This window comes from Kutzneria sp. CA-103260, assembly GCF_018263855.1.
In the GTDB taxonomy this organism is placed as follows: Bacteria; Actinomycetota; Actinomycetes; order Mycobacteriales; family Pseudonocardiaceae; genus Kutzneria.
The window spans coordinates 8,424,383-8,482,053 of the sequence record NZ_CP073318.1 but is presented as its reverse complement, the minus strand read 5'-3'; the positions used below and the strand labels follow the sequence as shown (position 1 = coordinate 8,482,053).

At 71.0% G+C, this 57,671-nt stretch carries 49 protein-coding genes and 1 tRNA gene; 35 read left to right on the top strand and 15 right to left on the bottom strand.

Translation table 11 applies throughout. The annotated features are described in order from the left end of the window. Positions 1 to 575: 575 nt before the first annotated feature. On the bottom strand, positions 576 to 2,885 hold the full coding sequence (locus tag JJ691_RS37310) for a DEAD/DEAH box helicase (protein WP_249227263.1): 2,310 nt from the start codon (positions 2,883 to 2,885) through the stop codon (positions 576 to 578). 302 nt (positions 2,886 to 3,187) lie between these two features. On the opposite strand from JJ691_RS37310, the gene JJ691_RS37305 reads away from it, so the two are divergent. The 5 genes from JJ691_RS37305 to JJ691_RS37285 all read left to right on the top strand — a co-directional run bounded on the left by JJ691_RS37305 (position 3,188) and on the right by JJ691_RS37285 (position 11,449). Then, positions 3,188 to 5,467 carry a sodium-translocating pyrophosphatase gene (locus tag JJ691_RS37305; RefSeq protein ID WP_211764221.1) on the top strand — a complete coding sequence of 760 codons (2,280 nt, stop codon included), beginning with the start codon at positions 3,188 to 3,190 and terminating at the stop codon, positions 5,465 to 5,467. 213 nt (positions 5,468 to 5,680) lie between these two features. Further along, positions 5,681 to 8,494: a type I DNA topoisomerase gene (topA, locus tag JJ691_RS37300; RefSeq protein ID WP_211764220.1), complete on the top strand. Its 2,814-nt coding sequence runs from the start codon at positions 5,681 to 5,683 to the stop codon at positions 8,492 to 8,494. A 95-nt stretch (positions 8,495 to 8,589) separates the two neighbouring features. Then, on the top strand, positions 8,590 to 9,045 hold the full coding sequence (locus tag JJ691_RS37295; protein ID WP_211764219.1) for a hypothetical protein: 456 nt from the start codon (positions 8,590 to 8,592) through the stop codon (positions 9,043 to 9,045). Then, positions 9,042 to 10,256 carry an MFS transporter gene (locus tag JJ691_RS37290; RefSeq protein WP_249227262.1) on the top strand — a complete coding sequence of 405 codons (1,215 nt, stop codon included), beginning with the start codon at positions 9,042 to 9,044 and terminating at the stop codon, positions 10,254 to 10,256. The genes JJ691_RS37295 and JJ691_RS37290 overlap by 4 nt, the downstream gene beginning before the upstream one ends. Continuing rightward, positions 10,253 to 11,449, top strand: coding sequence for a DNA polymerase III subunit delta' (locus JJ691_RS37285; protein ID WP_211764218.1), 1,197 nt, complete (start codon positions 10,253 to 10,255; stop codon positions 11,447 to 11,449). Before JJ691_RS37290 ends, JJ691_RS37285 begins: the two co-directional genes overlap by 4 nt. Here JJ691_RS37285 and JJ691_RS37280 read toward each other — a convergent pair. Further along, positions 11,427 to 12,212 (bottom strand): SAM-dependent methyltransferase, encoded by a 786-nt coding sequence (locus JJ691_RS37280; RefSeq protein ID WP_249227261.1) that lies wholly within the window; start codon positions 12,210 to 12,212, stop codon positions 11,427 to 11,429. The genes JJ691_RS37285 and JJ691_RS37280 overlap by 23 nt on opposite strands. A gap of 55 nt (positions 12,213 to 12,267) precedes the next feature. On the opposite strand from JJ691_RS37280, the gene JJ691_RS37275 reads away from it, so the two are divergent. Further along, on the top strand, positions 12,268 to 12,675 hold the full coding sequence (locus JJ691_RS37275; RefSeq protein WP_211764216.1) for a MarR family winged helix-turn-helix transcriptional regulator: 408 nt from the start codon (positions 12,268 to 12,270) through the stop codon (positions 12,673 to 12,675). 55 nt (positions 12,676 to 12,730) lie between these two features. Here JJ691_RS37275 and JJ691_RS37270 read toward each other — a convergent pair whose 3' ends face one another. From JJ691_RS37270 to kduI, 4 genes are read right to left on the bottom strand one after another with little or no spacing between them, the layout of a single operon-like run. Next, positions 12,731 to 13,816, bottom strand: coding sequence for a DNA glycosylase AlkZ-like family protein (locus tag JJ691_RS37270; protein ID WP_211764215.1), 1,086 nt, complete (start codon positions 13,814 to 13,816; stop codon positions 12,731 to 12,733). Positions 13,817 to 13,825: 9 nt separating this feature from the next. Beyond that, positions 13,826 to 14,548: an IclR family transcriptional regulator gene (locus JJ691_RS37265; RefSeq protein WP_211764214.1), complete on the bottom strand. Its 723-nt coding sequence runs from the start codon at positions 14,546 to 14,548 to the stop codon at positions 13,826 to 13,828. Then, on the bottom strand, positions 14,545 to 15,291 hold the full coding sequence (gene kduD / locus JJ691_RS37260) for a 2-dehydro-3-deoxy-D-gluconate 5-dehydrogenase KduD (RefSeq protein WP_211764213.1): 747 nt from the start codon (positions 15,289 to 15,291) through the stop codon (positions 14,545 to 14,547). The genes JJ691_RS37265 and kduD overlap by 4 nt, the downstream gene beginning before the upstream one ends. Next, a complete protein-coding gene (gene kduI, locus JJ691_RS37255; protein ID WP_211764212.1) occupies positions 15,291 to 16,118 on the bottom strand; it encodes a 5-dehydro-4-deoxy-D-glucuronate isomerase in 828 nt (275 codons plus the stop codon). The genes kduD and kduI overlap by 1 nt, the downstream gene beginning before the upstream one ends. 189 nt (positions 16,119 to 16,307) lie before the next feature. Here kduI and JJ691_RS37250 point away from each other — a divergent pair, with 189 nt between their 5' ends. After that, complete coding sequence (locus JJ691_RS37250) at positions 16,308 to 17,921, top strand: L-lactate permease (protein ID WP_211764211.1); 1,614 nt, start codon at positions 16,308 to 16,310, stop codon at positions 17,919 to 17,921. Further along, the gene (locus tag JJ691_RS37245; protein ID WP_211764210.1) at positions 17,921 to 19,126 is read left to right on the top strand and encodes a glycoside hydrolase family 88 protein; all 1,206 of its coding nucleotides are present in this window, start codon (positions 17,921 to 17,923) and stop codon (positions 19,124 to 19,126) included. The genes JJ691_RS37250 and JJ691_RS37245 overlap by 1 nt, the downstream gene beginning before the upstream one ends. 1 nt (position 19,127) lies before the next feature. On the opposite strand, the gene JJ691_RS37240 is transcribed toward JJ691_RS37245, so the two are convergent. Then, positions 19,128 to 20,723 carry a hypothetical protein gene (locus JJ691_RS37240; protein ID WP_211764209.1) on the bottom strand — a complete coding sequence of 532 codons (1,596 nt, stop codon included), beginning with the start codon at positions 20,721 to 20,723 and terminating at the stop codon, positions 19,128 to 19,130. Positions 20,724 to 20,919: 196 nt separating this feature from the next. Here JJ691_RS37240 and JJ691_RS37235 point away from each other — a divergent pair. The 4 genes from JJ691_RS37235 (at position 20,920) to JJ691_RS37220 (ending at position 24,165) form a co-directional block, all read left to right on the top strand. Next, positions 20,920 to 20,996, top strand: a tRNA-Thr gene (locus tag JJ691_RS37235). Positions 20,997 to 21,679: 683 nt separating this feature from the next. Next, a complete protein-coding gene (locus tag JJ691_RS37230) occupies positions 21,680 to 22,294 on the top strand; it encodes a hypothetical protein (RefSeq protein ID WP_211764208.1) in 615 nt (204 codons plus the stop codon). A gap of 692 nt (positions 22,295 to 22,986) precedes the next feature. Beyond that, positions 22,987 to 23,166 carry a hypothetical protein gene (locus JJ691_RS37225; protein ID WP_211764207.1) on the top strand — a complete coding sequence of 60 codons (180 nt, stop codon included), beginning with the start codon at positions 22,987 to 22,989 and terminating at the stop codon, positions 23,164 to 23,166. Between the two features lie 189 nt (positions 23,167 to 23,355). Further along, positions 23,356 to 24,165 carry a C1 family peptidase gene (locus JJ691_RS37220; RefSeq protein WP_211764206.1) on the top strand — a complete coding sequence of 270 codons (810 nt, stop codon included), beginning with the start codon at positions 23,356 to 23,358 and terminating at the stop codon, positions 24,163 to 24,165. A 55-nt stretch (positions 24,166 to 24,220) separates the two neighbouring features. Here the strand turns inward: JJ691_RS37220 and JJ691_RS37215 are convergent, their stop codons facing one another. Further along, positions 24,221 to 24,901: a VC0807 family protein gene (locus tag JJ691_RS37215; RefSeq protein ID WP_211764205.1), complete on the bottom strand. Its 681-nt coding sequence runs from the start codon at positions 24,899 to 24,901 to the stop codon at positions 24,221 to 24,223. A gap of 69 nt (positions 24,902 to 24,970) precedes the next feature. Then, the gene (locus JJ691_RS37210) at positions 24,971 to 25,426 is read right to left on the bottom strand and encodes a DUF4442 domain-containing protein (RefSeq protein ID WP_211764204.1); all 456 of its coding nucleotides are present in this window, start codon (positions 25,424 to 25,426) and stop codon (positions 24,971 to 24,973) included. A 142-nt stretch (positions 25,427 to 25,568) separates the two neighbouring features. Between JJ691_RS37210 and JJ691_RS37205 the strand changes: the two genes are divergently transcribed. Beyond that, entirely contained in the window at positions 25,569 to 26,078 is a 510-nt protein-coding gene (locus JJ691_RS37205; protein WP_249227260.1) for a MarR family winged helix-turn-helix transcriptional regulator, read from the top strand. Next, positions 26,078 to 27,778: an MDR family MFS transporter gene (locus JJ691_RS37200; protein ID WP_211764202.1), complete on the top strand. Its 1,701-nt coding sequence runs from the start codon at positions 26,078 to 26,080 to the stop codon at positions 27,776 to 27,778. Before JJ691_RS37205 ends, JJ691_RS37200 begins: the two co-directional genes overlap by 1 nt. A 121-nt stretch (positions 27,779 to 27,899) precedes the next feature. Here the strand turns inward: JJ691_RS37200 and JJ691_RS37195 are convergent, their stop codons facing one another. Further along, entirely contained in the window at positions 27,900 to 28,418 is a 519-nt protein-coding gene (locus JJ691_RS37195; protein WP_211764201.1) for an inorganic diphosphatase, read from the bottom strand. Positions 28,419 to 28,600: 182 nt separating this feature from the next. Between JJ691_RS37195 and dacB the strand changes: the two genes are divergently transcribed. The 4 genes from dacB (at position 28,601) to hpt (ending at position 34,619) form a co-directional block, all read left to right on the top strand. Beyond that, entirely contained in the window at positions 28,601 to 31,819 is a 3,219-nt protein-coding gene (dacB, locus tag JJ691_RS37190) for a D-alanyl-D-alanine carboxypeptidase/D-alanyl-D-alanine endopeptidase (RefSeq protein ID WP_211764200.1), read from the top strand. 45 nt (positions 31,820 to 31,864) lie between these two features. Next, complete coding sequence (locus JJ691_RS37185) at positions 31,865 to 32,944, top strand: zinc-dependent metalloprotease (RefSeq protein ID WP_249227259.1); 1,080 nt, start codon at positions 31,865 to 31,867, stop codon at positions 32,942 to 32,944. A gap of 99 nt (positions 32,945 to 33,043) precedes the next feature. Then, positions 33,044 to 34,024 carry a tRNA lysidine(34) synthetase TilS gene (tilS, locus tag JJ691_RS37180; RefSeq protein ID WP_211764199.1) on the top strand — a complete coding sequence of 327 codons (981 nt, stop codon included), beginning with the start codon at positions 33,044 to 33,046 and terminating at the stop codon, positions 34,022 to 34,024. A gap of 40 nt (positions 34,025 to 34,064) precedes the next feature. Continuing rightward, positions 34,065 to 34,619, top strand: a complete 555-nt coding sequence (gene hpt, locus JJ691_RS37175) for a hypoxanthine phosphoribosyltransferase (protein ID WP_211764198.1) — start codon at positions 34,065 to 34,067, stop codon at positions 34,617 to 34,619. 60 nt (positions 34,620 to 34,679) lie between these two features. On the opposite strand, the gene JJ691_RS37170 is transcribed toward hpt, so the two are convergent. After that, positions 34,680 to 36,326: a substrate-binding and VWA domain-containing protein gene (locus tag JJ691_RS37170; RefSeq protein ID WP_211764197.1), complete on the bottom strand. Its 1,647-nt coding sequence runs from the start codon at positions 36,324 to 36,326 to the stop codon at positions 34,680 to 34,682. A 564-nt stretch (positions 36,327 to 36,890) separates the two neighbouring features. On the opposite strand from JJ691_RS37170, the gene ftsH reads away from it, so the two are divergent. The 7 genes from ftsH to JJ691_RS37135 all read left to right on the top strand — a co-directional run bounded on the left by ftsH (position 36,891) and on the right by JJ691_RS37135 (position 43,620). Continuing rightward, entirely contained in the window at positions 36,891 to 39,110 is a 2,220-nt protein-coding gene (gene ftsH, locus JJ691_RS37165; RefSeq protein ID WP_211764196.1) for an ATP-dependent zinc metalloprotease FtsH, read from the top strand. Between the two features lie 28 nt (positions 39,111 to 39,138). Further along, a complete protein-coding gene (gene folE / locus JJ691_RS37160) occupies positions 39,139 to 39,765 on the top strand; it encodes a GTP cyclohydrolase I FolE (protein ID WP_211764195.1) in 627 nt (208 codons plus the stop codon). A 39-nt stretch (positions 39,766 to 39,804) separates the two neighbouring features. Continuing rightward, on the top strand, positions 39,805 to 40,608 hold the full coding sequence (gene folP, locus JJ691_RS37155; protein WP_211771946.1) for a dihydropteroate synthase: 804 nt from the start codon (positions 39,805 to 39,807) through the stop codon (positions 40,606 to 40,608). Between the two features lie 73 nt (positions 40,609 to 40,681). Beyond that, positions 40,682 to 41,044, top strand: a complete 363-nt coding sequence (gene folB, locus JJ691_RS37150) for a dihydroneopterin aldolase (RefSeq protein WP_211764194.1) — start codon at positions 40,682 to 40,684, stop codon at positions 41,042 to 41,044. After that, on the top strand, positions 41,041 to 41,529 hold the full coding sequence (folK, locus tag JJ691_RS37145) for a 2-amino-4-hydroxy-6-hydroxymethyldihydropteridine diphosphokinase (protein WP_211764193.1): 489 nt from the start codon (positions 41,041 to 41,043) through the stop codon (positions 41,527 to 41,529). Before folB ends, folK begins: the two co-directional genes overlap by 4 nt. Next, positions 41,529 to 41,996 (top strand): DUF3180 domain-containing protein, encoded by a 468-nt coding sequence (locus tag JJ691_RS37140; RefSeq protein WP_211764192.1) that lies wholly within the window; start codon positions 41,529 to 41,531, stop codon positions 41,994 to 41,996. The genes folK and JJ691_RS37140 overlap by 1 nt, the downstream gene beginning before the upstream one ends. 58 nt (positions 41,997 to 42,054) lie before the next feature. Next, complete coding sequence (locus tag JJ691_RS37135) at positions 42,055 to 43,620, top strand: DUF6779 domain-containing protein (protein ID WP_211764191.1); 1,566 nt, start codon at positions 42,055 to 42,057, stop codon at positions 43,618 to 43,620. On the opposite strand, the gene JJ691_RS37130 is transcribed toward JJ691_RS37135, so the two are convergent. Continuing rightward, a complete protein-coding gene (locus JJ691_RS37130) occupies positions 43,621 to 44,760 on the bottom strand; it encodes an NADH-quinone oxidoreductase subunit D (protein ID WP_249227258.1) in 1,140 nt (379 codons plus the stop codon). After that, complete coding sequence (locus JJ691_RS37125; RefSeq protein WP_211764189.1) at positions 44,757 to 45,716, bottom strand: SAM-dependent methyltransferase; 960 nt, start codon at positions 45,714 to 45,716, stop codon at positions 44,757 to 44,759. Before JJ691_RS37125 ends, JJ691_RS37130 begins: the two co-directional genes overlap by 4 nt. 63 nt (positions 45,717 to 45,779) lie before the next feature. Here JJ691_RS37125 and JJ691_RS37120 point away from each other — a divergent pair, with 63 nt between their 5' ends. From JJ691_RS37120 to JJ691_RS37100, 5 genes are all read left to right on the top strand, one after another. After that, positions 45,780 to 46,919 carry a PrsW family intramembrane metalloprotease gene (locus JJ691_RS37120; protein WP_249228323.1) on the top strand — a complete coding sequence of 380 codons (1,140 nt, stop codon included), beginning with the start codon at positions 45,780 to 45,782 and terminating at the stop codon, positions 46,917 to 46,919. A gap of 143 nt (positions 46,920 to 47,062) precedes the next feature. Beyond that, positions 47,063 to 47,956 carry a Rossmann-like and DUF2520 domain-containing protein gene (locus JJ691_RS37115; RefSeq protein WP_211764187.1) on the top strand — a complete coding sequence of 298 codons (894 nt, stop codon included), beginning with the start codon at positions 47,063 to 47,065 and terminating at the stop codon, positions 47,954 to 47,956. Next, positions 47,953 to 48,837: a pantoate--beta-alanine ligase gene (panC, locus tag JJ691_RS37110; RefSeq protein WP_211764186.1), complete on the top strand. Its 885-nt coding sequence runs from the start codon at positions 47,953 to 47,955 to the stop codon at positions 48,835 to 48,837. Before JJ691_RS37115 ends, panC begins: the two co-directional genes overlap by 4 nt. Positions 48,838 to 48,850: 13 nt before the next feature. Beyond that, positions 48,851 to 49,315, top strand: a complete 465-nt coding sequence (gene panD, locus JJ691_RS37105; protein WP_211764185.1) for an aspartate 1-decarboxylase — start codon at positions 48,851 to 48,853, stop codon at positions 49,313 to 49,315. A 6-nt stretch (positions 49,316 to 49,321) separates the two neighbouring features. Continuing rightward, positions 49,322 to 50,098, top strand: coding sequence for a type III pantothenate kinase (locus JJ691_RS37100; RefSeq protein WP_211764184.1), 777 nt, complete (start codon positions 49,322 to 49,324; stop codon positions 50,096 to 50,098). Between the two features lie 101 nt (positions 50,099 to 50,199). Here the strand turns inward: JJ691_RS37100 and JJ691_RS37095 are convergent, their stop codons facing one another. Beyond that, entirely contained in the window at positions 50,200 to 50,952 is a 753-nt protein-coding gene (locus JJ691_RS37095; protein ID WP_211764183.1) for a class I SAM-dependent methyltransferase, read from the bottom strand. A gap of 56 nt (positions 50,953 to 51,008) precedes the next feature. Between JJ691_RS37095 and lysS the strand changes: the two genes are divergently transcribed. From lysS to JJ691_RS37070, 5 genes are all read left to right on the top strand, one after another. After that, on the top strand, positions 51,009 to 52,517 hold the full coding sequence (gene lysS / locus JJ691_RS37090) for a lysine--tRNA ligase (RefSeq protein ID WP_211764182.1): 1,509 nt from the start codon (positions 51,009 to 51,011) through the stop codon (positions 52,515 to 52,517). 126 nt (positions 52,518 to 52,643) lie between these two features. Next, complete coding sequence (locus JJ691_RS37085; protein ID WP_211764181.1) at positions 52,644 to 52,997, top strand: histone-like nucleoid-structuring protein Lsr2; 354 nt, start codon at positions 52,644 to 52,646, stop codon at positions 52,995 to 52,997. Between the two features lie 202 nt (positions 52,998 to 53,199). Further along, positions 53,200 to 54,213, top strand: coding sequence for a FecCD family ABC transporter permease (locus JJ691_RS37080; protein ID WP_249227257.1), 1,014 nt, complete (start codon positions 53,200 to 53,202; stop codon positions 54,211 to 54,213). Further along, positions 54,210 to 55,265, top strand: coding sequence for a FecCD family ABC transporter permease (locus tag JJ691_RS37075; RefSeq protein WP_211764180.1), 1,056 nt, complete (start codon positions 54,210 to 54,212; stop codon positions 55,263 to 55,265). The genes JJ691_RS37080 and JJ691_RS37075 overlap by 4 nt, the downstream gene beginning before the upstream one ends. Next, complete coding sequence (locus JJ691_RS37070; protein ID WP_211764179.1) at positions 55,262 to 56,056, top strand: ABC transporter ATP-binding protein; 795 nt, start codon at positions 55,262 to 55,264, stop codon at positions 56,054 to 56,056. Before JJ691_RS37075 ends, JJ691_RS37070 begins: the two co-directional genes overlap by 4 nt. Positions 56,057 to 56,178: 122 nt before the next feature. Here JJ691_RS37070 and JJ691_RS37065 read toward each other — a convergent pair whose 3' ends face one another. Beyond that, positions 56,179 to 57,669 (bottom strand): MFS transporter, encoded by a 1,491-nt coding sequence (locus JJ691_RS37065; RefSeq protein ID WP_211764178.1) that lies wholly within the window; start codon positions 57,667 to 57,669, stop codon positions 56,179 to 56,181. Positions 57,670 to 57,671 lie beyond the last annotated feature (2 nt).

Below are 57,671 nucleotides of genomic sequence, written 5' to 3'. Positions count from 1 at the left end.
CCGTGACGTCCTCCCGCGACCACCCCGAGCGCGGGGACCCGACGCAGCCACCGCACCAACCCTGCCCGCCCGTCCGCTCGCCGTTCCCGCTCGTGGGCGACGTGGACGCGGGACAGGTGCACAGCCGAACACCAGCACCGACAATCGCCTCCCGGTAGCGACCGGGACGGGGCCGAGCACCATCGGCCCCCGAGGGCGACCGCCGCGCCGGACACCACCGCCTCCCTGGTTGTCCGCGAGCGCCCCGCGGTCGAGACGCCACCCTCGACGGTCGCACACACAACGCGGTAGCAGGCGATGGGCGGGTGTTCGGCGGTATATGGAGAGCGCCGGGATGCGCCGGATTCAACCGGCGCCCCGGCGCCCCAAGCGACCGGGTGAAGTGTGCCCGCGGAAAGCGCGGGCCTTCATCGCTTGGAGTGTCTTGTGGGGGCCCGGCCCCCACGCCCCCACGCCGGGGCTCGCGATTGGGCAGAGTCTGCCCGCGGAGAGCGCGGGCCGTTATCGCTCGCCGTGCTTTGTGGGGCCCGGCCCCACACCCCACGCCGAGGCTCCGCCCCGGACCCCGATCTCGGTTACTGCGGCGCGATCACGTCCAGGACGGCCGTCAGCACCGCGACCGCGCCCTCCTTGTCCAAGGGCTCGTTGCCGTTGCCGCACTTGGGGGACTGGACGCAGGAGGGGCAGCCCATCAGGCACTCGCAGGAGGCGATGGCCTCGCGGGTGGCGGTGAGCCAGGGGACCAGGGCGGCATGACCGCGGTCGGCGAAGCCGGCGCCGCCGGGGTGGCCGTCGTGGACGAAAACGGTGGGGAAGCCGGTGTCGGCGTGCAGGGCGGTGGAGACGCCGCCGATGTCCCAGCGGTCGCAGGTGGCGAACAGGGGGAGCAGGCCGATGGCGGCGTGTTCGGCGGCGTGCAGGGAGCCGGGGACACGGGGAGCGTCGATGCCGGCGGCGGAGAGCAGGTCGGGGTCGATGGTGTACCAGACGGCCCGAGTGCGCAGGGTCTGCTCGGGCAGGTCGAGGGGGACCTGGTCGATGACCCGGCCGGACGGCAGTTTGCGCAGGTAGCCGACGACCTGGGAGGTGACGTCGACCTCGCCCAGGCAGACGGTGACGCCGGTGAAGGACTCCTGCTGGGCGGTGTGGACGACGGCGATGTCGACGACGTTGCGGGGCTGGGTGGTCCACTCGGGGTCCTCGGAGTGCACGAGGGCCAGCCCGTCCTCCAGGGAGAGCTCGTCTACCACGTAGGAGGTGCCCTGGTGCAGGTACAGGGCCCCGGGGTGGACCTGCCAGGTGGCGGATCCGGGATCGACGGTGCCGAGCATGCGCCCGGAGTCGCCCTCGACGACGGCGATCTGCTCGCCGCCGGAGCCACGGATGTCGACGCCGGCGTGGGGGCGTTCGCGGGAGGTCCAGTACCAGCCGGTGGGGCGCTTGCGTAGCAGGCCGTCGCGAACGAGGTCGTCGACGATCTCCCGGGTGGCGCCGCCGAAGGTCTCCAGGCAGTCGGGGGTGAGCGGCAGTTCGGAGGCGGCGCACGCGAGCTGGGGGGCCAGCACATAGGGGTTGACGGGGTCGAGCACGGTGGCCTCGACGGGCTTGTCCAGCACGGCGGCGGGATGGTGCACGAGGTAGGTGTCGAGCGGATCGTCCCTGGCCACGAACACGACGAGGGAGCCGTCACCGGTGCGGCCGGCCCGCCCGGCCTGCTGCCAGAACGAGGCCAGGGTGCCGGGATAGCCGGCGACGACCACGGCGTCGAGGCCGGCGATGTCGACGCCGAGCTCCAGGGCATTGGTGGTGGCGACGCCGAGCAGTCGGCCGTCGGACAGGGAGCGTTCGAGGGCTCGGCGCTCCTCGGGCAGGAAGCCGGCGCGGTAGGCGGCGACCCGGCTGACCAGGTCGTCGTCGACTTCGGCGAGGATCCGCCGGGCGGCCAGGGCGGTGAGCTCGGCGCCGCGCCGGGAGCGGACGAAGGCCAGCGTCCGGGCCTTCTCGATGACGAGATCGGCGAGGATGCGGGCGGCCTCGGTGCCGGCAGCCCGACGGATGGGGGCGCCGTTCTCGCCGGCGAGCTCCTCCAGCAGCGGCGGCTCCCACAGCGCGACGGTCCGCTCGCCCCGCGGCGAGGTGTCCTCGTCGACGGCCTCGAAGGTGACGCCGCACAGCCGCTCGGCGAACCCTGCGGGGTCGGCGACGGTGGCGGAGGCCAGCACGAACACCGGCGAGGCCCCGTACTTGGCGGCGACCCGCCGCAGCCGGCGCATCAACAGCGCCACATGGGAGCCGAAAACGCCGCGGTAGGTGTGGCACTCGTCGACGACGACGTAGGCGAGCCGGCGGAAGAAGCTGGACCAGCGGGCGTGGTTGGGCAGCACGCCCCGGTGCAGCATGTCGGGGTTGGTGAACACCCAGCGGGAGTGCGCCCGGACCCAGTCCCGCTCGACCATCGGGGTGTCGCCGTCGAAGGATGCCGGACGAACGCCGTCGACCCCGAGGGACAGCACGGACCGGAGCTGATCGGCCCCCAGCGCCTTGGTCGGCGACAGGTACAGAGCGGTCGCCCGCGGATCTTCAGCCAGACGGCTCAACACCGGCAGTTGGTACCCGAGCGACTTCCCGGACGCCGTTCCTGTGGCGAGCACCACATGTTTGCCCGACCAGGCGAGCTCGGCGGCCCGGGCCTGGTGCACCCAGGGCCGCGTCACGCCGGCCTCGCCGAGGGCGCTGACCAGCTGTTGATCAACCCAGGCCGGCCAGTCCACCCGCCGGCCGGGCCGCTCGGGCTGGTCGGTGACGTGCGTCAGCGGCGACTCGCCCGCCGGCACCCCGGCCAGCACGCGCCGCAGCAGTTCACGACCACGCTCGGTTCCGCCCACAGCCCCGAGCTTCGCACACAGGTGCGACACCACTCGACCGGCCGAGCGGGCGTTCACAGTGGGTGTCTGACGGTCCATCGCGACAGGCGGGGCAGACGGCTGCTGGATCGATTCACAACGCCCGCTGAAGATAACGGACTGTGAACGGATCGGGACTGATCGTCTGACCGACTTGACCGACCAATAGACTCCGCCGGCATCGCACCCTTGTGTGAGGGTGCACACGCTGCGTCGGAGCCGACGCACGACACCGGCTCCTGGCGCTGACGGCTGTAACACGCATGACGTCACCAGGAGGACGGATGTCCCGGCTTCAACTCGCGGACGGCGGTCTCACGCTGTCCGGGGGTGACTACACCATCGTCGGTGTGGTCGCCGTGGTCGCCATCATCGCCCTGGCCATCGCGTTCGTGCTGCGCAAGGAGGTGCTGGCCGCGGGCCAGGGCACTCCGAAGATGCAGGACATCGCGAAGGCCGTTCAGGAGGGCGCCGCGGCCTATCTCAACCGGCAGTTCCGCACGCTGGCCATCTTTGTGGTCATCGTCTTCGTGCTGCTGTTCTTCCTTCCCGCGGACAGCATCGGCGAACGTATCGGCCGCTCTGTCTTCTTCATCATCGGCGCCGTCTTCTCGGCCGCGATCGGTTACCTCGGCATGTGGCTGTCGACCCGCGCGAACCTGCGCGTGGCCGCGGCCGCGAACGAGCCCGAGGGCGGCCGCGAGAAGGCGATGCGCGTAGCTTTCCGCACCGGCGGTGTGGTTGGCATGAGCACGGTCGGCCTCGGCCTGCTCGGCGCCTCGGTGGTCGTGCTGGCCTTCGCCGGCGAGGCCCCCAAGGTGCTGGAGGGCTTCGGCTTCGGCGCCGCCCTGCTCGCCATGTTCATGCGTGTCGGCGGCGGCATCTTCACCAAGGCCGCCGACGTGGGCGCGGACCTGGTCGGCAAGGTCGAGCAGAACATCCCCGAGGACGACCCCCGCAACGCGGCCACCATCGCCGACAACGTCGGCGACAACGTGGGTGACTGCGCCGGCATGGCGGCCGACCTGTTCGAGTCGTACTCGGTGATGCTGGTCGCCGCGCTGATCCTCGGCTCGGTCGCCTTCGGCTCGCAGGGCCTGTTGTTCCCGCTGATCGTGCCGGCCATCGGCGTGCTCACCGCGGTGATCGGCGTCTACATCACCAAGGCCCGCCCGGGCGAGAACGGCCTCGCGGCGATCAACCGCTCGTTCTACATCTCCGCGGTGATCTCCGCGGTGCTGTGCACGATTGCCGCCTTCACGTACCTGCCGAGCACCTTCGCCAAGCTCAACCACGGCATCTCCGACGGCGGCAACCCGGCCCTGATCGCGGCGGTCGCCGTGATCATCGGCATCGTGCTGGCGGCGATCATCCTGTGGCTGACCGGCTACTTCACCGGCACCGAGTACAAGCCGGTCAAGACGGTCGGCGAGACCTCGCTGACCGGCGCGGCCACGGTCATCCTGTCCGGCATCTCGGTCGGCTTCGAGTCCGCCGTCTACACCGCGCTGGTCATCGGCGCGGCCGTGTACGGCGCGTTCCTGCTGTCCGGCAGTGTCGCGGTGGCGCTGTTCGCGGTGGCGCTGGCCGGCACCGGCCTGCTCACCACGGTCGGCGTCATCGTCGCCATGGACACCTTCGGCCCGGTCTCCGACAACGCGCAGGGCATCGCCGAGATGTCCGGCGAGATCAGCGAGGACGGCGCGAAGCTGCTCACCGAGCTGGACGCGGTCGGCAACACCACCAAGGCGATCACCAAGGGCATCGCGATCGCGACCGCCGTGCTGGCGGCGACCGCCCTGTTCGGCTCCTACGTCAACGGCGCGGGCCTGGACGTGGTGGCGGCGAACGTGAACGCGGCGTTCGCGGTGTTCACGCCGAGCACTCTGGTCGGCCTGATCGTCGGCGCGGCCGTGGTGTTCATGTTCTCCGGCCTGGCCGTCAACGCGGTGACCAGGGCGGCCGGCGCGATCGTGTTCGAGGTGCGCCGCCAGTTCAAGGACAACCCGGGCATCATGGACGGCAGCGTCCGCCCGGAGTACGGCCGGGTGGTGGACATCTGCACCCGCGACTCGCTGCGTGAGCTGGCCACCCCGGGTCTGCTGGCGATCCTGGCCCCGATCGCGGTCGGCTTCGGTCTCGGTGTCGGCCCGCTGGCCGGCTACCTGGCCGGCGCCATCGCCACCGGCACGCTGATGGCGGTGTTCCTGGCCAACTCCGGTGGCGCCTGGGACAACGCGAAGAAGCTGGTCGAGGACGGCAACCACGGCGGCAAGGGCTCGGACGCGCACGCCGCGACGGTCATCGGCGACACCGTCGGCGACCCGTTCAAGGACACCGCGGGCCCGGCCATCAACCCGCTGATGAAGGTGATGAACCTGGTCTCGGTGCTGATCGCCCCGGCGATCGTGGCGCTGAGCGCGGCCGACCAGTCGCCGGCCATCCGCATCTCCATCGCGGTGGTCGCGGTCATCGTCATCGTCGCCGCGGTGGTGGTGTCCAAGCGTCGCAGCACGACGATCGCCGACGCCCCGGCGGAGACCGTCTCCAACGGCGTGGGCTGATTTACGACAACTAGCACGGCCCGTTTCGGAGGGTATCCTCCGGAACGGGCCGTTTCGGCAGGGTTTGTCCTCCAACAAGGTGTCGCGGACTACTCCCGATGGGTGCCGGCGCTGTGTTATGTCACTCTGTCGGTCACGGCTTTGCGTGGCATCGGGGTCCGACGGTGCATAGTGGCGGGCTGGGGACACAGGTAGACAAGAGAGCGGGACGGCGTGGCTGGATCGACAAAGGCGAACAAGAGCGGTGCCGGGACGAACGGGTCCGGCCACCGCCGGTTGGTGATCGTCGAGTCGCCGGCCAAGGCCCGAAAGATCGCCTCCTACCTGGGACGCAACTTCGTCGTCGAGTCGTCGAAGGGCCACATCCGGGACCTGCCGCGCAAGGCGGCCGAGATCCCGGCCAAGTACAAGGGCGAGCCCTGGGCCAACCTCGCCGTGGACATCGAGCACGGCTTCGAGCCGGTCTACATCGTCACCCCGGACAAGAAGTCGACGGTCACCGAGCTGAAGGAGAAGCTCAAGGACGTCGACGAGCTCTATCTCGCGACAGACGGTGACCGCGAGGGCGAGGCCATCGCCTGGCACCTGCTGGAGACGCTCAAGCCCAAGGTGCCGGTCCGCCGGATGGTCTTCCACGAGATCACCGAGCCGGCCATCCTGGCCGCCGCGGCCAACCCCCGCGACCTGGACACCGACCTGGTCGAGGCCTACGAGACCCGGCGCATCCTGGACCGCCTCTACGGCTACGAGGTCTCGCCCGTGCTGTGGAAGAAGGTCATGCCGAAGCTGTCGGCGGGCCGGGTGCAGTCGGTGGCGACCCGCATCGTGGTGCAGCGGGAGCGCGAGCGGATGCGCTTCGTCACGGCCTCCTACTGGGACATCGGCGCGCAGCTGGACGCCGGCGCGGACGCCGACCCCCGCCAGTTCGCCGCCCGCATGGTGCAGGTGGACGGCGTGCGGCTGGCCACCGGCCGCGACTTCGGCCCGGACGGCAAGCTCAAGGGCACCGGCGACGTGCGGGTGCTGACCGAGGCCGAGGCCCGCGGCCTGGCCGGTGGGCTGGCCAACGCCACCCTCAAGGTCACCTCGGTCGAGGAGAAGCCGTACACGCGGCGACCCTATGCGCCGTTCATGACGTCCACGTTGCAGCAGGAGGCCAGCCGCAAGCTGCGCTTCTCCGCGGACCGCACGATGAGCACCGCGCAGCGGCTGTACGAGAACGGCTACATCACCTACATGCGTACCGACTCGACCACGCTGTCGGAGTCGGCGGTCGCGGCCGCCCGGGCCCAGGCCACCCAGCTGTACGGGGCCCAGTACGTCTCGGACAAGCCGCGCCAGTACACCCGCAAGGTCAAGAACGCCCAGGAGGCGCACGAGGCGATCCGTCCCGCCGGCGAGGTGTTCCGCACCCCCGGCGAGGTGGCCAACGAGCTGGCCGCCGACGAGTTCCGCCTCTACGAGCTGATCTGGCAGCGGACCATCGCGTCGCAGATGAACGACGCCCGCGGCACCACCATGAGCGTGCGCATCGCCGGCACCTCGACCACCGGCGAGGTGTGCACCTTCGCCGCCTCCGGCCGGACCATCACCTTCGCCGGCTTCCTCAAGGCCTACGTCGAGTCGATCGACTCCGAGGCCGGCGGCGAGGCCGACGACGCCGAGCGCCGGCTGCCGCAGCTGGTCAAGGACCAGGCGGTGACCGCGGTCGAGCTGACCGCCGACGGGCACACCACCAGCCCGCCGCCGCGCTACACCGACGCCAGCCTGATCAAGACCATGGAAGAGCTGGGCATCGGCCGGCCGTCGACCTACGCGACGATCATCAAGACCATCCAGGACCGCGGCTATGTGTGGAAGCGCGGCTCGGCGCTGATCCCGTCCTGGGTCGCCTTCGCCGTGATCGGCCTGCTGGAGCAGCACTTCGAGCGGCTGGTGGACTACGACTTCACCGCCGCCATGGAGGACGAGCTGGAGCGGATCGCCGCCGGCGACCAGCAGCGCACCAACTGGCTGAACGGCTTCTACTTCGGCGGCGACATCGGCCCGGACGGCTCTGTCGGCCGCGGCGGCGGCCTGAAGAAGCTGATCGACGCCAGCGTCGAGGGCATCGACCCGCGCCAGATCAACTCGATCCCGATGTTCACCGACGACAACGGCCACACCGTGGTCGTCCGGGTCGGCCGCTTCGGGCCGTACCTGGAGCGCGAGGTCGACGGGGAGTCGCAGCGGGCCAACCTCCAGGACGGCCTGCCGCCGGACGAGCTGACCCCGGAGGTGGCCGAGAAGCTGTTCGCCACCCCGATCGAGGGCCGCTCGCTGGGCAACGACCCGGTGACCGGGCACGAGATCCTGGCCAAGGACGGCCGCTTCGGCCCGTACGTCACCGAGGTGCTGCCGGAGCCGGCCGAGGCCACGAACGGCAAGAAGACCACCGCGCCCAAGCCGCGGACCGGCTCGCTGTTCAAGGACATGTCGCTGGACACGGTGACCCTGGAGCAGGCGCTCAAGCTGCTGTCGCTGCCGCGCATGGTGGGCAAGGACCCGGAGTCCGGGGCCGAGATCACCGCGCAGAACGGCCGCTACGGCCCGTACCTGAAGAAGGGCACCGACTCGCGGTCGCTGGCCACCGAGGACCAGCTGTTCACGGTGACGCTGGACGAGGCGCTGAAGATCTACGCGGAGCCGAAGAAGCGGGGCCGCCAGTCGGCCGCGTCGGCGCCGCCGCTCAAGGAGATGGGCAACGACCCGGTCTCCGGCAAGCCGATGGTGGTCAAGGACGGCCGGTTCGGCCCGTACGTCACCGACGGCGAGTACAACGCGTCGCTGCGCAAGAGCGACAGCGTCGAGGAGCTGACCGACGAGCGCGCGGCCGAGCTGCTGGCGGAGAAGCGGGCCAAGGGCCCGGCCCCCAAGCGGACGACCACGCGCAAGCCGGCGGCGGAGAAGAAGCCGGCCGCCGAGAAGAAGACGGCGGCGGCCAAGAAGCCCGCCGCCAAAAAGGCCCCCGCCAAGACCAAGAGCTGACCTCATCACCACATGTGGACCACATTCGGCGTAAGGCGTCGACTGTGGTCCACATGTGGCAGTAGTGGGCGGCGTCGGCGGTTTACGCTGGTGCCATGGCAGGCGAGTTCGGGCCGGACGGCACCCACGCGTTGCCGCCGCTGCCGGTGTATCCGGACACGCTGAGCGGCCTGGTCGCCGGGGCGCCGCTCGACGCGGTGTCCTATGAGGACGTTCCCGACACGGTCGTGCCGCCGCCCCCGCCGCCACCGGTGCCCGACCAGCAGCGGGTGCGCGCCGCGGCACAGCGTGAACTGGCCCGGGATCGAGCCCGCCGCGCCGCCCAGCCGGTCCAGCCGACGCCGCTGCCGCCCGCGCCCGGCCTCCAGTACACGAGATCGGCGCCGACGGTCGGGCTGCCGGCGGCCGGCGGATTGCCGCCCGCGCCGTCGGCGGTGCAGCAGGCCCAGCGCAAGAACGCCGCGGCCGGCTGCATCGGCTGCGCAGTGGTGCTGGTCTTCGCGGTCATCGTGCTGGCGGTTCTGGTCGTGGCGCTGGGCTCGCAGCCGTGAGGCGTATCGCCGAGGTGATGGGCATCCCGGCGTTCCGCCGGCTCTGGACCTCCGCGTACCTGTGCTGCGTCGGCGACTGGCTGTCGCTGCTGGGCCTGTCCTCGCTGCTCGCGACCCTCACCGGATCGAGTGAATTCGCGCTGAGCGGGGTGGTCGCCACCCAGCTGTTGCCGGGGCTGCTGCTGGCCCCGCTGGCCGGGCACCTGGCCGACCGGTTCGACCGCCGCAAGGTCATGATCGCCACCGACCTGGTCCGCTGCGCCCTGTTCCTGTCCATCGCCGTCGTCGGTACGACGTGGTGGCTGCTGGCGGCGAACTTCCTGGTCGGCTGCTGCTCGATGCTGTGGATCCCGGCCAAGGACTCGGCCCTGCCGACTCTGCTACACCGTCCCGACCAGGTGCAGACGGCCAGCCAGCTGACCCTGGTCACCACCTACGGCCTGGCCTTACTGACCGGCGCCGGCCTGTACTCGGTGATCACGGCCATCGCCCCAAACTCCGACGTGCACGTCATCGTGGTGATCAATGGCTTGCTCTACCTGAGCTCGGCCCTGGTGATCGCCACCCGGCTGCCGGAAGCCTCCGGCCGGTGGACCGCGCCGCCCACCGGCGAGCCGGGCATGGCCCGCGACGGCCTGCGCTACGTGCGTGGCAGCCGGCTGGTGCGAGGCCTGGTGATCGGCATCGTCGGGGCGCTGACCGCCGGTGGCACGGTGATCGCCATCGCTCGCCCGTACGCCAATGAGCTACACGGCGGCGAGGCGGCGTTCGGCACGTTGGTGATCGCGATGTTCATCGGCCTGGTGATCGGCGTGGTCGGCACGCCCCGGCTGCGGCTGCCGTTCGGCGTGGCGATCGTCGCTGCCGGCTCGCTGCTGGTGGCCGTGGCTGTTGCCCCGCATCTGTGGTTCGCGCTGGCCGCTGTCGGCCTGGTCGGCGCGTGTGCGGGCGTGGCCTTCGTGACCGGGCTGACGATGATCGGCGCGCAGGTGCCGGACGAGGTCCGCGGCCGGGTCAACGCCTTCGTGCAGGCCCTGGTGAAGGTGGTGCTGTTCGCCGCCACGACCACGGCCCCGGTGCTGGTGGACCTGGTCGGCGTGCGGCCGGCGCTGCTGGTCGCGGCCGTGGTGGCCGTGTTGGCCGGGGCCTTCGCACACCGGCAGTTGGCCGCGCGGCATCATGACAGGGTGACCGAGCAGGTGCAGGCATGACGGTGTGGGCCGACGTCGTCGGCCAGCCCCACGCGGTCGAGGTGCTCAGCACCGCCGCCGAGGCCGCGGCCGACCTGGTCGCCGGCCGGCCGACCACGCCGGGGGCGATGACCCACGCGTGGCTGTTCACCGGCCCGCCCGGCTCCGGCCGCTCCACCGCGGCCCGGGCCTTCGCCGCCGCGTTGCAGTGCGAGGCCCCGGGTGGCCCGCGCGGCTGCGGCCAGTGCCAGGCCTGCCGCACGACCACGCACGGCACCCACGCCGACGTGCGCCTGGTGGTGCCGGAGGGGCTGTCCATCTCGGTGGCCGAGATGCGGGCGCTGGTGCAGGTCTCGGCCAAGCGGCCGACCACCGGGCGCTGGCAGGTCGTGATCATCGAGGACGCCGACCGGTTGACCGAGGGCGCGGCCAACGCGCTGCTCAAGGCGGTCGAGGAGCCGCCGGACCGAACCGTGTTCCTGCTCTGCGCCCCGTCCGACCACCCCGACGACATCTCGGTGACGATCCGGTCCCGGTGCCGGGGGATCAGCCTGCGCACGCCGGCCACGGCGGCCATCGCCGAAGTGCTGGAGCAGCGGGACGGCATCGAGCCGGCCACCGCGCAGTGGGCGGCGTCGGTCTGCGGCGGCCACATCGGCCGGGCCCGGCGGTTGGCCACCGACCCGGAGGCGCGGCAGCGGCGGGAGTCAGTGCTGGCGATCCCGTTGGCGCTGCGGCGGTTCGGCGACATTTTCACCAGCGCGGACGCCCTCGTGAAGGCGGCCGAGCAGGACGCGGTCGCCGCCAACGAGGAGCGCAACGCCGCCGAGACCGAGGCGTTGAAGACCGCGATGGGAGCCGGCGGCACCGGCAAGGGCACCGCGTCGGCCACCCGGGGCGCCGCGGGTGCGTTGAAGGAGCTGGAGAAGCGGCAGAAGTCGCGAGCCACCCGTACCCAGCGCGACTCGCTGGACCTGGCCCTGGTCGACCTGATGGGCTTCTACCGGGACGTGCTCGTGACCAAGGCGCGGGCCGAGGTGCCGCTGACCCATCCCGACCGGGCCAACGACGTCGCCAACGCCGCGTCGATGTGGACCCCGGAATCCACGCTGCGTCGGCTGGAGGCGGTGCTGGCCTGCCGGGATGCGTTGCAGCAGAACGTGAAGCCGCGCTTCGCCGTCGAAGCGATGATCACCTCGATGCACCGCGGCTAGCGGTCACGAAGCCGCTGCTGGTCTCCTTGCGGATCGGCCGCCCGTAGGCCTCCGCGACCGGGCCGAGGGCGTGTTCGGTCGGCTGCCAACCATGTTCGGTCAGCCACTGGCTCGCCGGCCGGTCCAGGCCGCCCCGCCAGAGCGTCGAATACCGTTGCATGGACGGAGAATTCAGCGCCTGGTCCTGATAGGAGCGGTCGCCGCGTTCGAACGCGATCCGGCTGCCCGGCGCCGACAAGGCTGTGACCGCCGCCAGCAGGCGGTCGGCGTCCTCCGACGTGAGGTAGATCAGCAGGCCCTCGGCCAGCCAGGCGGTCGGCTCCTCCGGCTGGAAACCCTTGTCCTGTAGCGCCTTCGTCCAGTCTGCGCGGAGATCCGCTGGCACAACCGTTCGCCGGCAACGGGGTTCGGCGTCGGCGAGTACGGATTCCTTGAACGCCAACACCTTCGGCAGGTCCAGCTCATACAGGCGGATGCCGGCCGGCCAGTCCAGTCGGTAGGCCCGGCTGTCCAGGCCGGCGGCGAGCAGGACCACCTGCCGGCAGCCCGAGGCGAGCAGGTAGTCGTCGTAGAACCGGGTGCGGATGATCGCGTGGAACGCGAACGACAGCGACAACGGGGTCCGCTCGCCGGTCGGCACCTGATCCGGGGCCGCCGCGCAGAACTTCGCCGCCCACGGGTCGTCGAACAGCCCGTCCAGCCGCTCGCTCTCCACTGCCCGCACCCGGGCCACGCCCAGCGCCGTCTTGCTCACCTCGTCCATGGCCCTGGAGATTACATCGCTACAGATGAATCTCCAACGATGTAATCTGCGGGTCATGGACGGCGTGCGGCTGCACCGGCTCGGCAAGCGACTCATCGACCTGGCCCGACAGGTCACCACCGACGCCGGCGACACCGAGCTCACGCCGGGCGAGGTCGCCGTGCTGGAGGACGTGCTCAAGCACCCGGGCAGCGCCGTCACCGAGATCCAGGCCCGCACCGGCTTCGCCCAGAGCCACGTGTCCGCCTCGGTGGCCCGGCTGCGCGAGCGGGGCCTGATCACGGCCGCCCCCGACCCGGCCGATCGCCGCCGGACCCGGCTGACGCTGGCCGAGATCGCCTACCAGGCGATCATGCGCCGAGCCGGCCGCCCGGCCGACGAGACGATCGCCCAGGTGGTGGGCAAGGAGAAGGCGACCAGGGTGCTCCGCCTGCTCGCGGAGCTGGACACCCTGCTGCCCTGACAACCCTCGCGAGTCCCGCTCCCCAGCAATCGAATGTCGAGTTCGGGCCGACAGGTCAGCTCAGCTCCAACTCCAGCCACTTCGCCAGGTCCTTGATCTCCCGCTGCACCGCCGCCGTCATCGCCCTGGTGAACGGCTCGTCCTCGTGCACGGCGTTGATCCGCAGCACCCCGGCCTTGCGGTCGGCCGCCGCGTCCACCTTCCCGATCAGCTCGTCCCCGTACAGGATGGGCAGCGCGTAATAGCCCCAGCGGCGCTTCGCCGCCGGCTTGTACATCTCCAGCTGGTAGTCGAACTGGAAGATCTCGGTCATGCGCTTGCGGTCGTAGACCAGCCGATCCAGCGGCGACAGCAGGGCGGTCCGCCCCGAGAACGGCTGTCCCAGCTGCGCCGGGTCGACCCGCCACTGTCCCCGCACGCCCTCGATGACCGCCGGCTCCCCGACCTCACCGACGTCGTTCGGCTCGACGGGACACTCGGGACCCTTCGCACGGGCGATGCCCAGTGACCGCAGGCGTTTCTCGGCGCGAATACGCAGCGCTTCCACCAGGGGAACGGCCGGCTGGTCGGGATAGACGCGCTCGGCCAGATCCCACAGGCGGCCGCCGTCGCTGCCGGACACCGCGACATCGCCGGCCAGCACCATGAACTCCAGCATCTGCGTGATGTTCCGGTTGTTGGTCCAGCCGCTGGACTTCCACGGCACCACACACGTGTCCTCGAACGCGCGGGCCGGCAGCGGCCCCTCCACGTCGAGTCGACTGAGGATGTTCTGGCGGCAGAACTCATTGGCCCGCAACCACTTGTGCTGCTGCTGACGCCAGCCGGGCGCCTCGCCCGGCCAGGCCGCCATCTCCGCCCGGTACAGGGCGATGTCCTCGGCCGGCCGGATCATCAACCGCAGGTCCACCAGGGACCGTTGGGCCAGCGCGTCGGCCAGCTCCGACGGCGAATAGCTCGCGCCCAAACGGCTCCAGGCCACCAGATCCGCGCTGGGCGCGACCGCCGCGGTGTTGTCGACCTGCACCAGTGTCAGGCCGCGCACCACGTCGTGCAGATCGGCCGGCCGGGACTTTGCCAGCAGCTGAGCCCGCACGGCGATGCGCCGCGCGTCGGTTTTGGACAGCTCGTGGAGCGCCATCCGTCGAGGCTAATGCCTGTCCCCCAGCGCACGGGAGACTTCGCGGGCGGCGGCCACGACCCGCGGGCCCAGCGCGATCAGCTCCGGCAGCGTGTGCTCCAACGCCAGCGTGGACACGCTCAGCCCGCCGACCACGGTCCCGTTGTGGTTGCGCACGGCCGCGCCCACACAGCGCACCCCCGGCTCGTTCTCCTGCTCGTCCAGGGCGAAACCGCAGCTGCGCACCCGGTCCAGCTGCGCGCGCAACCGCTGCGGATCGGTGATCGTGCCCGGCGTGCGGGCAGTCAGCTCCAGCCCGCTCATGTCCCTTGTGGACAGCACGGCCTTGCCGATCGCCGTGCAGTGCAACAACAAGCGGCCGCCGATGCGGGAGGCCATGCGGTACGGCTTGCCGCCCTCGACCTTGTCCACGTAGACGAGCTCGTCGCCGAGCAGCATGGCGAAGTGCACGGCGCACCCAGTGCTGGCCTGCAACGCCTCCAGCACTGGGCGGGCCCGCTCGACCGAGTCCACCGGCTGCAGCACGTTCCCGGCCAGCACCAACACCTTCGGGCCGATCCGGTAGTCGCCGTCCGTGGTGGCCACCGCGAACCCGGTGGCCACCAGCGTGCGCAGCAGCCGGTGCACGGTCGACTTCGGGAAGCCGGTGACCCGGGCCAGCTCGCTGATCCGCGAGTGCTGGGCGAGCGCCGCCAGCACGGCCAGGGCCTTCTCGACCGCTCCCTCGGTCAACGCGACATCCACCCGCCGTCGACGACCAGCACGTGACCGTTGACGTAGTCCGAGGCCGGCGAGGCCAGGAACACCGCCGCGCCGACCAGGTCCTCGGGCCGGCCCCACCGACCGGCTGGGATGCGGCCGCGGATCGCCGGCTCGCGGTCCGGGTCGGCCCGCAGCGCCTCGGTGTTGTTGGTCTCGATGTAGCCCGGCGCGATGGCGTTGACCTGCACGCCGTGCGGCGCCCACTCGTTGGCCAGCGCCTTGGTCAGGCCGGCCACCGCGTGCTTGCTGGTGGTGTAGCCGCTGACGTTGATGCCGCCCTGGAAGCTCAGCAGCGAGGCGATCGTGATGACCTTGCCGGAGCCGCGGGCGGTCATCTGCCGGCCGACGGCCTGGCTCAGCGCGAACACCGAGTCCAGGTTCACCGCCTGCACCCGCCGCCAGTCGGCCAGCGACACGTCGACCGCCGGCTGCCGGTGGATGATGCCGGCGTTGTTCACCAGCACGTCCACCTCGCGCCGGGCCAGCAGTTCGGCCAGCGCCGGCTCGACCGCGTCCGGATCGGCCAGGTCGACGATCATCGTCTCGACGCCGGCCCCGAGGGCCCGCGCCTCGGCGGTGACCTCGGCGAAGTCCGGGCTGTGCCCGAGCACCACCAGGTCGGCCCCGGCCTGGGCCAGGCCGACGGCAATCGCCTTGCCGATGCCGGTGCGGGCCCCGGTGACCAGGGCAGTCTTTCCCTTGAGCGAGAACATCAGCGCAGCTCCGTCACGGCGACCTGGTCCATGTCGGTGAACGCCTGGTTCTCGCCGGCCATGGCCCACACGAAGGCGTAGGAGTGTGTGCCGGCGCCGCTGTGGATGGACCAGCTCGGCGACACCACGGCCTGCTCGTTGGCCACGATGATGTTGCGGGTCTCCTGCGGCTCGCCGCACAGGTGCACGATGCGGTCGTTCTCCGGCAGGTCGAAGTACAGATAGCACTCGGTGCGGCGGTCGTGGGTGTGCGGCGGCATGGTGTTCCACACGCTGCCGTCGGCCAGCTTGGTCACGCCGACCACGATCTGGCTCGACTTGATGCCGTCGGCGTGGATGTACTTGCGCAGCTCGCGCACGTTGGCCGTGGACTGTTCGCCGAGCTGGGCGAACTCGACCTCGTCGAACCGGGCCACCGCGGTCGGATAGCTGGCGTGCGAGGTGGCGGAGAACAGGTAGAAGTGGGTCTCGGTGTCGCCGGCGTGGAACTGCACGTCCACCGCGCCCCGGCCGATGTACAGGCAGTCGCGATGGCCCAGCTCGTGCTTGTCGCCGTCGACCACGACACTGCCGGCGCCGCTGACCACCACCACGGCCATCTCCCGGCGCTCCAGGAACGACGTCGAGCGCAGCTGGTCCGGATTGGGCAGCGTCAGCGGCTGACCGGGCACCGGAGCCGCGCCGCCGAGCACGACCCGGTCCGCGTGGGTGAGGACCGTGCGCACCTCTCCGGTCCGGAACAGGTCCTCCACCAGGTAGTTCTCCCGCAGCTGGGCGGTGTCGAACCCGCGCAGCTGGGCGGGGTTGGTGTGGTGCCTGACCTCCATGTGGTGCTCCTGCTGGGCTAGCGGGGGCAGCGGCGGTTGACCCCTGGCGTATGTGACGAGCAGATGACACGATGTCGCCACTTATGGAACTACGTTCCGTCCCACGGAACAAGGGCCCCCGTCACCACCGCCGCCGGTCACGGGGTCCGGTCTCCATTCGGGCTTCAACCTGGGAAAAGGCGGTGAGAAGTGTTCAGACAGACCCTCGACCCGGCCGGCTCGCTCACGCTGTCCGCGTTGTTGGCGCTGATCCCCCTGCTCGCGGTGCTCGTGCTGCTGGGCGGGCTGAAGTGGAAGGCGCACTGGGCCGGCATCGCGGCACTGGTGATCTCCATCGTGATCGCCGTGGCCGGCTTCGGCATGCCGATCGGCCAGACCCTCGACGCGGGCCTGTTCGGCATGGCCAACAGCGTGCTGCTGGTCCTGTGGATCACCTTCAACGCGATCTGGGTCTACAACCTGACGGTGCACAGCGGGCACTTCGAGGTGCTGCGCCGGGCCTTCAGCTCGGTCAGCGGGGACTCGCGGGTGCAGGCCATCGTGATCGCTTTCTCTTTCGGCGCTTTGTTGGAAGCGCTTGCCGGCGGCGGCAGCCCGGTGGCGATCTGCTCGGTGATGCTGATCGCGCTCGGCGTCAACCCGCTCAAGGCGGCCGCGCTGACGCTGGTCGCCGACACCGCGCCGGTCGCGTTCGGCGGCCTCGGCAACCCGATCACCGCGCTCGGCCCGATCAGCGGGCTGCCGGTGGACCAGTTCGGCGCGATGGCCGGCCGGCAGGTGTGCTTCCTGGCCGCGATCGTGCCGTTCGTGCTGCTGTTCATCGCCGACGGCCGCAAGGGCCTGCGTGAGGCGTGGCCCGCGGCGCTGGTCGCCGGCGTGAGCTTCGGCCTCACCCAGTTCCTGGTGTCCAGCTACCTGTCCTACCAGCTGTGCGACATCCTGGCGGCCATCGTGTCGGCCGGCGCCGTGCTGCTGCTGGTCCGGGTCTGGCAGCCGGCCACCGCGTCCGTGGCCACCGGTGGCGGTGGCGGTGTGGCCACCGCGACCGGCGACGACGTGCGTGACAGCCGGGCTGACGTGATCAAGGCGTTCAGCCCGTACGCGATTATCGTGGTGGTCTTCTCGCTGGCCCAGATCGCGCCGATCAAGGCCGCGCTCAACGCCGTCGTGTGGAAGTTCGGCTGGCCCGGCCTGGCCATCCAGAACGCCGCCGGCAAGAAGGTCGACACCAGCTACACCCTCAACTTCTTCGGCGCCACCGGCACCCTGCTGCTCGTCTCCGGCCTGCTGTCGCTGCTCGTGCTCAAGATCGGCATCGGGGACGCGGTCCGGATCTACGGGCGGACCGTGAAGCAGTTCGGCTGGGCGATCCTGGCCATCCTCGCCGTGTTCGCGCTGTCGTACGTGATGAACCTGTCCGGCCAGATCACCACCCTGGGCTCGTGGCTGGCCGGCACCGGCGCGTTCTTCGCCTTCCTGTCCCCGGTCGTCGGCTGGTTCGGCGTCACCATCACCGGCACCGACGTCGGCTCCAACACCCTGCTCGGTGGCTCCCAGTTCGCCGCCGCGCACCAGCTGGGCGCCTCCCCGATCCTGTTCGGCGCGGCCAACAGCTCCGGCGGCGTGATGGCCAAGATGATCTCGCCGCAGAACCTGGCCATCGGCACCGCCGCGGTCGGCCTGGTGGGCAAGGAAGGCGAGCTGTTCCGCCGCGTCTTCGGCTGGAGCGTCGGCCTGTTGCTGGTCCTGTGCGTGCTCGTCTACCTGCAGTCCACCCCCGTGCTCGGATGGATGGTGCCCTGATGACTCTGTCGCGTAGATCCCTGATCGCCGGAGCTGCTGTCGCCGCTGGAGGAGCCTTGGTCGCCACACCCGCCGCTGCCGACGCCGAGACGTCCGGTCTCGGAAACCTGCGCCGCACCATGGATTACGCCGTCGCCAAGCTGCGGGCTGTCGCGCCCACGGTGACGGCCTTCCCGACCGGAACCAAGTTCGAGAAGTACACCACCGCGGCCGACGGCAGCTGGGTCGGCGGCTTCTGGCCCGGCCAGCTGTGGATGGCCTACCTCGACACCAACGACGACTTCTTCCGACAGCTGGCCCAGTCGTGGGCGCTGAAGCTGGCCCCGCGCGAGACCCAGAACACCGACCACGACTTGGGTTTTCTCTTTTTGCCGTCGTGGGTAACCGCTTACCGCCTCACCGGCGACACGTCCTGGCGGGACGGCGCGCTGGTCGCCGCCGGCGAGCTGATCAAGCGCTTCAACCCCAAGGGCCAGTTCATCCGGGCCTGGGGCGCGCTGGGCACGCCGGACAACGCCGGCCGGATGATCATCGACACCATGATGAACCTGGATCTGCTGTGCTGGGCCACCAAGGTCACCGGGGACAGCAAGTACCAGGACATCGCCGTCGCGCACGCCAAGACCGCGGCCAGGTACATGGTGCGGCCGGACAACACCACCTGCCACGTGTTCGACTTCAACCCCGACACCGGCGCACCGATCGGGCAGAACACCGTGCAGGGCTACAGCGCCACGTCGTGCTGGTCGCGGGGCCAGTCGTGGGGCGTGTACGGCTTCGCGCGGATGTTCCACCGCACCGGCGACCGGGCTTTCCTCGACGTGTCCCGGCGGCTGGCCGACTGGACCATCCAGCACATCACCGACGACTACGTCCCGGTGTGGGACTACCGGTCGCCGCTCGCGCCGTACGACGTCAAGGACTCCTCCGCCGCGACCGTCAACGCCGCCGGCCTGCTCGACCTGGCCAAGCTCACCGGCAACCCGCGTTACGAGGCCGCCGCGCTGCGGTTCCTCGACGCCCTCGGCAAGACCTGCCTGACCACCAGGTCGACGCGGGCCGACGCCATCGTGTCCCGCGGCACCCGCAACCGGCCGGCCGAGGACGGCGTCGAGATCGGGCTGCCCTACGCCGACTACTACCTGATGGAGGCGATCCTGCGGGTCCTGCGACCCGACCGGATCAACCTCGCGCTCGACATCTGAGCTAGCCGTTGTCGCGGCGCTGCCGGCGGTAGGGCAGCGCCGCGACAACCACCACGCCGACCAGCAGCAACGCCGTGCCCGTCCAGAACAACGGGATCGCCGCGTACGCCGCGTTCGTGTAGGCCAGCGGCGGCGAGCCCTGCGGGGCCGGGTTCGCCGGCGTGCCCGGTGTCGTCGTCGAACCGCACACCACGCCACCGGTCGGCGCCACTGCCCGCGCCACCTGCTCGCCCAACGTCACCTGGGCCAGCGCCGACGGCAGGTTCGGCAGGCCCAACGCGTCCGTGGGCAGCACCTGCAGATCCAGCAGCCGGGCCGTCGCGCCCAGCTGGAAGCCGTCGAACGGCTGGCCCTTGATCGCCTGCGTCTTCTGGTCCAACTCGGCGATCTGCAGCCGCAGCACGCCGATGTCGATCTTCTTCAGGTTCGCCGGCAGCGCACTGCCGTTCGGCAGCAGACCGCCGATGATCGGCAGCTTGCCCAGCTGGTCCGCGCCCGGCAGCGGAACGCCCACCGGCACATCCAGCTTCGGATTCGCCGCATCCAGCGTGCCCAGCGTCTTGCCGCCCTGCACCACCTGCAACACCGGAGCCGTGTAGGCCACCGTCGACGTCTTCGCGTCACCCGTCGACGTCACCTGCAACGTCGGCTGGCTGACCACGTTCACGTCCAGCTCCATCGGCGTGCCCGCGAGGATCTTCACGCTGGCCACCTGCATCGTGGACGTCGACTGCACCGCCTTGTTCGGCGACCCCGGGATGTCCACCAGCTTCACCACCGAACGTGAACTCAGCGTGTTCGGCAGGCTCACCAGCGAACCCAGGCCATCCGCCGACGGCTTGCCCGACAACAGGCCGCCCAGCTGGCTCAACGGGGCCGTCATCGTCTTCAGCGAGTCCACGACCTGGTTGGCCGTGCCCTGGTCCAGCTTCGAACTCGGGTTGATCAAGCCCGTCAGGTCCGTGACGTTCGGCAGGTTCGGGATCGCGTTCAACACCGACAGATCCGCCAACGACGTCTGCGCGTCCGAGATCGTGTCCACACACGGGCCCGTCGTCTCGCTCCAGCGCGCGTGCACGCTGCCGTTCAGCAGACCCACCTTCACCAGCGAGTCCAGCGGCGTCGACGGCGGAGTCAGGCCACCCGTCGACGGCTGCGGATTGTCCGGCAGCGCCGTCTGCGACAACGAGCCCGGCGTCTGCGGCGCGTTCCCCCCGATCGCGAACCCCAACGGCGACGCCTGCGCGATCGCCCGCTCGTACGACAGATACGCCTCCGAGTTCGCCTGCGCGCTCGACAGGCCGAACCCCGCCTCCGCCGCCGGCTGCTTCGGCAGCTCGTCCTGCAAACCCGGCAAGATCGTCGTGGTCGGCGTCGAATTCGGCAGCAGCCGCACCACCGCCAAGCCGCCACCCGCGTCCCCCACCGCGTGCCCCAACGGCTGCGGCCCATTCGCCGCCGACGCCGGCGGCTGACTCGGATCCGCCGGACCGGGCACCGGCGTCGTCGTCGGCACCCCGAACGCCGGACCCGCACCCACCGCCAACAAGGCGACAGCGGCCGGCAATGCCAGGGCGAGCGGCGGGCGACCTCGCATCAGCAGCTTCCTCCTCAGTGACCGGCGCCTGAGACCGGCGTCACGTAGGGGCTAACGACGTAGGTAACCGCAGGTGACGGGCCCACCGTTAGCGCTATCGAGCGAACCCGCCCAGATGAGACCCCCGTCACCCCCGCCTGCCCGCCAACCCGTGCGCGAGCAGCCCCGAGCTCCGGCTATAGTGGTCACGCACCACGCCGCCTTAGCTCAGTCGGCCAGAGCAGCTCACTCGTAATGAGCAGGTCGTCGGTTCGATTCCGACAGGCGGCTCCAGACATGGACGGCGAGTGCTCGCGCAGAGCGCTCGCCGTTTGTCTTCCGCTTCGCTTGTGGGGCTCGCGCCCCACACCCCCAGGCAGGGCGGGCTTCGCCCCCCTGCACCCCCCATCGGGGCTCGGCTCGCTGCGCTCGCCATCGCCCTCGGGTCAGGCTTCGCTTCGCTCGCCCCTGCGGTGGGTCGGCCTTGCTTCCGTTGTTTCTGCGTTTCCGCTTTGACTCCCCCAGCCCCTCCGCTTCCTGCACTGCCGCCTTCTCGTGCGGGGTGGAATTGGGCCTAGGTTGGGGGAATCGGACTGACTGGGGGGCGGGATGGGGGCGGGGAAGCGGCGCGTGGTGGTTTTGGGTGGGGGGCTGGCGGGGACGTTGGCGGTGGCGGCGGTGACGGGGCATGCGGACGAAGTCGTTGTGGTGGAACGGGATCGACTGCCGGAAGGGGCGGCGGATCGGTGAGGGGTGCCGCAAGCGAGGCACGCGCACCTGTTGATGTCGGGTGGGGCGAGGGCGATCGAGAGCCTGGTGCCGGGGGCGATGGAAGAACTGCTGGGGGCAGGGGCGCATCGGCATGAGCTGCCAGGGCACCTGGTGTCGATGAGTGCCCAGGGATGGCTGACAAGGTTCCCGGGCAAGCAATACCTGATGTCGTGCAGCCGGAGCCTCATCGACTCGGTGGTGCGGCGGTGGATGCGGAGGACTTCGTCAGGTTCGCGCGGGAAGCGGTGCGGCATCCGGTTGTCGGCGACCTGATTGCTGACGCCGAACCGCTGACGGACATGGTGACGGCGCATGGGCTGGTGAACCGGCGGCGGTTCTTCGAGAAGAACAAGCAGTGGCCGGCGGGCCTGGTGGTGCTGGGGGACGCGGTGGCGACCTACAACCCCGTGTACGGGCACGGCATGTCGGTGGCGGCGTTGGGGGCACGGGCGATGCGCGACGAACTGGATGGTCGAGGGCTGGGCGCGGACACCGGTCGACGGATCCAGCGGGCGATCGGGCGGACCGTCGAACCCGCCTGGACGACGGCCTCGGGCGAGGACTGCTTGTATCCCAACGTGACCGGCGCCGGACCGACCCGGATGACGCTGGTGGTCCGCCGGTACGTGGAACGCCTGACCAGGACGGCGATCAGCCGGCCCGACGTGGCCGAGGCGCTGATCGACGCGATGACCCTGTCCGTGCCGATGACCACCCTGGTGGCGCCGAAGATCGTGTTGGCCACGCTGCGGGGGCCGCGACACTCGCCGGCGGCGCAACCGCCGGTCACGGCCGAGGAGCGGTCAGCCCTGTCGAGCTAGGTGCTGACGAGGTAGGCCCCGCACGGCCCTCCACAGATGGGAAAGCACCCTGTGTCGGGGCGAGAGCCGCGCGAGGCCTGGTCACACACGTGGTGGATGCGCGTCGCGAAGGCCCACGTCGAGTCGCCGATCGTCGCGCACTGACGACGCCACCCCAGTGGCGGCCGGATGAGTAGCCGGTCGATGCGGGCCGCACGATGATGTGCGGGGCCATGGGTCGTAAGGCCCAGCGCACTCACCCTCGGCGGCGGCGCGGTTTCATGGAATTCTTCACTGACAGCGTTGTCAGCGCCCGACGATGGGCTCGTGACCTGCGTAACCTCCCCTCTCATTTGAGGGTCACTCTTTAGTGTCGTGACGTGCGGGAGTTGTGGAATATCCCGCGCACGTGCATCTGCGTGTAACCCTTGAGTCACTCGAAAGTGTGAACCGAAGCGTTTCGACGATCATGGCGACCGATACCGGGGTGCCGTTCGTCGATCGGGGGCGACCGGTCGTCGATGATCGGGCGGTGTGGGATCAACCCCTCGTGTCAGGGGGCGGTGACGGGAGCATGATTCCGGCACCAAAAAAGGCCGCGGTCGACGTGGCAGCAGGAACCGCGGCGGCTCAGTCCATCCCATGTCGTTGCCGAGAGAGGACCGACTTTGAGTGTAGAACCGCCACCTCAGCGTGACGGGTCACACGACCGAGTGCAGATCATTGTGCACGCTTTCCCGGATCGCACCCGGTCGGCGAACCGGCCGCCGAGTTCGCCGCAGCAGCCGGCGACCTCGCGCCGCGGCCACCGCGGCGCGCACCGTCGGGCCAGCTCGGGGCTGCTGCCGACGCTGGTGCGGCGGGTCTTCGCGGGGTGGCTGCCGCCGGCGTGACGGCGCAGGAATAAGCGAAGTTTTACCTGGGGCGTCCACGGAGATCCCATTCCGTCGGGCGCCCCTTGGTGTGTTTGGGTGATTTCCGGCCCGCCACTCAAACGGCCGAGTTTCGTATCAGGCGCCAGTGCCGATGGTCCTGTCAGCGGTACCCGCCGGGTAACGGCGGCCCTACGAGGGGACATCACCATGACCAGTCCGACACCGAGGAGCGTCGCCCGCTACGGATGGATTCCTGACCTGCCCGACGCCAGGGACCTCGTCTACGCCGCGCCCCGCGCCGCCCTCGCCAACCTGCCGGCCAAGACCGACCTGAGGGCCGGCCTGCCCGAGTGCTACGACCAGGGTCAGATCGGCAGCTGCACGGCCAACGCCATCGCCGGCGCCTTCGAGTTCTCGCTGCGCAAGCAGGGGCTCGCCGACTTCACGCCGTCCCGCCTGTTCATCTACTACAACGAGCGGGCCATGGAGGGCAGCGTCGGCACCGACTCCGGCGCGCAGATCCGCGACGGTGTGAAGAGCGTGGCCAAGCAGGGCGTCTGCCCCGAGACCGAGTGGCCCTACGAGGCCATTCCGGCCGACGCGAACGGCCACTTCCCGGCCGGCTCCCGGGAGGCCACCAAGCCGAGCAACGCCTGCTACCAGGACGCGCTGAAGAGCCGGGCGACCACCTACCAGCGGGTGGTGACGACGCTGGACCAGCTGCGCGGCTGCCTGGCCGCCGGCTATCCGTTCGTCTTCGGCTTCAGCGTGTACGAGAGCTTCGAGAGCCAGCAGGTCGCCGACAGCGGCGTGGTGCCGATGCCCGGCCCGTCGGAGCAGCTGCTCGGCGGCCACGCGGTGCTCGCCGTCGGCTACGACGACGCCAGCCAGCGCTTCCTGGTGCGCAACTCGTGGGGCACGAGCTGGGGCCAGCAGGGCCACTTCACCATGCCGTACGCCTACCTGACCGAGCGGTCCCTGTCCTCGGACTTCTGGACCATCCGCGTGGTCACCTGAGCGACGCCGAAACGGCCCGGCCATCGGCGGCCGGGCCGTTTTCGTTGCTGTGCGGTCACTTCTCGCCGGCGGCGGCGTTGACCATCCGGGCCGCCGGGCCCAGCCAGATCCGCTGCACGACCGAGCAGCCGATGATCGCCGCGAACAGCGGGAAGTTGGTGGCCCACACCGCGGTGTCGAACGGCAGCGTGAACACGATCAGCAGCCGCAGCGCCACCTCGACCAGGAAACCGATGCCCCACACCAGGTTGGCCCGGTTGAGCAGGCCGCGGAACTCCTGGGAGTTGGCGGCGAGGTCGTCCCAGGCCCGCGCCTTGCCGGTGGTCTCGGCGATGAACGGCTTGAAGCCCTTGGCCATCACCGGCTGGTTGCGCAGCGCCATCACACAGATGAACAGGCCCAGCGCCCCGGTGCCCAGGCCGTCCTTGGCCAGCATGAAGGTCGGCGACCCGGTCAGCAGCGTGATCGGGATGCTGACCAGGGTCACGACCAGCACCGCCAGCGCGAACTGGTCGGGCTTGCCGGCCCGCAGCGTGGTCCAGATCGTGCGGGCGGCCGGGATCAGGCCGCTGACGATCAGGGCCGTGATCACGTCCACGCCGAAGCCCTTGAGCAGGTAGTAGCTGCCCAGCGGCAGGCCGATGTCGAGGATCAGCGGCAGCAGCCGGCTCAGCGGGCTCTGCGGCTGGTCCGACTCGGTGGTCTGGGTGGCTGCGGCTGGCTGCGTCGTCGTCATGGCCAGAACGCTACGAACGCCGGGCTTCCCGTGCGGGTGCCGAACCATCGAGCTCGGCCATGACAGTTGTCACGACCGGTTGGGCCGCAACGTCCACAGCACGGTGAGCTCGGTGGTGATCACACCCTCGGCGTTGCTGATGGTGACGTGCACCGGGAACTCGGGGCGCTCGCCCGCGTCCAGCTCGGCGATCACCTCGGCGGTGTCCCGGCCGAGCACGGCCTCGGCCCGCAGCGGACCACGCGCCACCTTGCGGTAGGCGATCTCGGCGTTGACCACGAGCGGGGTGGCCCGGCCGAGCTGCTCGGCGAACGCGGTGAGCAGCAGCGCGCCGGAGGCGGTCTCGCCGATCCCGAAAATCATGGCGGCGTGCAAGCCGCCGACGTGGTTGTGTTGACGCGCGTCGTCGGCGATGGTGGCGACGACCTTATCCGGTCCGATGTGCTCGAACTCCACGCCGTTGTTGCCGACCCACGGCACGGCCGTCTTCATGCCCTCGCCGATGAGTGCGTAGTCAGTGCTCATGGGACGGATGCTACTCGACAGTAACTTAACGCGGATCCCATGACCGAGCTCACAGATTATTTCAGTTGCTAAGACATTGGCGCGAGATGCATGCTTGTACTTGGCAACTACTTGGATGACACAAGCAACAGGGGGGAGCCCCGTGGTTCCGCTGGACGAGATCGCGCCGGACGACCTGGAGGTGGCCGACGGCATCGGGATGTCGATCGCGCGCCTGCACCGGTTGCTGGCCTGCGTGTCGTCCTCCAGCAGCAAGGCCGGCATGGACCGGCCGACGTTCATGCTGCTGGTCACGCTGGCGGAGCAGGGTCCGCGCAGGTCGGGGGCGCTGGCCGAGATGCTGCACGCCGACCCGTCCACGGTCAGCCGCCAGGTGGCGCAGCTGGTCAAGGCGGGTCTGGTGGAGCGGCAGGTGGACAAGCAGGACGGGCGGGCGACCGTCCTGGCCACGACCGAGCGGGGCCGGGCCCTGCTCGCGGACGCGCGCGGTCGGCGCAACGCGCAGATCGCGCAAATGATCACGCACTGGCCCGATGGCGACCGGGCCCGGTTCGCCGAGCTCTTCGAGCGGTTCATCACCGACTACGAGCGCCATCTGCCGGTGTTCATCGCCGCGTTCGCCGACCAGGCGGGCGTGGGAGGGGAGAAGTAATGTCACAGACCGCTTCCACGGCGGCCCCGAGGTCCGCCGGTGTCGGCGGTGGGGGGTTCACCCAGCGACAGATCCTGACCGTGATCTCGGGTCTGATGCTGGGCATGCTGTTGGCCGCGCTGGACCAGACGATCGTCTCGTCGGCCATGCGCACCATCGCCGACCAGCTGCACGGCCAGACGCTGCAGGCGTGGGCCACCACCGCTTACCTGATCACTTCCACCATCGCGACGCCGCTGTACGGCAAGCTGTCCGACATCTACGGCCGCAAGCCGATGTACCTGGCCGCGATCACCATCTTCCTGGTCGGCTCCGTGCTGTCCGGCATCTCCACGTCGATGTACGAGCTGGCCGGGTTCCGCGCCCTGCAGGGCGTCGGCGCCGGCGGCCTGATGTCGCTGGCCTTCGCCATCGTCGGCGACATGATCCCGGCCCGCGAGCGGGGCAAGTACCAGGGCTACTTCCTGGCCGTGTTCGGCCTGTCCAGCGTGGCCGGCCCGGTGGTCGGCGGCTTCTTCGCCGGCCTGCCCACGCTGCTGGGCGTGGACGGCTGGCGCTGGGTGTTCCTGGTCAACATCCCGATCGGCGTGATCGCGCTGATCGTGGTCAGCCGGGTGCTGAACCTGCCGCACCGCCGCGTCGAGCAGAAGGTCGACTACTGGGGCGCGCTGACGCTGTGCCTGGGCGTGGTGCCGCTGCTGATCGTCGCCGAGCAGGGCCAGCAGTGGGGCTGGGGCTCGGCCGGCTCGCTGGCGATGTTCGCCGTCGGCGCCGTCGGCATCGTCTCCTTCATCTTCGTCGAGCTGCGCATGGGCGACGCGGCGCTGCTGCCGATGCGGCTGTTCCGCAACACCGTGTTCAGCCTGGCCAACGTGCTCAACTTCATCGTCGGCATGGGCATGTTCGGCGGCCTGGCCGCGCTGCCGCTGTACCTGCAGATCGTCAAGGGTGAGACGCCGACCAACGCCGGCCTGCTCACGCTGCCGCTGATGGTCGGCATCACGGTGTCCTCGCTGAGCTCCGGCCAGGTGATCGCCCGGACCGGTCGCTACAAGGTGCTGCCGATCATCGGCACCGCCGCCATGGCCACCGCGCTGTTCCTGTTCAGCGGGCTGTCCGCGGACACCAACCTGGTCTACGCCGGCTTCGTGATGGCGCTGATGGGCCTCGGCCTCGGCCTGTGCATGCAGACCCTGGTGCTGGCCATCCAGAACGTCGCCGCGCCGCAGGACATGGGCGTGGCCACCGCGTCCGCCACGTTCTTCCGCGGCATCGGCGGCACCGCCGGCACGGCGATCTCGCTGTCCATCCTGTTCGGTGTGGTCGGCGACCGGATCGCCAGCGCGTTCCAGAGCGCGCGGACCGACCCGGCGTTCATCGCCGCCACGCAGGACCCGAAGGTGCTGGCCAACCCGGCCAACGCGAGCTTCCTCAAGGGGCTGGCCACCGGCGGCGGCAACATCGACCTGGAGAACACCTCGTTCATCCAGCTGCTGGACGCCCGGTTGGCGCGGCCGCTGCTGGAGGGCTTCGCGTCCGCGATGGACACGGTGTTCGTGGTCGGCGGCATCACCACGGTGATCGCGTTCGTGCTGGTCTGGTTCCTGCGGGAGGTGCCGCTGTCGACCAAGTCCGGCCTGCAGCGCGCCGCCGAGGGCGAGGACGCCGACGAGCGCCCGCTGATGCCCGTGATGGAGTGAGCTAACCGAACGAGAAGGGGCCTTCCGCCTGTGGAAGGCCCCTTCTTCATGCTCTCCCCGATGGCATGAAGGGCCCTTTACTCACGTTCAACGCGAGTAAAGGGCCCTTCATGGCACGGGCTCAGTGCTTGGCGAAGGGCTCCATCTCGCCGCTCGCGATCGCGTCCTGGTAGCGCTGGTAGGAGCGCTTCACCTCGGCCTCGGCCTCGGTGCGACCGACCCAGGTCGCGCCCTCGACGCTCTTGCCCGGCTCCAGGTCCTTGTACACCTCGAAGAAGTGCTGGATCTCCAGCTTGTGGAACTCGTTGAGGTGGTGGATGTCACGCAGGTGCTCGGACCGCACGTCGTCGGCCGGCACGCAGAGCAGCTTGTCGTCGCCGCCCTTCTCGTCGGTCATCCGGAACATGCCGATCGTGCGGGCCCGGATCAGGCAGCCCGGGAAGGTCGGCTCCTGGACCAGCACGAGGGCGTCCAACGGGTCCCCGTCCTCGCCGAGCGTGTCGTCCACGAACCCGTAGTCGGCCGGGTACTGGGTCGCCGTGAACAGCGTCCGGTCCAGCCGGATCCGGCCCGTCTTGTGGTCGACCTCGTACTTGTTCCGAACACCCTTGGGGATCTCGATGGTGACGTCGAACTCCACTGTCCTCGCTCGTTTCGCCTCTTAACGCGGGCCCGCTCCAGCGGCGGCGCCCTACGTCGGGGTTGGCACTCCGGTTACGCCACTAGTGTGGACCACAAGTCGTGTGTCTCCGGCATCCGTGCGGCCGGTGAGCTGTGTGAGTTTGGTCCGTGTCGGCCACGGGCCCCGTTGAGGAGGACGTTGTGCCCGAATCCGGCCCATCCGCGCCCGACTGGCCGGACCAGCCGGCGGACGGCGCCCCGGCGGAGGCCGTCGCAGCAGGTGGGACCGATCAGTTCGGCTGGCCGGCGGCCGACGACGACACCGCCGAGCCGGAGTGGCCGGCCGCCGACTCCTCGTCACCCGATGGGGTGAAAGTCGCGAAGGATGAGCCGACGTCGGCCGAGCAGCCCTCGGAACCGGTTGCGGAGTCCTCGGAGGCGGCTGCTGCCGCGGCTGAGCCGGCGGCATCGGCCCCATCGGCCCCCTCGGCCGACGAGGCCACGACGCCCGCCACCCCGGAGCCGGCCAAGCCGGTTGAGCAGCCCTCGGCACCGAAGACAGCGGCCGAGGAGCCGGTTGACCAGCCTTCGGAGTCGGCCGAGCAGCCCTCGAAGCCCGCGGCTTCGGCTCCCGAGCCCGTCAAGTCCGAAGCCCAGGACTCGCCGCCGGCGGAGCCGAAGCCCGTGGAGCCGGCCAAGCCCGAGCCGGCCGCGAAGGCCGAAGCGTCGGAGCCGGCAGAGCCCTCGTCGCCGGCCGGGAAGGAGACGGCGCCCGCGACTCAGCCGGGCAAGCCGGCGGAGCCCGCCAAGCCGGAGCCACCCGCCAAGCCGGCGGAGCCGCCGACCGCGAAGACGGACGGGCCGGCGACCCAGTCCGACAAGCCGGCGGAGCCCGCCAAGTCAGTAGAGCCGGCGGTCGTGAAGGCGGAGGAGCCGGCCGCTCAGCCGGAGTCCCCGAAGCCCACCAAACCAGTTGAGCCGGCAGCCAAGGAGACCGCGAAGCCGACCACGCCACCGGAGCCCTTGACTCCGGTCAAGCCGGCGGAGCCGCTGGTCCGGCCGACCGCGAAGCCAGCAGTGTCGCTCTTCGAGCCGGCCACGCCGGTAGAGCCGTCGACTCCAGCCAAGCCGGCGGAGCCTTCGACTCCGACCAAGCCAGTGGTCGCTCAGACCGGGAAGCCGGCAGCCTCGCCTGCCCCGCCGACCACGCCGCCGGCATCCTCGACCCCCGTCAAGCCGGCGGAGCCGGTGACTGCGCCGACCGCGAAGCCGGCGGCGTCGCTGTTCGAGCCGGTCAAGCCGGTGGAGCCTGCGACTCCGGCCAAGCCGGTGGCTACGGAGTCCGCCAAGCCGGTGGTCCCGCCGACCGCGAAACTGGCGACACCGACCGCTCCTCAGCCGACCAAGCCGATGGAGTCGTCGACTCCCGCCAAGCCGGCGGAGCCGGTGACTGCGCCGGTCACTCAGCCGACCAGGCCGACGCCACCTCCCAAGCCGGCGGAGCCGCCGACCGCCAAGCTGGCGGTGCCGCCCGTCCAGCCGCCCCAACCGCCGAAGCCGACCGTGCGCCCGGCGGAGGCGACAACCGCGCTGCCGGTCAGGCCACCGGTCGTGCCGCCCAAGCCGGCCGGGCAGCCGCCGAGGCCGCCCGCCCCGCCGACCACGCAGTTCCCGAAGCCGCCGGCCCCGCAGCCGCCGCCCCCGGCGCGGCCGAAGGAGCCCGACACGCTCCGGATCAGGCTGGCCGACGTGCCCGTCAAGATCGGGCCGGTCCCGCCCGTCTCCCCGCTCGAGGACACGGTCGCGATGCCCGTGGACAACGACCGGGCCCGGCTCGACCCGCCGACCGTCCAGCTGCCCAACCCCGCCGAGGCGCTGGCCGGCGACGACTCGCCGACGGTGCGCGTGCGGCTGCCGCGCCCGCCCGCCGCCGGACGTCCCGAGCTGGGCGACGACGTGCCGCAGCCGGCCCCGCAGCTGCCACCGCCGCCGCGGGCGTCCGAGGAGAACGAGCCGGTTGCCGCGCGTCGGTCCCGCAAGCCGGCGCTGGTGGGTCTCGCGCTCGTGCTGGTGCTCGCGCTCGGTGTGGGCATCTGGTTCGGCGCGCCCGGCGTGGTGCAGGCTCTCGGGCTCAGTGGCCCGTCGGTCACCCCCACCTCGCCGCCGCCGTCCCCGTCGGTCCCGGACCTGCTGATCAAGCCGCTGAGCAATCCCCCGACGCCGACCTCGGCCGGCCTCGCCGCCGCGCTGGCCGGCCCAGCCTCTGCCCCGGCATTGGGCACGCTGACCGGCAGCATCGTCGACCCGGCGACCGGCACATCGCTGTGGGACCACAGCTCGACCACGCCGCTGACGCCCGCGTCGTCCGGCAAGCTGCTCACCATGACGGCCGCGCTGCTGTCGCTGGACCCGCAGTTCCGCTTCACCACCAAGGTCGTCGCCGGGCCCGAGCCGGGCTCGGTGATCCTGGTCGGCGGCGGCGATCCGACGCTGTCCTCCCTGCCGGCCGGCAAGGAGAGCGTCTATCCCGGCGCGGCGCACCTGGACGATCTGGTGGCGCAGGTGAAGAAGGCGGTCGGCGGCCCCGTGACGAAGGTGCTGCTGGACACCAGCCGCTACAGCGGCGACCTGATGGCACCGGGTTGGGAGAACAGCGACATCGCCGGCGGCTCGGTCGCCCCGATCACGCCGATCATGCTGGACGGCGGCCGCAGCAAGCCGACCGCGTCCGACCCGGCCCGCACGGCCTCGCCGGACATGGACGCGGCCAAGGAGTTCGCGCGGCGGCTCGGGGCCGACCCCAACACCGTCGACAAGCAGACCGCGCCGGCCGACGCGAAGGTGCTCGGCAGCGTGCAGTCGCCGCCGCTGACCGACATGGTCAGCACCCTGCTGCAGATCTCCGACAACGTGCTCGCCGAGGCCATCGGCCGCGAGGTGGCCAAGCAGGCCGGCGCCCCGGTGACCTTCGCCGGCGGGGCCAGCAGCGTGCTGAACATCTTGCGTAACAACAACTTCGACCTGACCGGCGTGACCATGTCGGACGGCAGCGGACTGTCCACTCAGGACCGTGTGACGGCCAGGCTGCTCGGCTCGATCATGACCGTGGCCGCCGGCCCGGACGGCGGTGACGACCCGCGGGTGGCCAAGCTGCGGCCGCTGCTGAACGGGCTGCCGGTCGCCGGCGGCAGCGGCACATTGTCCGACCGGTACAAGGACGCGGCCTCCAGCGCCGGCAAGGGCTACGTGCGGGCCAAGACCGGCACCCTGGACGGGGTGAACACGCTGGCCGGCATCGTGCAGGACACCGACGGCAAGGTCCTGGCCTTCGCCCTGATGTCCAACGGATCCCAGATCGACCAGGGCCGGGCCGCGCTCGACGCCGTCGCCGCCGCGCTGCGCGGCTGCGGATGCCGCTGAGTCGGCTGCTGCCATCGGGGCGTCACGCAAGGTAGCGTCGAGATCGTGAACGCCGGAAACGCAGCCAGGTCCCTGCCCGCCGGTGGCCCTCCGTCGCCGGTGGACTGGTCGGTCGCCGCGTCGACCGCCCAGCGGTTGATCCGCTCCGGGCCGTCCGTGCCCAGAGCCGAGGCCGACGCCGTGGTGCGCGAGCTGCGGGACATGACCGGCCCGGCCGAGCTGCACGTGCGGGAGCTGACCGGCCTCGGTCACGACCTGCCGCTGCACGAGGGCACCGTCGTCGACCGGCACGGCTGGGTTCGGGCCGCCAGCGAGGGCCTGGCCCTGCTCACCGAGGGCGCGATGCCCGCCACCCTGCCCGGTCCGCTGGCCGGCGTGCTCGCCGGGACCGCCGGCGTGCAGGCCGGCATGGTCCTGGCCTTCCTCAGCTCCCGGGTGCTCGGCCAGTACGACCCGTTCGGCGCCGGCGGCCGGCTGCTGCTCGTCGCCCCCAACATCGTCGCCGCCCGGCAGGCCATGGACGTGCCCGCCAGCGACTTCAGCATGTGGGTGTGCCTGCACGAGGTCACCCACCGGCTCCAGTTCACCGCCGTGCCGTGGCTGCGGGACTACTTCTCCGGGCAGGTCGGACAGCTCGTGTCGGTCATGGACGACACCGCCGTCGGGGCGTTCAACCGCATCCCCGAGATGGTCCGCTCCGCCCGGGACCGGCTGAAGACCGTGCGTCCCGTCGAGGTCGGGCCGACCGCCTTGATGGAGCTCATCCAGTCGCCCGAGCAGCGCGCCGTGCTCGATCGGCTCGTCGCGCTGTCCACCCTGCTCGAAGGGCATGCCGACCACGTGATGGACGCCGTCGGGCCGGTGGTCGTGCCCTCCGTGACCACCCTCCGGACCCGCTTCACCGCCCGCCGCAAGGGTGGCGGCGTGCTCGACCGCGTGCTGCGGGCTGTGCTCGGCGTCGAGGCGAAGATCCGCCAGTACGCCGAGGGTGCGGCCTTCACCCGGCACGTGGTGGACGCCGTCGGCATGCCGGGCTTCAACGAGGTCTGGACCTCCCCGGAGACCCTCCCGTCCCGAGCGGAGATCGCCGACCCCGACGCCTGGCTCCGCCGAGTCCGGCCCTGAGTTGTCCACAGGCCGGCCCGCAGCAAGATCGAATTCGGGTTGTCGCTGGTAGACTGGCCTCGGGGTCGCCCCCCTGGGAATGGGAGGGGGCTGAGTTCCTTGCAGGGCGCGCCTGACGAGGCGGTGTCGGCGGTTCGCACAGCGGTGCGCCGCCTGGTCGTCGCCGCCCGCAAGGCCGGGCATCTGGCCAGCGGCCAGCTGGGCGTGGCGGTGTCGGGGGGAGCGGACTCGCTGGCCCTGGCGGCGGCGGCGCAGCATCAGGCCCGGCGGCTCAACCTGACGGTGCACGGCCTGATCGTCGACCACGGCCTCCAACCTGGCTCGGACAAGATCGCCGAGCACGCGGCGGACCAGCTCCGGGAGCTGGGCCTGCCGCACGTGACGGTGCTGACGACGAAGGTGGACGGCCCGGGGGGCATGGAGGCGGCGGCCCGCAGGGCCCGGTATACGGCCCTGAGAACAGCCCTGCCGGCCGAGGACGCGATCGTGCTGCTGGGCCATACGAGGGACGACCAGGCGGAGACGGTGCTGCTGGGTCTGGGCCGAGGATCAGGCCCGCGCTCGATCGCCGGTATGAGGCCGCTGGACCCGCCCTGGGGCCGCCCGCTGCTGGGGGTGACAAGAGCCCAGACGGAGCGCGCCTGCACGGCTCAAGGGCTGGCGTACTGGAGTGATCCGCACAACGTCGACCCGTCCTTCACGAGGGTGCGGCTACGCCACGAAGTGCTGCCGCTGCTGGAGGAAGTGCTGCAGGGCGGAGTGGCCGACGCGCTGGCCCGGACGGCGGCGCAGCTGCGGGAGGACAACGACGCCCTAGACGCGATCGCGGCGGAACTGCTGGTCGGCGAGCCGGAGGAGCTGGCGGTGGACACGTTGGAGGGCAGGCCCGCGGCGATCCGCCGGAGGGTGCTCCGGAGCTGGCTCCGGCAACGCGGTGTGACTGAACTCACCGACGCCCAACTGCGTGACATCGACGCTCTGATCGGTGAATGGCGAGGTCAGGGTGGCGTGTTGGTCCGAGGTGGCTTGGTGGCACAGCGCGCACATGGCAGGCTGCAACTAGACCGAGCGCGGCCCTGACCGGGTGCGCGTTACCAGGCCGAAAGAGGGGAAGCTGCCCGTGTACGAGGGCGACATCGCCTCCGTGCTCATCACCGAGCAGCAGATCAGCGACAAGATCCAGGAACTCGCCAAGCAGGTCGCCGCGGACCACCCCGCGGCCGACGGCGGCTCCGATCTGTTGCTCGTCGGCGTGCTCAAGGGCGCGGTGATGTTCATGACCGACATGGCGCGGGCCCTCCCGGTGCCCGTCCAGCTGGAGTTCATGGCCGTCAGTTCCTACGGCTCCTCCACGTCCTCGTCGGGCGTGGTGCGCATCCTCAAGGACCTCGACCGGGACATCGCCGGCCGGAACGTGCTCATCGTCGAGGACATCGTCGACTCGGGCCTCACGCTGTCGTGGCTGCTGAAGAACCTGGCCACGCGCAAGCCGGCCTCGCTGGAGGTGTGCGCCCTGCTGCGCAAGCCGGACGCGATCAAGGTGGACGTGCCGGTCAAGTACGTGGGCTTCGACATCCCCAACGAGTTCGTCGTCGGCTACGGCCTCGACTACGCCGAGCGCTACCGGGACCTGCCCTACATCGGCACCCTCGACCCGGCGGTCTACTCCAGCTGAAAATGCCCGGAAGGGGGCTTTCCTGGCGTTCAACGCCAGGAAAGCCCCCTTCCGAGCACCTCAGCAGACGCTGGTGGTGCAGGGGCGGCGGCTGAGGGCGTCGAACAGGACGCCACGGAACGAGGCCGCGTCCACCGCCTGGTACGCCTTGCCTCCGGTCACGGTGGCGATCTGCTGCAGGGCGTTCATGTCGGCGTCCGGGCCGAGCCCGATGCCGATCACCTCGACCGGCTTGGACGGGTCGGCCTGCGCCCGCAGCATCTGCAGCAGGCCGTTGAGGTCCAGCCCACCGTTCTTGTCGTTCTTCCCGTCGGTGATCAGCACGACCGCGTTCACCTTGGTCGGGTCGAAGTCGTCACGCAGCGTCTCGTACGCGGCGAACGCCGTGTCGTAGAGGGCCGTGCCACCGCGCACCCGAGACGGCAGCGTCACCGCGGCCTGCTGCAATGCGAACCGCTGGCTGACGCCGTTGACCTGCCCGCCCAGCGGACCGAGCGGCACCAGCTCCTTCCAGTCGTTGGGCGGCCCCTGCTGCTGCGAGAACGCCCACAGCCCGACGTATGTGCTGTCCGGCATCAAGGACATGGCGGCCAGCGCCCCGTCCCGGGCCACCTCGACCCGGCTCTGCCCGTCCGGCATCTTCTCCACCATCGACCCGGACACGTCGATCACCGCCAGCGTCCGCCCGTCCAGGTGCACCACGTTCCACGCCCGCAGCACGGTGTTGACCTGCGTCGCCGACGGCGCCGGCAGCAGCGGCGGGGTGGCCGCCTGCACGCCGTCCTTGCCGCCCCAGGCCGGCGAGGCCGTGCCCCGCGGGTCACGGAAGCCGGCGGCGCTGAAGATGCCCGAGGACCGCGCCGACCGCAGCTCCTGCTCGAACGCGGACGCCGCCTGCTCGGTGCCGGTGACCTCGTTCTTCGTCGTCACCCGCACCACCGGGTAGTCGAACAGCACCGTGCCCTCGGCCGGGTAGATCGCCACCGCCTTGGCCGGCGACGCCGACGTCACGTTGTACGACACCACCGACTGCTCGGTGGTGGTGAACAGCAGCGCGTTGGCCGCGTCCTGACGGATGTTGTCGAAGCCGTCGGTCACCGAGTTCAGCGTGGTGCTGCGCAGCCGCAGCAGCACGGCGATCAGCTCCTGCGGCGGTACCCCGTCGGCCTTCGCCGGCAGCAGCCCCTGGGCCAGGCCCAGGGTGGCCACGCCCTCGGTGTTGGTCAGCGGGTCGGCGATGGCGATCGGCGTCTGCCCGCTCACCAGCCGCTGCCAGCTCACCGGCTGCTTCGGCCAGCCCAGCTTGTCGGCCTGCCCGGTGCTGGCCGCCACCACCAGCGGCGAGGAGGCCAGCGACGGGTGCTCGGCCAGCTTCGGGCTGTTCACCGGGTCCTTGCCGGTCAGCCCCTGCGCCGTCGACACCCACAGCGACGAGTCCGGGATCCACAGCGCCGGCGGGTCGATCGGTCTGGTCGGCAGCGACTGCACCACGTCGGAGGAGCCCTCGCTGACCACCGACACCTTCACGCACTGCCCGTTCACCGAGCTCTGGTCGTGCTCGAAGGCGTCCGCCACCGACTGCACCGCGGGCGCCGCGCTGGGCGTCACCGCCACCCGCAGCGGCACCTGCCCGGCGCACCGCACCGAGTTGGCCGCGTTGGCGACGACCACCCCGCCCACGGCCAGCACGGCGACCAGAATGGGCAAGAAGAAGTGCCATTTCCGACCCCGTTCGGGTCGGGCCGGCGGCCGGTGGGCTCCTGCTGGCGTAGACATGGTGGTGCGCGAACCTCCTGGTCGGCGTCCACAGTGGGCGCGGGTGTCTCCTCGGATCGTCGACGTGGCGGCCCCGGCTGCTAGCCGCCGAGGGCCCGGTCCGAACGGATTGGGTCGAATGGGGTACTTCGGTAGGCCGAACGGCTCAGTCCGGCGATGACATTGGCACCCGGTGGCCCTCCTTCTTCCGGTGCAGAGCGGCGCCCGGTGGTACGTGGGGGCTCCCACGCCGGTTCACCCCGGACGGCCCAGGAGTGTCGGCGGTCATGTCGGGGAACTTCGGCCCCAGGTCCGTGCGTTGGGAGCGTCATGAGGTCGGCGTTCGCCGACCGCCGAACTTCCGCCCGTGGTCCGAGGACGGCGGGCGGTAAGCTAGCTGGACGGGCTGTCCCGCAGAGTGCGGTGACGCCACTGCACGACGTGTTGAGCAGTGTCGCGAGGCAGAGCTTGACGTAAACGCAGGGAGGGTCGAGGCCGCGTGACGGCCGTAGGTGCATGGACCGCAAGCGCGTTCTCCGCAACCCGCTGATCTGGATCGTGGCAGCGGTTGTTGTCTGGTTTGCCATCACCACGCTGACCGATGACACACGCGGGTACACCCCCGTGACGACCTCGGTTGCTATTAGCCAGGTGCAGAAGGGCAATGTCAAGACGGCCACGCTCCAGGACAAGGAGCAACGGCTCCTGCTCGACCTGAACACGGCGTACGAGGGTCACACGCAGATCGTCACGTCCATTCCGAGCAACGGCTCGGAGGACGCGATCTTCCGGATGCTCCAGGATCCGGCCAACAAGGTCGGGACCTACGACGTCAAGGTCACCAGCGACAATGTGTTCACGAACATGCTGATCATCCTGGTGCCGATCGGCCTGCTGCTGCTGGTGCTGATGTGGATGATGAACAACGTCCAGGGCGGCGGCAACCGGGTGCTCAACTTCGGCAAGTCCCGGGCCAAACAGCTGTCCAAGGACATGCCCAAGACCACGTTCGGCGACGTCGCCGGCGCGGACGAGGCGGTCGAGGAACTCCACGAGATCAAGGACTTCCTCCAGAACCCCGGCCGCTACCAGGCGCTCGGCGCCAAGATCCCCAAGGGCGTGCTGCTCTACGGCCCGCCGGGCACCGGCAAGACGCTGCTGGCCCGGGCTGTGGCCGGCGAGGCCGGCGTGCCGTTCTACTCGATCTCCGGCTCGGACTTCGTGGAGATGTTCGTCGGTGTCGGCGCCTCCCGTGTCCGCGACCTGTTCGAGCAGGCCAAGCAGAACGCCCCGTGCATCATCTTCGTCGACGAGATCGACGCCGTCGGCCGGCACCGCGGCGCGGGCCTGGGCGGCGGCCACGACGAGCGCGAGCAGACCCTCAACCAGCTGCTGGTCGAGATGGACGGCTTCGACTCGCGCGGCGGCATCATCCTGATCGCGGCCACCAACCGGCCCGACATCCTGGACCCGGCGCTGCTGCGCCCAGGCCGGTTCGACCGGCAGATCCCGGTCGGCGCGCCCGACCTGCGCGGCCGCAAGGCCATCCTGCGGGTGCACGCCAAGGGCAAGCCGTTGGCCCAGGACGCCGACCTGGACGGCCTGGCCAAGCGCACCGTCGGCTTCTCCGGCGCCGACCTGGCCAACGTCATCAACGAGGCCGCCCTGCTCACCGCGCGGCACAACGGCACCATCATCACCGGGGCCGCGCTCGAGGAGTCGGTGGACCGCGTGATCGGCGGCCCGGCCCGCAAGAGCAAGATCATCTCCGAGAAGGAGAAGAAGATCACCGCGTACCACGAGGCCGGGCACGCCCTGGCCGCGTGGGCCATGCCGGACATCGACCCGGTCTACAAGGTCACCATCCTGGCCCGCGGCCGCACCGGCGGCCACACGCTGTCGGTGCCGGAGGAGGACAAGGACCTGATGACCAGGTCCGAGATGATCGCCCGGCTGGTGTTCGCGCTCGGCGGCCGCGCCGCCGAGGAGCTGGTCTTCCACGAGCCCACCACCGGCGCCTCCAACGACATCGAGCAGGCCACCAAGATCGCCCGCTCGATGGTCGCCGACTACGGCATGAGCGCCCGCCTCGGCGCGGTCAAGTACGGCGAGCAGGACGGCGAGCCGTTCCTGGGCCGGCAGATGTCGCACGCCCCGAACTACTCGCTCGAGGTCGCGCACGAGATCGACGAAGAGGTGCGCAAGCTCATCGAGGCCGCGCACGACGAGGCGTGGCAGGTGCTCAACACCTATCGCGACGTGCTCGACGACCTGGTCCTGGAGCTGGTGGACAAGGAGACCCTGCACCAGAAGGACCTGGAGCGGGTCTTCGCCCGGGTGCAGAAGCGGCCGCGGATCACCGAGTTCAACAACTTCGGCAACCGCACCCCGTCCGACAAGCCGCCGGTCAAGACCCCCGGCGAGCTGGCCAAGGAGCGCGGCGAGCCGTGGCCCCCGGTCAAGGACGAGGCGCCCGAGCCTGAGCCCACCCCGGTGGCCACCGTGCCCGGCGGCGGCGAGCTGCCCGGCACCAACGGCTCCGCCGCCTACCCGCCCGGTCGGCCCGGCGGCAACGCCGGTGGCCCGCCCAACTACGGCGCCCCGCCCGGATGGACCCCCGCCACCCAGCCCAACGGCTCCTGGACGCCGAACTGGGAGCCGGGTCGTCCCGCCGGTCAGGACGGAACCACGCCGTCCGGCAATCCGGGTGACACTGAGCGGGACAGCGGCCGTTGAGACGGTCCGCGATCTCGCGGAGGTGGGCATGACCAGCACTGTTGACCGAAGCGGCCCCCTGAGTGGGGCCGCTTCGGCCGATCACGGCCGGTTCGACCGGGCCCGCGCCGAGGCCGCGGTCCGCGAGCTGCTGATCGCCTGCGGCGAGGACCCGGACCGCGAGGGTCTGCGGGACACCCCGGCCCGGGTGGCCCGCTCCTACCGCGAGCTGTTCGCCGGCCTGTACACCGATCCGGAGTCGGTGCTGGAGAAGACGTTCGACGAAAGCCATGAGGAATTGGTCCTCGTGACGGATATTCCGATGTATTCCACCTGTGAACACCATCTGGTCCCATTTCACGGGGTGGCGCACGTCGGTTATATTCCGAATGCCAATGGTCGGGTGACCGGATTGTCCAAGCTGGCCCGGCTGGTCGATCTGTATGCGCGCAGACCTCAGGTGCAGGAGCGGCTGACGTCGCAGATCGCGGACGCGTTGATGGCCAAGCTGGAGCCGCGCGGCGCGATTGTGGTGATCGAGGCGGAGCATCTGTGCATGGCGATGCGCGGGGTGCGCAAGCCGGGGGCGCGGACGACGACGTCGGCGGTGCGGGGCATTTTCAAGACTTCGGCGACTTCCAGGGCCGAGGCGATCGAACTGATCAAGGGACGTTAGGTGCACAGCCGGCTGCCGAATCCCGACCGCTGCGTCGTGATGGGTGTGGTGAACGTGACCGCCGACTCGTTTTCCGACGGCGGGCGTTATCTGCGGACCGAGGACGCCGTGCGGCACGGCCTGGAGCTGTGGGAGCGCGGCGCGGACCTGGTGGACGTGGGTGGCGAGTCGACGCGGCCGGGCGCGGACCGGGTGGACTCGGACGTGGAGATCGCCCGGGTGGTGCCGGTGATCGAGCGGCTGGCGGCCCAGGGCGTGCTGGTGAGCGTGGACACGACCCGGGCGGTGGTGGCCGACCGGGCGCTGGACGCGGGCGCGGCGGTGGTCAACGACGTGTCGGGCGGCCTGGCCGACCCGCAGATGGCCAAGGTGGTCGCCACGGCCGGCGCGCCGTGGATCCTGATGCACTGGCGTGGCCACAGCAAGAACATGACCGACCTGGCGACCTACGGCGACGTGGTGGCCGAGGTGTGCGACGAGCTGTCGGCCCGAGTGGACGCGGCGCTGAACGCCGGGGTGTCGGCCGACGCCCTGGTGCTGGATCCGGGCCTGGGCTTCGCCAAGCGACGCGAGCACGACTGGGCCCTGCTGCAAGGCCTGGACCGGTTGCTGGGCCTGGGTTTCCCGCTGCTGGTGGGGGCCTCCCGCAAACGCTTCCTCGGCGCGCTGCTGGCCGACAAGGACGGCAACCCGAGGCCGCCGGACGGCCGCGAGGTGGCGACGGCGACGATCACGGCGCTGGCGGCCGAGAAGGGGGCCTGGGGCGTGCGGGTGCACGACGTGGGCCGGTCCCTGGACGCGGCGCTGGTGGTGCGGGCCTGGCAGAGGGGGAGCGGCGAATGAGCGAGCTTGCGAGCGAGTCATTCAGCGCAGAGCGTCCGCGAACGCGGACACCGAGCGCTAGCGAGGTGTTGCAGTGAGCGACCGGATCACGCTGACCGGGCTGCGGGTGTACGGCTATCACGGCGTGTTCGACCACGAGAAGCGTGACGGCCAGGACTTCCTGGTCGACGTGACGGTGTGGCTGGACCTGACGGCCGCGGCGGCCAGCGACGACCTGACCCAGACGGTGCACTACGGCGAGCTGGCGGAGCGGGTGGCGGCGATCGTGGCCGGCGATCCGCGCGATCTCATCGAGACGGTGGCTGGCGACATTGCCGACGAGGTGCTGGTCGACGAGCGGGTGCGCGAGGTGGAGGTGACGGTGCACAAGCCGTCGGCGCCGATTCCACTGTCCTTCCAGGACGTGGCCGTCACGGTCCGCCGGGCCTGCCCGTGACGCGGGCGGTGCTGTCGCTGGGATCCAACCTGGGCGACCGGTTCGCGTTCCTCCAGGGCGCGGTGACGGGCCTGCGCGAGCGTCTCCAGGCAGTGTCGCCGGTGTACGAGACGGCCGCGTGGGGCGTGGAGGACCAGCCGGACTTCCTGAACGCCGTCGTGATCGTGCACGCCGACGACGTCGACGAGTGGGGCTGGCTGGCCATGGGGCAGCGGCTGGAGAACGAGGCCGGTCGGGTCCGGTTGCGACACTGGGGCCCGCGCACGCTTGATGTCGATGTGGTCACTGTGGACGGTGTGACTTCTGAGCATCCTGATTTGCGGCTGCCCCATCCGGGTACTCCCGAGCGGGCCACCGTGCTGATCCCGTGGCTGGATGTCGAGCCGGACGCGGTGCTGCCCGGGCACGGCCGGGTCGCCGACGTGATGGCCGGGCTGAGCGCCGACGGGGTGCGCCGCCGGGACGACCTCCGGCTGGAGTGGTGATGAAGTTCACGAAAATCCGGGATCTCATCGGTGTTGCGCTGGTAGCCGGTCTGGCCACGGCGATCCTGCTCCGATTCGCCTATTCGGACCTGCCGACGCTGCCGCGGCTAGCCGGCGTGACCTTCGGCGTGCTGGCGATCGTGGAGGCGATCCTGGCCTGGCAGCTGCGCAACCGCATCGCCGGGAAGTCGGGCGCGCGGCCGGTGCAGCCGCTGACGGCGGCCCGGGCGGTCGCGCTGGCCAAGGCGTCGTCGCTGGTGGGTGCGCTCATGGCCGGGGTGTGGGCCGGGGTGCTGCTGACGGTGGTCCCGCTGGCCGCGACCTCCCCGGCGGCGACCGAGGACCGCACCACGGCGTTGATCGGACTGGTCGGCTCGGCCGGGCTGGTGGCGGCCGCGTTGTGGTTGGAGCACTGCTGCAAGACACCGGATCCCCCGCAGCAGGATGACAATGTCGGCCTCCGTTGAGGGGCCAATCGGATTGGGGTAGGTCTCGTTCGGGTAACTGACCGGTACCGTAGAGCCCATGACCGGCCGCAGCGGCTTGACCGAAGGCGAGCGCGGTGACAGCCGTGGATACGGTCGGCTACTCCTGGTAGCGGTTCTCGTCCTGGCCATCGCCGCGACCGCCGTGCTTGTCCTGAGCAACGACGCGAGGTTCTTGCGCCTTGGCGTCCTCGCGGCGCTGTGGGCCGCCCTCGTGGGCGCGTTCCTGGCGGTCAAGTACCGCAGAGAGGCCGCCGCCAGCGAGGACGAGGTGGCCGACCTCCAGGCCGTGTACGAGCTGGAGCTGGAGCGTGAGGTCGCCGCCCGGCGCGAGTACGAGTTGGAGATCGAGGCCGACACGCGCCGCCGCGTCGAGGAGGAGTCCCGGGAGGACCTGGACGCGCTGCGCGGCGAGCTGCGGGCGCTGCGGGAGAACCTGGAGGCCCTGCTCGGCGGCGAGGTGCTGGTCGAGCGGGTGGCGCTGCGGGCGGAGTCGACGCGGATGCGGTCTCTCTCGGACCAGTCGCGGCTGCTGGCCGTCGGCGAGGACCGGCTGATCGCCAGCGCCAAGGAGGAGCGCAAGCCGATCACCGTCGGCACGGTGCGCAAGGAGGCGGCGGTCCGCAAGGAAGCGCCGGCCGACAAATCTGCGCTGCCGACCGAGATGATCGAGCGGATCGCCCACGAGCTGCCGCGCAAGGACCAGGCGTCGCGCCGGCCGGAGCCGAGCCGCCCGGAGCAGGCGCGGCAACCGGTGCGGACCGCGCAGACCGACGCGTTGAGCCGCCCGGCGACGCCGCCGCGGCGCGAGCCGCAGCGCCCGGCGCAGCCGGCCGCCACCCAGTTCGTCAGCCGTCCCGGCGCGGCAAAGCCGGGCGAGACACGCCCGGCCGAGCGGCGGCCCGAGCCCCGGCAGCCCGAGCCGCGCAAGCCGGAGGCCCGGCCGACCGGCATCCCCAACGTGGTCGGCGCGCGGGTGCGCCCGCCGGAGCCGGTCCAGCCCGTCTCGCAGGCGATGTCCCAGCCCCTGTCTCAGCCCATGGCGCAGCCGTCGCGCGCTCCGGAGCCCCGTGAGCCGCGTCGCCCCGAGCCCCGCCAGCCCGAGCAGCGTTCACAGCCGGCGCAGCGGACCGAGCAGACGATGGCGATGCGCCTCAACCCGGAGATGAAGCAGCCGCCCGCCGCCCGCCAGCCCGAGGCGCCGCGCCCGGCCGAGACGTCCGGCCGCCGTCGGCGTCCTGAGGCCGACGCCGCCGTCGCGCCGGAAACCACCGGTCGCCGGCGTCGCCCTGAACCGGAGCCGGCTCCGAAGCAGCACGCAGCCGCCGCGGCACCGCCGGCCGATCCCGCCGTGGACGGTCCGGTGTGGGATCCGGAGCTCGGGGACTGGGTGCCGAACTCGCTGGAGCTGCCGATCCCGGTGCGCACCGGGCCGGCCGTCACTCCGCCGCCGGCCCCGGCCGCCCCGCCGCCTCCGCCGGCCGCCCCCGCGCCCCCAGCCGTCGACACCGGTGCGCACGCCGCCGGCAAGTCGGTCAGCGAGCTGCTGGCGTCCCTGGGCCAGGAAGAGCCCCGCGGCCGCCGTCGCCGTCGCGCCGACGATTAGTCACTTGTCGATGTCGCCGACCACGACGGCGAACGAACCGAGCACCGCGGGCAGGTCGGCGACGGGGGTGGCGGGCAGCAGCGCGGACAGGGCCTGCACGTTGTTGAACGACGGGGTGCGCAGCTTGAGCCGCCACGGGGTTTTCTCGCCGCGTGAGGCCAGGTGTACGCCGGAGATGCCGAGCGGGGCCTCGGTCCACACGTAGACGGAGCCCTCGGGGGCCTTGACCGCCTTGGGCAGCCGCAGGTTGACCGGCCCGGACGGCAGGTCGTCGAGGGTGGACGCGATGAGCCGCAGCGACAGCTCGATCTCGCCGACGACGCAGTCGACCCGGGCCAGCGCATCGCCAGTGGTGCCCAGAACCGGCTGAAAGTCTTGGTACGCAAGGTGTTCGCCGTCGCGACGGAGGTCGACGTCGACGCCGCTGGCCCGGCCGGTGGGGCCGGTGACGCCCAACGCCAGGGCGTCGTCCCGGGACAGCACGCCAAGTCCGGTGTGCCGGGCGCGGAAGGCGTCGTCGTCCACAGTGGTCGAGCGGATCGCCGGCAGCAGCTCGGACAGCGAGACCAGCAGGGCCCGAACGTTCGGGAGCCAGGTGGCGGGCATGTCCTCGCGCAGCCCGCCGATCCGGTTGGCCATGAAGTGGATCCGGCCGCCGGAGGCCTGTTCCATCACGGCCTGCACGGCCTCGCGCCCGCGCAGGGCGGCGGTGGTGCCGGCGGTCGGCTCGCCGGTGAGCTGGCGGGTCAGCGGTGCGAGGAACACCAGATGGGCCAGCATCCGGTTCAGCTCGCACAGGATCATTCGCAACCGAACGGCTCGCGGCGGCACGTCCATGCCGGTCATCCGCTCCACCGCCAGCGCGACGGTGAGCTCGTTGCAGAAGGCGGCGAGCCAGTCGTGCCGGTTGGCCAGGGTGAGGACCTGCCGGTAGTCACGGACCTCGAACAGCTTCTCCGCGCCACGGTGCAGGTGCCCGACCAGCGGCTCGGCCTCGGTGACGACATCGTCCTCGACGACCAGCCGCAGCCGGTACGCGCCGTGTGCCGACGGGTGCAGCGGGCCGAGGTCGATGACGTGGTCGACGCCCAAGTACTTGGCGCCCGCGCCGACGCCGACGGTGATCTGCACGGGTGTCATGCTCGCACGAGCCTGATCGGCGCTGATCGGGGACAGAGCAGCCAGTGGAAGCCGCCGAGGCCGGCGGGATCGCGCAGCTCGGCGACCCGGCTCGCCCGGCCGGCCCCGGCGAGCCAGCCCAGCGGATCCTGCGCGGCGAGCCCGGCGGCCGGCGGCGCATTGGCGATTCCCAGCGCTGCCAACGCTTCCCGCTGCGTCAGCAGCTCGCACGGCCCGGTCGCGGCGGCGACGGCGTCCCATGCGACGTGGGCGGTGATGTCGCAACTGCCATCTGGCACGGGAGTCACCTGCCGGCCGGCGCGGTATCCGGTCAACGTGCCAGCGAACGGCCGTGCCGCGGCGAAGTGGCCGTAGTCGACAGCCAAGGCGGCCCCCGCTGCGACTCGTGCCACCAAGTCCGCCCATGCGGCATCGCGCGTGGCACCGATCTCCGCTCGTTGCCCCTCGACCGACAGCGGCCACCACGCGTCGAGCCACTGCGAGGACACCACCGACCCCAGCGATTCCGTGCCATCTGGCGACACATGCACCTCGCGCACCCGGTTCTCGTGCATCTGCACGACCTGGCACGGCAGCGAGTCCAGCCACTCGTGGGCGATGACCAAGCCCGTCACCTGATCGGGCAGTTCCCGTGACCATTCCACGCCGGCCGGCAGCGACGGCCGGACCAACTCCACCGCCCGCACCCGCAACCGGCCCCGGAAGCGCTTGCCCAGCGCGAAAACCTGCGCGGCCAGCTCCCCGCCGCCGGCCCCGACATCCACGAAGTCCAGCGGATTCGGCCGGTCCAAGGCCACATCCACCCGGTCCAGCAGTTCGACCACGGCCTCGGCCAGCTCCGGGCCGACCAACGGGGAAGTGCGGAAGTGGTCGGCCGGCCGTGACCCGCGGGCGAAGAAGCCCAGAGGTCCGTAGAGGGCTGCCCGCCAGGCCTCCTGCCAGTCGGGGTGTGCCATCACGTCAACTCCATGGCCCTATCGTTCATCCCCGTGACGACAGCAGCGCCACGGACCCGGACAGTGCTGGCCCCGGTGGTCGGACTGGTCGCCCTCGGTCTGGCCGCACTTGTCCTGCTGGGACTGGGAGTGGGCAAGGTGGGCCCGCTGGGAGTGGCGGTCGGCGCGGCCGCCGCGCTCCTGCCGGTCGGCCCGGTGGTGGCCGTGTTCCTGTGGATCGACAGATGGGAGCCCGAGCCGGCCCGGCTGCTGTGGCTGGCCTTCGCCTGGGGCGCCTGTGGGGCGACGATCTGCGCGCTGGTGATCAACAGCACCGCGGAGGCGCTCGGCGATCTCGCGTTCGGGCACGGCGGCGGCAACACTGTGGCCGCCACCATCTCGGCGCCGATCGCCGAGGAGGCGGCCAAGGGCATCTTCCTGGTGGGCCTGCTGGTCTGGCGGCGGCAGGAGTTCGACGGCCTGGTCGACGGCATCGTCTACGCGGGTTTTGTCGCGACCGGCTTCGCCTTCACCGAGAACATCGAGTACTTCGGCCGCGCCTTCGTGACCTACGGCTTCGGCAGCGCGACCAGCGGCGTGGTCGCGGCGTTCATCCTGCGCGGCGTGCTGGCCCCGTTCACACATCCGCTGTTCACGTCGATGACCGGCATTGGGATCGGCCTCTCGGCCCGTAGCAACAGCTCCCGGGTACGGGTGCTCGCGCCGCTGCTCGGCTACCTGTGCGCGGTGCTGCTGCACTCGCTGTGGAACTCCTCGGCCACGCTCGGCGGCGCGGACACGTTCCTGATCGTCTACTTCCTGGTGATCCTGCCGATCCTGGGCGGGATGGCGGCGCTGGTGGTCTGGCAGCGGCGGCGGGAGCAGCGGGTGGTGGCCGCACAGCTGCCGGGCATGGCGGCGGCCGGCTGGATCGCCGACAGCGAGGTGTCGCTGCTGTCCAGCCTGACCGGCCGGCGGGGCTGGCGGACGGCCGTGCGCAGGCGGGCCGGCAGCCATGCCGCCAGGGCCGTGCACTCGTACCAGACGGCCGCGACGGAACTGGCGTTCCTGCGCGACGCGGTGGAGCACGGCACCGCCGGTTCGGACGCTGACGCCCGCCAGCGGCGCTTGCTGGAGACGATGCTGACCGCGCGGCGAGAGGCCGTGAACGCGCCGGACGCGCTGCCGGCCACCCGGCACCACCTGGACCGACGCCAGCAGTGACACCCGGTCTCGGCCGGGACGGCGGCACCCGTGAAACTTGTCACGGGTCGCCGGGCTGAATCGAAGAGTCCGGTTAGCCTCGTCCGGTCCGGTACCCGACGTTCGATCGGGCCTGGAACAGCCACAAGGGAGCTTCAACCACCATGACTCGCCCTGCCCGACTCGCCGTGGGCGTGGTGTCCGCCGGCCGCGTCGGTGCGGTCCTCGGCGCCGCGCTGGCCCGTGCGGGCCACGTCGTCGTCGCGGCGTCCGGCGTGTCCAAGGCCTCGGTCCGACGAGCCGAGGAGCTGCTGCCGGACGTGCCGCTGCTGCCGCCGGACGAGGTGGCGGCGCGCGCCGATCTGGTGCTGCTGGCGGTGCCGGACGACGCCTTGGGCGGCCTGGTCCGTGGCCTGGTGGCGACGGGGTCGTTGCGCCCGGGCCAGATCGTCGTGCACACCTCCGGCGCGCACGGCGTGGACGTGCTCGCGCCCGCGGCGGAGATCGGGGTGCTGCCGCTGGCGCTGCACCCGGCGATGACGTTCACCGGCCGCGCCGAGGACCTGCACCGGGTTGTCGCCTGCTGCGTCGGTGTCACGGCCGGCGAGGACGACTCGGCCGGCTGGAGCGTGGGCGAGGCGCTGGTGGTCGAGATGGGCGCGGAGCCGGTGCGAGTGCCGGAAGCGGTCCGCCCGCTCTATCACGCCGCCCTCACCCACGGTGCCAACCACCTGGCCACGCTGGTGACCGAATGCGTCGACCTGCTGCGCAACGCCGGCATCGAGCCGGCGGAGCGGGTGATCAGCCCGCTGTTGTCGGCGGCGCTGGACAACGCGCTGCGGCACGGCGACCGCGCGCTCACCGGGCCCGTCGCCCGCGGCGACGTCGGCACGGTCCGCAAGCACGTCACCGTGCTGCGCGAGGCCTCGCCCGACGCGCTGCCGGCCTATCTGGCGCTGGCCCGCCGCGCCGCGCGCCGGGCGGCCGACGCCGGGGTGCTGCGCGCGGACGCCGTGCCCGAGATCCTTTCCGTGCTCGACGAGGAGACCGAGAGATGAACCTGACCCGGACCGACTACGCGCCCGGGCAGCTGACCGTGCACTCCGACCCGGAGAAGCTGGGCCGGGTCACCCGGGCGCTGCGCACCGCCGGCCGCAAGGTCGTGCTGGTGCCGACCATGGGCGCGCTGCACGAGGGCCACCTGGAGCTGATCCGCCGGGCCAAGCGGCTGGCCGGCACCGTGGTGGTGGTGTCGATCTTCGTGAACCCGCTGCAGTTCGGCGCGAACGAGGACATCGACCGCTACCCGCGGCCGCTGGAGGCCGACCTGGACAAGCTGCGCGCCGAGGGCGTGGACCTGGCGTTCACCCCGGGCGTCGAGGACATGTACCCGGACACGCCGCAGATCACCGTGCAGGCCGGGCCGCTCGGCGACGAGCTGGAGGGCGCGGTGCGCAAGGGCCACTTCGCCGGCGTGCTGACGGTGGTGGCCAAGCTGTTCAACATCGTCCGGCCGGATATGGCGTTCTTCGGCGAGAAGGACTACCAGCAGTTGACGCTGATCCGCCGGATGGTCCGCGAGCTGCGCTTCGACGTGCAGGTCGTGGGCGTGCCGACGATCAGGGAAGCCGACGGGCTGGCCCTGTCCTCGCGCAACGTCTATCTGTCCCCGGAGCAGCGGGAGGCCGCGGTGGCGCTGTCCGCCGCGCTGGCCGCGGGCCGGCACGCCGGCTTCGACGGCGCCGACGCCGCGCTCAAGGCGGCCGGCGACGTGTTGGCCGCCCAGGACGGGGTAGACGTGTTCTACCTGGAGCTGCGTTCGCCCGACCTCGGCCCCGCGCCGGCCAGCGGGGACGCGCGGCTGCTGGTCGCCGCCAAGGTCGGGGACACCCGGTTGATCGACAACGCTTCGGTGCAGCTCGGCGCCGTGAGCCAGTGAGAGGGGGCGGGACGTGTTCCGCACGATGCTGAAGTCCAAGATCCACAGAGCCACGGTCACCCAGGCCGACCTGCACTACGTCGGCTCGGTCACCATCGACGAGGACCTGATGCAGGCCGCCGACCTGCTGCCCGGCGAGCAGGTGGCCATCGTCGACATCACCAACGGCGCCCGGCTGGAGACCTACGTGATCCCCGGCGAGCGGGGCAGCGGCGTCATCGGCATCAACGGCGCCGCCGCGCACCTGGTGCACCCGGGCGACCTGGTCATCCTGATCTCCTACGGCGTGATGGACGAGATCGAGTCCATCGCCTACCGGCCGAAGATCGTGTTCGTCGACGCCGACAACAAGATCCTGGACCGGGGCGAGGACCCGGCCCACGCGCCGGCCGGCTTCGGCCTCACTTCGGGCGCCGAGCCGCACGCCGAGACCTCCGACGCCGCGCGCCTGGACGCGCTGCTGCAGGCGGAGGCGTAGCCCGCCGTGCTGCTGTGCGTCGACATCGGCAACACCAACATCTCGCTCGGCCTGTTCGAGGGCGATGAGCTGGTGCACGACTGGCGGATGCGCACCGACGAGCGGATGACCGCCGACGAGCTGGCGCTGGGCATGCGAGGCATGCTCGGCCCGCTCGCCGACCAGGTGACCGGGGTGTCCGCGCTGTCCAACGTGCCGGCGGTGCTCCAGGAGCTGCGGGTGATGCTGGCCCGCTACTACGGGGACGTGCCGCGGATCGTCGTGCAGCCGGGGGTGCGCACCGGCGTGCCGCTGCTGGTGGACAACCCGAAGGAGGTGGGCGGGGACCGGCTGGTCAACACCATGGCCGCGCACCACCTGTTCGGCACCGCCTGCGTGGTCGTCGACTTCGGCACCGTCACCAACATCGACGTGTCCACGGCCAAGGGCGAGTTCCTCGGTGGCGCGTTCCTGCCCGGCGTCTCGGTCTCCATCGACGCGCTGGCCGCCAGCGGCGCCCAGCTGCGCCGGGTGGACGTGCGGCGGCCCCGGTCGGTGATCGGCAAGAGCACCGTGGAGTGCCTGCAGTCCGGCATCCTCTACGGCTACTCAGGGCAGGTCGACGGCCTGGTCCGCCGGATGATCGCCGCGCTGGACCAGGACGGGCCGGTCACCGTGATCGCCACCGGCTGGCTGGCCCCGCTGGTGGTCGACGAGGCGGAGCTGATCGGGCACCACATCCCCGAGCTCACTCTGCTCGGCCTACGCCTGGTCTACGAGCGCAACGCCACCCCCGCCGCCTGAGCCCCCCTTTTTTTGCCACATGTGGCCCACATTCGACTCCAGAAGCCACATGTGGACCACATGTGGCGGAAAACCGGTGAGGGGCGGCGGTGGGGGGAGCGTCAGGAGCGGATGGTGCGGACGGTCAGGGTGCGCATCGGGAAGTCGAACTCGCCCTCGGCGGTCTCCGGCCGTGACTTGAGGTAGGCCAGCATCCGGTCCAGGGTCCGGCTGCGCTCCGGCTCCGGCATCGTCAGGAACAGCGAGTGCGTGCTGGCGGTGGCGACCAGTGACTCGGCGGTCCGTCGCTGGCGGTGCGGGAAGTCCGTCCGCTCCAGGTCGCCGAACGGGCCGAGCTCGACCGGCAGATGGATGCCCCGGGCGCCGCCGGTCGTGTTTGCGGTGTGGATCCCGTCCAGCCCGACCACCCAGTCCACGCTGAAGTCGTCGTCGTTGGACAGGCCGCCCAGCACGCCGCCGGGCCGCAGCACGCGACCGATCTCCGGCAGCGCCCGCTCGTGGTCGAACCAGTGCATGGCCTGCCCGACCAGCACCGCGTCCACGGAGGCGTCGGCCAGCGGGATCTGCTCGGCGGTGCCGGCCAGGGCGGTCACGTCCGGCAGCAGCGCGGACAGCTCCGCCCGCATCGCGTCGTCCGGCTCCACGGCCACCACCTCGAATCCGAGGTCAACGATCACCGCGGTCAGCTTGCCGGTGCCGGCGGCCAGGTCCAGCACCCGCGGCCGACCGGCCGCCACCGGAGCCATGGCCCATTCCACGGCCGCCGTGGGGTAGTCGGGACGGTGTTCCGCGTAGTCCGCCGCTCGACTGCCGAACGAGGACGCCCGCCTGGAGATCAACTCGTCACGTGCCATGTTCCGAAGTTAACCGGTTCGTGGTGACGGGCGGTGAGTCCGTAACCTTGTGAGCCGTGACCGAACACAACCCTTCCCATTCCGCCACGGACGACGACCTTCCCGAGCAGCTCCGCATCCGCCGGGAGAAGCGTGAGCGGATGCTGGAACGGGGCGTGTCGCCCTATCCGGTCGAGCTGCCGCGCACCCACACGCTGCGCGAGGTCCGTGAATCGCATCAGGATCTGCCGCTGGACACCGCGACCGGCGACATCGTCGGCGTCACCGGCCGGGTGATGTTCATCCGCAACACCGGCAAGCTGTGCTTCGCCACGTTGCGTGAGGGCGACGGAACCGAACTGCAGGCGATGCTGAGCCTGGCCCAGGTCGGGGAGGACGCGCTTTCCGACTGGAAGGCGACCGTCGACCTGGGCGATCACGTATTCGTTCACGGCGAGGTCATCACCTCCCGCCGCGGCGAACTCTCGGTGATGGCCGACGAGTGGCGGATGGCGGCCAAGTCGCTTCGCCCGCTGCCGGTCGCGCACAAGGAGCTGGCTGAGGAAACGCGCATTCGGCAGCGTTACGTCGACCTGATCCTGCGGCCGCAGGCCATGCAGACCGTGCGCACCAGGGCGGGTGTTGTTCGGTCGCTGCGTGAATCGTTCCACCAGCGGGGTTTCCTCGAAGTCGAGACGCCGATGCTGCAAACGTTGCAGGGCGGCGCCACCGCGCGTCCGTTCGTCACGCACTCGAACGCGCTGGGCATTGAGCTGTTCCTGCGGATCGCGCCGGAACTGTACCTGAAGCGCTGTGTGGTCGGCGGTATCGAGAAGGTCTTCGAGATCAACAGGAACTTCCGGAACGAGGGATCCGACTCCTCGCACTCGCCGGAGTTCGCGATGCTCGAGTTCTACCAGGCCTATGGCACCTACGACTCGATGGCCACGCTGACCAGGCAGCTCATCCAGGAGTCGGCCCAGGCGGTGCTGGGCACGCAGGTCGTCACGCTGGCCGACGGTACCGAGTACGACCTGTCCGGCGACTGGACCGAGCTGACCATGTACGGCTCGCTGTCCGAGGCGCTGGACTCGGAGATCACCCCGCAGACCCCGGCCGAGCTGCTGCGCAAGCACGCCGACTCCCGCGGCCTGGAGGTGGACCCGAAGCTGGGCCACGGAAAGCTCGTCGAGGAACTGTTCGAGCACCTGGTCGGCGACCACCTGCACGCGCCGACATTCGTGCGCGATTTCCCGGTCGAGACCTCGCCGCTGACCCGCGAGCACCGCGATACGCCCGGCCTGGCCGAGAAGTGGGACCTCTACGTCCGCGGATTCGAGCTGGCCACCGGTTACTCCGAGCTGGTGGATCCGGTGGTGGAGCGGCAGCGGCTGGTCGAGCAGTCGCGCCTGGCCGCGGCCGGCGACGCCGAGGCGATGCCGGTGGACGAGGACTTTCTGCGTTCGTTGGAGTACGGAATGCCACCGAGCGGTGGTGTCGGAATGGGCATCGATCGCCTCCTGATGGCGCTCACCGGTCTCGGTATCCGGGAGACCATCATGTTCCCACTCGTGCGACCCGAATGAGGTGAATCGGCGGCTGCCATTGACGGCGCGCGTTAGATATGCGCTAATCTGTCCCCAAGACAGACTTTGTCGGGCAGCCGCCGGTTGGACCCCTTTCCGCGGCGCACTCTGTATAGGAGGCCGCTCATGGCGCAGAAGGTCACTGTCGCCCTGATCGATGACCTGGACGGGTCCGAAGCCAGCGAGACTCTTGAGTTCGCACTCGACGGCGTGGCCTACCAGATCGATCTTTCGGTGAACAATGCGAGCAGGCTTCGTGACGGATTGGCGGCTTTCGTGGCGTCGGCCCGCCGTTCCGGCGGCCGCAAGCGCAACCCCGGTCCCCGGGCCGGAGCCGCCGGCAAGACGCCGCGTCCGGCGGCGGCCGACCGCGAGCAGAATCAGGCCATTCGGGAATGGGCCCGCAAGCAGGGCATGAAGGTGTCCGACCGGGGCCGCATCCCGGCCGAGGTGCTGGACTCCTACCACCAGCAGGCCTGAACACCAGTGCTGTGTCGGAAGGGCCGCCCACCGGGCGGCCCTTCCGGCTGTTCGGCGGGCGAGGGCGCGCCCCCGCTGGGAAGGGGGCTTTCCCTGCATTGAACGCAGGGAAAGCCCCCCTTCCCAGCACGACCTTGACCGGGCCCCGCCCGATCCTCCCCGTGACTGCGGTTAGGCTAACCAAAGTCGGAGAGGAGGGCTGGTGGGCGCAGTCGCGCGGCGTCGTCGCCGCCGGATCGTCGGGCTCCTGGTCCTGCTCGCACTGGCCGTGCTGGCCGGCCTGGCCAGCATCGCGATCGGCGCCAAGCCGATCGGCCTGGACGGCGTGTGGCACGGCCTGGTCGCGCCGACCGGCAGCGAGAACGACATCATCATTCGCTCCCTGCGCATCCCGAGGACCGAACTGGCGGTGCTGGCCGGCGCGGCGCTGGGCGTGGCCGGCTCGCTGATCCAGGGCCACACCCGCAACCCGCTGGCCGACCCGGGCCTGCTCGGCGTCACCAGCGGCGCGGCCTTCGCCGTGGTGATCGGCATCTTCGCGTTCGGCCTGACCAGCCTGTACAGCTACGTGTGGCTGGCCTTCGCCGGCGCGGTCGTGACCACGGCGGTGGTGTTCCTGCTCGGCTCGGCCGGCCGGGGCGGGCCGACGCCGCTGACCCTGGCGCTGGCCGGGGCGGCGGTCAGCGCGCTGATGGCCGGCCTGATCTCGGCGATGGCGGTGATCGACCAGCAGAGCCTGGAGACGTTCCGGTTCTGGCGGGTGGGCGCGGTCGCCGGCCGCGACCCCGTGGTCATCGGGCAGGTGCTGCCGTTCCTGGCCGTGGGAATGGTGCTGGCCCTGGCCAACGCGCCCGGTCTGAACGCGCTGTCGCTCGGCGAGGACGTGGCCCGCTCCATTGGCCAGCACGTGACGCGGACCCGGGTGCTGGGCATCGTGGCGATCACGCTGCTGACCGGCGGCGCGGTCGCGGCCTGCGGGCCGATCGGCTTCGTCGGCCTGGTGGTGCCGCACGTCGCACGATTCATCACCGGCCCCGACCACCGCTGGCTGCTGCCGTACTCCGGGCTGATCGGCGCGGTGCTGATGCTGGTCGCCGACATCATCGGCCGGGTGATCGCCTGGCCCAGCGAACTCCAGGTGGGCATCGTGCTGGCGCTGATCGGCGCGCCGGTGTTCGTCGGCATCGTGCGACGCAAGCGGCTGGTGCGACTGTGACGGCGCTGCAAGGGGTTCGCATCGGCCCGGTCGGCCTGCGGTTCCGGCTGCGGCCGCTGCTGGTGCCGTTGCTCGCGCTGGCGCTGTTGGTGCTGGTGGTGGCCCTGAACATTCGGCTCGGCGACTTCCCGATGACCGTCGGCGACGTGCTGCGTGTGCTGGTCGGCGCGGGCGACCCGACCGAGCAGTACATCGTCTTCGATCTGCGGCTGCCGCGGACGCTGACCGGCCTGCTGGTCGGGGCCGCGTTGGGCATGTCCGGCGCGATCACGCAGGCGATCTCCCGCAACCCGCTGGCCAGCCCGGACGTCCTCGGCGTCACGCCGGGCGCCTCGGCCGGGGCGGTCGGCGTGATCGTGTTGGCCAGCGGCTTCGGCGGGGTGGCAGGCGTCGCCGGGGCGATCGGTCTGCCGGTGGCGGCGCTGATCGGCGGCCTGCTGTCGGCCGGGCTGGTCTACCTGCTGGCCTGGCGGCGTGGGGTGGACGGCTACCGGCTGGTGCTGGTGGGCATCGGCGTGCAGGCGTTCATGCTCAACCTGACGTACTGGCTGCTCACCATCGGCGACATCAGCCAGGCCGGCCAGGCGCTGGTGTGGATCACCGGCAGCCTCAACGGCCGCAGCTGGTCCGACCTGGTGCCGGTGGCGATCGCCCTGGGCGTGTTCCTGCCCCTGTCACTGGTCGGCGCGCATGTCCTCGGCGCGCTCCAGTTCGACGACGACACCGTGCGCAATCTGGGCGCACGGGTGGAACTCAGCCGGTTCGCGATGATCCTGATCGCGGTCATCCTGGCCGCCGTCGCGACCGCCGCGGCCGGTCCGGTGCTGTTCGTCGCCCTGGCCACGCCGCAGATCGCCGTGCGGCTGGCCGGCACCGCCCGGCCGCCGCTGATCGCCTCGGCCGTGCTTGGCGCGCTGCTGATCAGCGTCTCCGACCTGGTCGCGCGGACCGCCTTCGGCATTGAGCTGCCGGTCGGCGTGGTGACCGCCGTGCTCGGCGCGCCGTACCTGATGTTCCTGATCATTCGGAAGCGCCGGGAGGTGCGGGCGTGACGGCACGACTGCGGGCCGAGTCGCTGCGGCTGGGCTACGGCGACGCCCTGGTCGTCGACGGCCTCGACCTGGACGTCGTCGGTGGCACGGTGACCGCCGTGATCGGGCCCAACGGCTGCGGCAAGTCCACCCTGCTGCGGGCCATGGGCCGACTGCTCGCGCCGCAGGGTGGGCAGGTGCTGCTGGACGGCAAGCGCATCGACAAGATGCCGACCCGCGAGGTGGCCAAACTGCTCGGCGTGCTGCCGCAGTCGCCGCAGGCCCCCGAAGGCCTCACCGTGGCCGACCTGGTCGCCCGTGGCCGGCACCCGCATCAGGCCTGGTACCGGCAGTGGTCGTCTGACGACCACGCCGCCATCGACGAGGCGCTGGCCATGACCGGCATGACCGACTTCGCCGACCGTACCCTCGACCAGCTCTCCGGCGGCCAGCGGCAGCGGGCGTGGATCTCCATGGCGCTGGCCCAGGGCACCGAGCTGCTGCTGCTCGACGAGCCGACGACGTATCTGGACCTGGCCCACCAGGTCGACGTGCTGGATCTCGTGCAGCGGCTGCACAGCGAGCTGGGCCGGACCGTGGTGATGGTGCTGCACGACCTCAACCTGGCCGCCCGCTACGCCGACCGCCTGGTCGCCCTGCGCGCCGGCAAGATCGTCGCCCAGGGCCGGCCGCACGACGTGCTGACCGAGGACCTGCTGCGCGAGGTCTTCGAGCTGGAGGCCAAGGTCATCGACGACCCGGTGGCCGGCACCCCGCTCGTCGTCCCCATCGGCACCCGCCACCGCACCTGACCCCGCCCCCACCTTTTCTGCCACATGTGGTCCACATTCGACTTCTGGCGTCGAATGTGGACCACATGTGGCTTTCAGGGGTGGCTCGCTGACTCCCCCACAGAATCCGGCGAGCCGGTGGGTCAGACCTGGGCGAGCTCCGGCTCCAGGGCCGGCTCCTGCTCGGCGGCCGGCTTGCGCAGGCCGCTGATCGCCACGGTGGCGATCAGGCCGGCCAGCGCGATGCCGGTCACCACAGCCAGCGCCGGGTGGTAGCTGGCGATGACCTCGGCGGTGGTCCGCGGCGCCGCGGCGTCCAGCACCGCCGTCACGACCGCCAGCGCGATGGCCCCGCCGACCTGGAAAGACGTCTGCACCAGGCCGGAGGCCAGGCCCTGCTCGTCGTCGCCGACGCCGGTGGTGGCCTGGATGTTCAGGGCCGGGAAGGACAGCGCGAAGCCCAGACCCAGCAGCACCATGCTGGGCAGGATGGCCAGTGCGTAGTTCGGATTGGCGTCGATCTGCAGGAACAGGCCGTAGGCCACGACGAACGAGGCGAGGCCGAGGGCGACGATCCGGCCGGCGCCGAACCGGTTGACCAGCGCGCCGGTGCGCGGGCCGCCGAAGGCGACGATCAGGCCGGCCGGCAGGAAGGCCAGCGCCATGCTCAGCGGCGACCAGTGCAGCAGCGACTGCATGTAGATGGTGCCGATGAACTGGAACCCGGCGTAGGAGCCGAAGACGGCCATCGCGGTCAGGTCGGCCGCGAGCACGTTCTTGTTGCGCAGGATGCCCAGCCGCAGCAGCGGGTGCGCGACCCGGCGTTCGATCATCACGAAGGCGACGACCAGCGCCAGGACCACCGCGAACGAGCCGAGCGTGATCGGCGAGGCCCAGCCGACGGAGGACGCGGACACCACGGTGTAGACGAGCAGCAGCAGCGCCAGCGTGCTGGTCGCGGCGCCCAGCACGTCGTAGCCCTGGCGCGGCCCGTCGGGGCGGCCGTGGTCGGGGATCAGCTTGATGCCGGCGATCAGCACGGCGATGGCGATCGGGGCCGGCAGCAGGAAGGTCCAGCGCCAGCCGACCTCGGTCATCAGGCCGCCGAGGATCAGGCCGGAGGAGAAGCCGCTGGCGCCGAACGCGGTGTAGATGGACAGTGCCCGGTTGCGGGAGGGGCCCTCCGGGAAGGTCGTGGTGATGATCGACAGGCCAGCCGGGGCGGTGAACGCGGCGGCGGCGCCCTTGATGAAGCGGGCGGCGATCAGCAGGGTCGGGTCGTTCACCAGGCCGCCGAGCAGCGAGGCGGCGGCGAACACGCCCAGCGCCAGCAGCAGCACGCGGCGGCGGCCGAGCAGGTCGGCGGTGCGGCCGCCGAGCAGCAGGAAGCCGCCGTAGCCGAGCACGTAGCCGCTGATCACCCATTGCAGGGACGAGGTGGACATGTGCAGCTCGGAGCCGATCGAGGGCAGCGCGACGCCGACCATGGAGACGTCGAGGCCGTCCAGGAACAGCACGCCGCACAGCAGCATCAACGCCGCCCACAGGCTCGCGGGCCAGCGCGTGCCGGAGGTGGCGGACAGGACGGGTGTTGCCGGTGTGGTCACGGTTGGCAAGACTACATGCGTCTGCATCT

Excerpts from the sequence above, each read along its gene's own strand:
- JJ691_RS37305 (WP_211764221.1), top strand. The coding sequence starts at position 3,188 with ATGTCCCGGCTTCAACTCGCGGACGGCGGTCTCACGCTGTCCGGGGGT.
- JJ691_RS37295 (WP_211764219.1), top strand. The coding sequence starts at position 8,590 with ATGGCAGGCGAGTTCGGGCCGGACGGCACCCACGCGTTGCCGCCGCTG.
- JJ691_RS37285 (WP_211764218.1), top strand. The coding sequence starts at position 10,253 with ATGACGGTGTGGGCCGACGTCGTCGGCCAGCCCCACGCGGTCGAGGTG.
- JJ691_RS37280 (WP_249227261.1), bottom strand. The coding sequence starts at position 12,212 with ATGGACGAGGTGAGCAAGACGGCGCTGGGCGTGGCCCGGGTGCGGGCA.
- JJ691_RS37275 (WP_211764216.1), top strand. The coding sequence starts at position 12,268 with ATGGACGGCGTGCGGCTGCACCGGCTCGGCAAGCGACTCATCGACCTG.
- JJ691_RS37270 (WP_211764215.1), bottom strand. The coding sequence starts at position 13,816 with ATGGCGCTCCACGAGCTGTCCAAAACCGACGCGCGGCGCATCGCCGTG.
- kduD (WP_211764213.1), bottom strand. The coding sequence starts at position 15,291 with ATGTTCTCGCTCAAGGGAAAGACTGCCCTGGTCACCGGGGCCCGCACC.
- kduI (WP_211764212.1), bottom strand. The coding sequence starts at position 16,118 with ATGGAGGTCAGGCACCACACCAACCCCGCCCAGCTGCGCGGGTTCGAC.
- JJ691_RS37245 (WP_211764210.1), top strand. The coding sequence starts at position 17,921 with ATGACTCTGTCGCGTAGATCCCTGATCGCCGGAGCTGCTGTCGCCGCT.
- JJ691_RS37240 (WP_211764209.1), bottom strand. The coding sequence starts at position 20,723 with ATGCGAGGTCGCCCGCCGCTCGCCCTGGCATTGCCGGCCGCTGTCGCC.
- JJ691_RS37220 (WP_211764206.1), top strand. The coding sequence starts at position 23,356 with ATGACCAGTCCGACACCGAGGAGCGTCGCCCGCTACGGATGGATTCCT.
- JJ691_RS37215 (WP_211764205.1), bottom strand. The coding sequence starts at position 24,901 with ATGACGACGACGCAGCCAGCCGCAGCCACCCAGACCACCGAGTCGGAC.
- JJ691_RS37210 (WP_211764204.1), bottom strand. The coding sequence starts at position 25,426 with ATGAGCACTGACTACGCACTCATCGGCGAGGGCATGAAGACGGCCGTG.
- JJ691_RS37200 (WP_211764202.1), top strand. The coding sequence starts at position 26,078 with ATGTCACAGACCGCTTCCACGGCGGCCCCGAGGTCCGCCGGTGTCGGC.
- ftsH (WP_211764196.1), top strand. The coding sequence starts at position 36,891 with ATGGACCGCAAGCGCGTTCTCCGCAACCCGCTGATCTGGATCGTGGCA.
- folE (WP_211764195.1), top strand. The coding sequence starts at position 39,139 with ATGACCAGCACTGTTGACCGAAGCGGCCCCCTGAGTGGGGCCGCTTCG.
- folP (WP_211771946.1), top strand. The coding sequence starts at position 39,805 with ATGGGTGTGGTGAACGTGACCGCCGACTCGTTTTCCGACGGCGGGCGT.
- JJ691_RS37140 (WP_211764192.1), top strand. The coding sequence starts at position 41,529 with ATGAAGTTCACGAAAATCCGGGATCTCATCGGTGTTGCGCTGGTAGCC.
- JJ691_RS37135 (WP_211764191.1), top strand. The coding sequence starts at position 42,055 with ATGACCGGCCGCAGCGGCTTGACCGAAGGCGAGCGCGGTGACAGCCGT.
- JJ691_RS37130 (WP_249227258.1), bottom strand. The coding sequence starts at position 44,760 with ATGACACCCGTGCAGATCACCGTCGGCGTCGGCGCGGGCGCCAAGTAC.
- JJ691_RS37125 (WP_211764189.1), bottom strand. The coding sequence starts at position 45,716 with ATGGCACACCCCGACTGGCAGGAGGCCTGGCGGGCAGCCCTCTACGGA.
- JJ691_RS37115 (WP_211764187.1), top strand. The coding sequence starts at position 47,063 with ATGACTCGCCCTGCCCGACTCGCCGTGGGCGTGGTGTCCGCCGGCCGC.
- panC (WP_211764186.1), top strand. The coding sequence starts at position 47,953 with ATGAACCTGACCCGGACCGACTACGCGCCCGGGCAGCTGACCGTGCAC.
- JJ691_RS37095 (WP_211764183.1), bottom strand. The coding sequence starts at position 50,952 with ATGGCACGTGACGAGTTGATCTCCAGGCGGGCGTCCTCGTTCGGCAGT.
- JJ691_RS37085 (WP_211764181.1), top strand. The coding sequence starts at position 52,644 with ATGGCGCAGAAGGTCACTGTCGCCCTGATCGATGACCTGGACGGGTCC.
- JJ691_RS37065 (WP_211764178.1), bottom strand. The coding sequence starts at position 57,669 with ATGCAGACGCATGTAGTCTTGCCAACCGTGACCACACCGGCAACACCC.